The organism is Stieleria mannarensis (genome assembly GCF_014154935.1).
Lineage (GTDB): Bacteria > Planctomycetota > Planctomycetia > Pirellulales > Pirellulaceae > Stieleria > Stieleria mannarensis.
The window spans coordinates 1-57671 of the sequence record NZ_JACEHH010000044.1 but is presented as its reverse complement, the minus strand read 5'-3'; the positions used below and the strand labels follow the sequence as shown (position 1 = coordinate 57671).

Genomic DNA, 57671 nt, shown 5'->3' with positions numbered 1-57671 from the left:
GCGGCGGAGCGTTTCTCCGCGGCCGTCATCGCGTCTCCGGCGCCCTGGCACATCCCGACAGCCCAAGCCCTCACCGATCGCGGAGTTCACCTGCTGATCGAGAAACCCCTGAGCCTGAACACCGATGGCGTCTCCCAATTGTCGGATTCCATCAAGCGTCATGGAACTCGCGTCTCGGTCGGGTTCGTTTATCGTTCTCTACCGGCGTTGCAGCAGATGCGTGCGGCGATCCGTTCTGGAAAGATGGGGCGGGTCGTGCAAATTCAAGTTCAATCCGGACAACACTTTCCGTTTTACCGTCCAGCCTATCGCAACATCTACTACGCCGACGCTGCGCAAGGTGGCGGACTGATCCAGGACATGTTGCCGCATTTTTTAAACGCGGTGGAGTGGATTGCCGGACCGGCCACAAAGGTTGTCGTCGATGCATCACATCAGGTTCTCCCCGGAGTCGACGTGGAAGACACCGTCAATGTTCTTTCTCGGCACGGAGATGTCATGGCGAGTTTTACGACGAATCAACATCAGCCTGTGAACGAATCCGTCATCACCGTCTTGTGCCAGCACGGCGCTGCTCGATGGGAACTCAATGGACATCGATGGTTCTTGGCCGATGAAGTCGGAGGCGATTGGGCGTTACTGCAATCGTTCGACCATCAACGTGATGATTTCTACATTCTCCAGGCGAATGCGTTTATGGATCTTCTTGAGGGAAAGGCAGAACCGTTATGCTCCTTCGACGAAGGATTCGCCACACTGCGCTCAACGCTGGCGATTCTGAAATCAAGACAGTCAAACGCCTGGGAGACTGTTTCCTAGTGCTTTGGCTACCGCTGGTGTTTTAGCCTTGAGGCGATTCCCGGTCGCTGCGACGCAGCGACCGGGGGCGGCTAAAGCCTGCACACCAACACGTATGCCCGTGCCACCTGTCAAAGCGCTCGAGCACTCACCGGAAAAATCGTATGGATGATGTATCGATTCAACAACTGTTCGATCTGACCGGTCGGGTGGCTCTGATCACGGGAGCTTCTGGTTGGCTGGGAAACGCGATGGCGACGGCACTGGCGGAAGCGGGAGCCAACGTGGTGGTCGCCAGTCGAGACGCGACCAAGGCAGACGAGACACGGGCCACGCTTCCCACCCACAAGGGCAGCCGGCACCATTTTGTTGTCCTCGATCAACTCGACGAAGCGTCCATCTGTCGAGGTTTTGAAGATGCCGTCACGAAAGCGGGCAGGGTCGACATCCTGATCAACAACGGCCATGCGGCGGACGGTCATGATTTGACCGATGTGGCTGCCGACCAATTTCAACAGGTCCTTGCCAACGCGACCGGTTGGTTTCTACTGTCGCGGCAGTTCCACGGCCATGTCGTCCATCGCAGTGCGTCGGGTTGCATCGTGAACATTGGCTCGATGTACGGCCAGGTCGGTTCCTATCCCGATGCCTACGAGGGCATTTGCGCGGCAAGTCCGGTTTCGTATCACACGCTCAAAGGCGGGGTCATTCACATGACCCGACACCTCGCCGTCTATTGGGCAAAAGACAAGGTTCGCGTCAACTGCTTGAGCCCCGGTCCGTTTCCAGGACCCGGTGTCTCGCAGGCGTTGGTCGAGCGACTGAAAGCAAAATCGCCGATGGGGCGCATGGGGTTACCGCACGAACTCAAGGGGGCCTTGCTGCTGTTGGCCAGCGATGCGGGAAGCTACATTACTGGCCAAAATTTAACCGTCGATGGCGGCTGGACCGCGTGGTGAGAAATCCGTGATGCAAGAATTGCCGCAATTATCGATCGAATCCTGTCGTGTTCGCCAACAGAGACTTTGCCAATCGCTGGCCGACCTCAAAGCGGATCGGGCGATTCTCGTTGCACCCGAAAACGTCCAATGGCTGACGGGTTTTCGTCCCCACCCGTTGATGCGGGCGGTGGCGGTGCTGGATGTTGACGATGGTTGCATGCTGATAGCACCCGGCGAAGAGCCTCCGCGTCATGCGGCAGACGAAATTCGAGTTTTTGATGCACAATGGCGATGCACGTTGCGGCAAGATCAATTGAATGCGGCGCTGCAACGGGTGGAGAAATCGAACAAGACAACGGCGCTCGAATTTTCGTCCTGCGGGGAGCACGTCGGGCAGAATGCTGCCTTCGATCCGATCGATTTGGATTCGACCCTCTGGCACCTGCGGCGAAAGAAGGAGCCCGATGAGCTTGGGATAATGCTGCATGCGATTGACTGCACGGACGCAATGTACCAAAAGGCTCGAGAGATCATTCGGCCGGGGATCACCGAGCTGGAAGTCTTTTGTCAACTTCAGAGCGTCGCCGTGCAAACCGCCGGCGAACCGTTGACAGCCCTTGGCAACGATTACCAGAGCAATTCACCGGGCGGACCGCCACGTACTCGTCCCGTCGGGGCGGGCGAGTTAATGATTTTGGACCTGGGGCCGGCCTACCGGGGCTACCACGCCGACAACTGCCGCACCTTTGCCGTCAACGGCCGGCCGACCGAGGAACAACTCAGGGCGCGAGACGTCATCATGACCGTGTTTGATTTGGTCAAAGCGTTTGTGCGACCGGGGCAGTCCTGTCAAGAATTGTTCGTTCAGGCAAAAGCGTTGCTGGACGAATACGAACCCGACGCGTTCTTTCATCACTTGGGACATGGCGTCGGATTGTACCCGCACGAAGCCCCGCACTTGAATCCGAGTTGGGACGATCGATTTGCCGAAGGCGATGTGTTCACCGTCGAGCCGGGGCTTTACAACGCATCGTTGCGGGCGGGGATTCGGATCGAAGAAAACTACGTCGTCACTTCCAACGGTGTTCGGCAATTGACCAAGACGTCGACGCAGTTGTGATCAAAAGCTGTCGCGATCACTTTCTTTACAGCACGCCGTACTTGTCAAAGGCATCGGTTGCCTTCATGCCACCAGCCATCGCTGCTCTGACTTTGTTCTCTTCGTGCACTTTGTTCCAAGCCAGTGACAGCACTTCCGATTCAACTTTCTGCGGCACGACGACCATTCCATCTTCATCAGCAACCACCAAGTCGCCCGGAGAAAATACGACGGAGTCAATTTCCACGGGAACATCCACGTCAACGACGCGTTGCCGATTCTTACTGTCGTACAAGCACGTGCCACGAGCGATGACAGGAAAGCCCAGCCGTCGGATTTTTTCGACGTCACGAATCGCGCCGTCAACGATCGCACCGACACAGCCGCCATTGAGCACTGCGGTGGTTAGCAGTTCGCCCCAGATTCCTGATCGCATCGATCCTCCGGCAGCAGCAATCAGCACATCATCGAGCCCGCAACTGTCAACGGCCTTGAGTTCCAATTCGTACGGCTGAGGATCTTCATGGAACAGGTCTGTCCAAAGGGTGGTGCGACATCGGCCCACAATCATTTCGCTGGATGTCAGTTGACGCAGTGGCGTGCGTGGCGACTGATTGGTGTACCCTATCGAGTCCAACGCATCACAAATGACGGCAGAATACAATTGCCGGCGAACGTCCGAGAGCGAGATGTCATTGGGTGCTGGGGCCATTCTTGTGTTTTTTTATGGGCAACGAACAGGGAAGGATCGGACGATGGTAACGTAACCAGCGACCCGAGACGACCTTTGGCCTGCCTGATCGATGATTTCCGATGCGAATTGGCATTATCGCGCTACTGCACGAATCGAACACGTTTTCGTTTCAACCAACCACCTTGGAGTCGTTTCACCAGAACCTACTATTGACGGGCGAATCGATTCGCACGGCACTTGCGGACGCCCATCACGAGGTTGGTGGTTTCTTTGCCGGTATCGACGCGAGTGGAAATGGGGGAGAAGCGGAAGCCGTTCCGCTGTTTGCCGCGCGAGCGTTGCCATCGGGAACGATCCGCGCTGACGCGTTTGGCTCGCTGGTCAGCCAACTGCTCGATTGTGTCCGCGAAAGCGAGCCGCTCGATGGAATCCTGGTGGCTCCCCACGGCGCAACGGTAAGCGAAAACCATCCGGACGCAGACGGCCATTGGCTCGGTGAGTTACGTCAACTGGTTGGCCCAGAGATGCCGATCATCGGAACGCTGGACGCGCATGCAAATTTGTCGCCGCTGATGGTGCAGAGCTGCACCGCATTGATCGCCTACCGCACGAATCCTCATTTGGACCAACGTGAGCGAGGTTTGGAAGCCGCCAACATGATCCTGCGAACGCTCCGCGGTGAGATAACGCCGGTCATGTCGGCTTGTTATCCACCGATGGCGATCAGCATTGAAAAACAATGCACCGAAGAACCACCCCTGGATGCTCTGTATCGTGCCGCGAACGAGCAATTGAAAATCGAGGGCGTGCTTTCCAACAGTCTTTTGCTCGGCTTTCCCTACGCCGACGTGAAAGAGATGGGGGCTGCCACCATTGCCGTGACCGACCGATGCAGACGGCTCGCCGGGCAGTTGGCGGACGAACTGGCTTCGTCGATTTTGCGGTTGCGAACGCAGTTTCGCAGTGAATTCACATCGGTCGAGGAAGCGCTCCGTCAATGCGAACAATCAGAACAAAGGGTGTGTCTGCTGGACATGGGAGACAACGTTGGCGGTGGATCAGCGGCCGATGGGACGGAATTGCTGGGGGCGATTCATGCTCAGAAAATCGGACCGTCCTTTGGTTGTCTGTATGATCCGGAGTCTGTCGCTTGCTGTGAACGAGCAGGTGTCGGATCGACGATTCGGCTCGGTGTTGGCGGAAAAACAGACGCTCAACACGGCGATCCGATCGACGTGATGGTCAAAGTGATCTCGCTGTGTGAAGGCAAGTTTCGTGAATCAAAACCTCGACACGGTGGCATCACGGATTTTGATCAAGGACGAACGGCAGTTTGTGAAACCGATCATGGATTGACGCTCATGCTCACGTCCCGGCGGATGGTCCCATTCAGCCTCCAGCAGCTCAAGGGGTGTGGAGTCGATCCGCTGCGGTTTCGAATTCTTGTCGCCAAAGGCGTCAACGCGCCGATCGCAGCCTATCGCGAAGTGTGTGCGTCCTTCATCCGAGTCAACACGCGGGGGGCCACCTGCGCGGACCTTCGCCGATTGCCATACAAGCATCGTCGACGTCCAATGTTTCCCATGGATCCCGAATGATGTTTTACCGGCCAACGACTTCTATACGAGGCACCGATGTCGAATCTGTTGAAGAAGCATCCTATGCCGGCGGTGTTATTGGAAATGACAATCAACGCAATGAAAGGAGCGATTCATGACGTCCTCAGCCACGAGCGAGCCCTTGCGCGGAGTTCTACCGGTTCTGCACACGCCCTTGACCGATCATGCCGGGATCGATCACGAATCGCTTCAGCGCGAAATCGACTGGGCGTTTGAGACGGGGGCCGACGGGGTCGTTGTTGCGATGGTCAGCGAGATCCTTCGACTCGGTGACCGCGGTCGACGTGAGCTTGCCGAGCAAGTGTGCCGAGCGGTTGGTGGTCGTGGATTCACCGTCATCAGCGTCGGAGCCGAGAGCACGGCCGGAGCGGTTGATTTCGCCCGACATGCGGAGCAACGGGGCGCTTCTGCCGTGATGGCGATCCCACCGGTTGCAACGACACTGGGAGCCGCGGCCACATGCGAGTATTTTTCTGCGATTGCCAACAGTGTTTCCATTCCGCTGGTGGTTCAGGACGCATCGGGATACGTGGGGGCTGCGATCGACTTGGGCGTGTATCTCGAACTGCTCAACCGATTCGGCGATCAGCGGATCTTTTTCAAACCCGAAGCCAGCCCGCTCGGTCCCAATCTCTCGAAACTTCGCGATGCAACCGATGGTCAGGCCAGGATCTTTGAAGGTTCCGGTGGGATCAACCTGGTCGATTGTTATCGCCGCGGCATTGTCGGGACCATGCCTGGTACCGATCTGCTTGACGGAATCGTCGCTCTTTGGGACGCACTTCAGGCAGGCGACCCGAGACGCACATACGCATTGTCGCTCCCCATCGGCGCGATCGTTGCGTTGCAGATCCAAGCCGGCCTGGACGGTTTCTTGGCGATCGAAAAGTATTTGATGCGTAAACGGGGACTGTTCCGCAATGCAGATCAAATTCAACCTGTCGGGTGGGCCCTTGACGAAGAAACCCGAGCCGAAGTCGATCGTCTGTTCGCGCTCATGCAGGCCGCGATCCAATGACGCCTCCCACCACTGCCATTCACTTTCAGGCCTCGGCGTGAACGTCCCCGACACCCGCCTCTACCCCAATGGTCCCACCATAATTATCCCTGCCAACAACTGCTTATGCCGATAAAACCCGAAAGGTTCAGTCCGGTACAGAAACAGGCCTACAGATTCGCTGGACAGCGATACCTGGACAGCGATACCTGGACAGCGATACTTCGTGCGGAAATAGATACAATACAAACACGAAGCGCCAGCAAGTGTGCCTGGATGTGAGCTGTTGTCGCTTGCGAACCGCATTTGGATTGGCTTGGAAATGAGCGAAAGTACCGACCGGGGTTCCAACAACAAACGGCGATGGCTGCTGATCGCCGCTTCGCTTCTGCTCGCCGTGGTCGCAATGGCATTTTTGCTTGAGCGCATTGGCGTCTTTGGCCGGTCCCCGCGTCATTTGCGTGAACGCTGGGAGGCTGGTCAATTCGATCTTTCCGACGACGAACGAAGGCAGCTGCGAGGGATTTCGGTCGAGTTTGATTCCTTCTTCGAGCGATACGCAGATCGTCCGATTGAGCAGACGAAGCTGGCCGGTTCACGGGTGATCGCCCCGACAGGTCCGGTGAAGCGTCGGGAACAACTGGCCGTCTTTGAGCAGGAACCGGCGCGTAAAGTCGCCGTGACATCGGAAACGTTTCGGCAGTTTTATCAAGCTTACGCCAATCAAGCGCATCCGGTGTTCATCACGTCCGATTCGATTTTGAATGCCTTTCATCGGATTCTCGAAGACTCGATTGTCAAGCTGGAATTCCGCCAGATCGAACGGCTGCAGCGGCTGTTGCCGACGCTCGAGGAGCGGCTGGCCGTGGCGGATCCATCCGCAGATTCCGACATGATCCGGTCCGCCCGTCGTCGCGCGAGAATCGTCGTCGGCGTCGCTCGCCAGCTAATCGATGCGGACTATCAGCCCGAGTCGGAGATCCGCATGATGGTGCGAGCGGAGACGCGGCGGGTGGAGGGCGGAACGGGGCGTTCGATGCCCGATCGGCTGGGAGAACCGAGGCCGGCATTTCTTGCGATCGACTATTCGCGATTCACGCCCGAGGGACTTCACGCCCGCAGCGACGTGCTTCGGCGACATTACCGAGCGGTCCGATGGCTGCAAACGATTCCGTTTTTTGTGGGCGACGATGAACAGCTGGTTGCAGTGGGGCTGATTGCTGAGGCGGCCAAAGGCACCGACTGGGTTTCGTTCGTCCAGACCTATCGTGACTTCTTCGGTGGTGCCGACGATTGGGATTTGCAGACACTGCATTCTCTGAAATCCGATTTCGACGATTCGCCGAATTCGATCCATGCGATGCGATCCCAGCTTCTGCAAAGACACGGCGAGGAGACGCCGAGCAGGGTCAACGATCAGGTCGCCTTGGTGGATTCCGTTTCGGGGCCTGAGAGCTTGTCCCTCCGTGTGCTCTCCGCGTTTCGCACTCCCGAGGCAATCTTGTTCCAGCAGGCCGCTGAATCAACGCGTTCTCTCGATTCCGTCGGATTGCTGTTGTGCGCTGCCCTCGGTTCGACGCTGGCAGCCGAGCATCTTGCCGAAGCGAACGCGTCGGATTCGATTGATCAAGCCGATCGCTTTGACAGATTACTCAGTGACGAATCTGTCTATGGAGACTACCTGCGATGCCTCGCGACGTTGTTGAAACCGACTGACGCTGCGCCGGGATTCATGTCGACGCGACACTGGCGATTGAAGAGCTGCCAGACTGTTCTAGGCGGTTGGACGCAGATGCGCCACACGTTTGCACTTCAGGCGAAACAGAACGCCTTGATACTGAGCGAAACATCTTATGTAGGGGCAGGTTTCGTCGAACCTAATCCCGATTTTTTCCGTCGTCTCGGTCGATTGGCCTCCAGGATCGAAGCCTTGCTCGATGAATTGGGCGCGTTTGACATTAACTATCATCACTTGCACTTTCGATTGAACGAATTCGCTCGTTGCTTCAAACTGATTGACGCGTTGGAGCAGGAGGGAATCGGGATCGACGAATTCAAAGGACAGTTGACACGCGAGGATCGGGAGTTTGTCTTCGATGTTTTTTACAACGTGGGTGCATCGAATCCGCTGTTATGGCTGGGGGCGGACCGTCTTGATGATAGCACGTCCCGGCGCGCATTGGCCGCCATCGTCCAGGTATCAGACTGCATTGAACGAGGGGAATTGCCGAGCGACCCTGCGGCCCGGGGAGCGATCCTGATGAGCGAAAGCAGTTCGAATCGTGTCCGCTGGCTGCGTTTGGCGGAAATCTGCGAGCGATTGCGGGACATAGCTGATCGACAACTTGACGATCAGACACTCACGGCCAAAGACCAGCAATTCATCACCAATTACGGCGAAAAACTTGCGGGGCTACTCAATTACGAAGCGTATTCGGCCGCGAGTCCGCTGGACGATGCAATGCGTTGCGTGAGTGTGTTGACCGATGCCGAGCGAAAACACGTTCACATCGCGGTGGGGCGTCCCCAAGCGATCTATGTGTTGTACCCTCATCAAGGCCAAGAATTGCTTTGCCGCGGAGCGGTGTTTCCGTATTATGAGTTCGCCGACAAGAAGGTTGTCGACGATACGTCGTGGAAAGGTCGCATCGACCGAGCGACACCCGCACGTCCGGGGTGGTTGGAGCCGCTGTTTGTGGACGACTGAAGGGGGGCCTCAAGACTGGGGGCCGGCCGGACCGACCGCTGCGCTGAATGAAATCGCTCGCCTGCGTCCGGTCGCTGCAATCGTTGGTGTTTATCCTTTAGGCGATTCCCGGTTGCTGCGTCGCAGCGATGGTCTTCAGTGTGTGTGGCATGATTGGGCAAAACGATGGGGGCAAAACGATGGGGGCAAAACGATCACAGCCTGAAATTGTTTTGCCCCCATTGTTTTGCCGTTGTTTCGGAGGCGGGGCAATGATTGTGCACTGGGACCAATCGGACGCAGAGGATGTATGGGGCCCGTCTGTCTGATTGGTCCTATCGATCGCGGCGGTTCCGCCACCCTCCAGGTCAGGCCGCCCGCGCGCTGTGCGGGATCCGGTAAACTGCGATTGATGTCCCCTCGGGCTCTCCATCCAAGGAATGAACACAGAATCATGAAGATGATCCATCTTGTTGTTGTCGCTCTAGCGAGTCTTTCGGTACTTCCGTTGCACGGTCAGGATTCCGCGGAGGTCACGTCGGCAGACGTGATCGTCTATGGTTCGACACCGGGTGGGTTTTGCGCCGCGATCGCCGCTGCCCGCGAAAATGCTTCGGTGGTTCTTTTGGAGCCGACGGAGCATGTCGGGGCGATGAACACTGGCGGGCTCAGCCATTGCGATTCGAACCAGATGGTCCGCAGCACCTTGATGGGACTCTTCGACGAGTGGCACCGGCGGGTCGTCAAGGACTACACCGATCGCGGCAGGAAGGCTCCGTACAACCCGGCGGTGAAAGACCAGTCGCGATGGACGTTCGAGCCGCATGTGGCGATGCGGATCACGATGCAGATGCTCGATGAAGCCGGAGTCACCGTGCTGACAAAACGTGATCTGAAATCAGTCACGAAAGAAGGCTCCCAGATCAAGACTCTGGTCACGAGCAAAGGGACATTCGTTGCCAAGGTCTTTGTCGACGGCAGCTACGAAGGCGATCTGATGGCTGCCGCGGGCGTCGATTGGACGATCGGTCGCGAGGGCCGTGGCGAGTACGGCGAGTCACTGGCCGGGAAGCAGTACCCGAAACAGAAGATGGACATCAACGGCTATGACGATGACGGCAATTTGTTGCCGCTGGTCACCACCGACGATGCCGGCCCCGAGGAGGCTGGGGACGAGAACATCATGACGTACAGCTTTCGGTTGTGTCTGACCGCTGATCCCGTCAATCGTGTTCCGATGCCAAAGCCGACAAACTACGACCCGGCCCGCTTTGAAATCGTCCGGCGTGCGTTGCAAGAGGGCGAGAGACGCATCGGATTCGACCTCTATCCGTTACCTGGAAGCAAATTTGATGGCAACAATTCAATCGGCGGGCAATTTTCGATCGGCTTGGTCGGCGGCGGAAACAACTGGCACTCGGCGGACGAAGCGGGACGAAAGAAGATCTGGGAACAGCACAAACAGTACACGCTCGAGTTCATTCACTTTCTGACAACCGACCCGGCCGTGCCCGCTGCGATGCGTGATCGATACGCCAGTTTGGGACTTTGCAAAGACGAATTCGAAAATCACGCCCACTTCTCGCCGGCACTCTACGTTCGCGAGTCGCGTCGGATGAAGGGGCTGTACGTCATCAGTCAAAAGGACATCCTGGATGAGCCCAGCAAGGATGACCCCATCGCCATCTCGTCATTCCCCATCGACTCGCACGATGTCCAACGCGTCGCACTGAAGGATGGGGGAGTGATCAACGAGGGCACGATCTTTCCGGTCCGTCGATTGCCGAGGCAGGGATACGCTTACCAGGTGCCCTACCGTGCGATCCTGCCGAAGCCCGACCAGTGCGACAACCTGCTGGTGCCGGTTGCGCTGTCCTGCACCCACGTCGGTCTGTCGTCGCTGCGGATCGAAGCCGCATGGATGGTCATCGGGCAGGCTGCCGGCGTCGCCGCAGCGATGGCGGCGAAAGACGACGTGGCGGTACAGGATCTGGAGTACGGGGAGCTCCGCGAGCGACTGCTGGCTCAGAAACAGGTCTTGGACTTGCCGGACGAATCAGACCTGCCAACCACTGACGACTCCATCGATGCAAAGTCCTTTCCGGGAATCGTACTCGATGACACGCAAGCGAAGCTGACTGGCAACTGGTCCCGATCAACGAATTTCAAACCGTTCATCGGCAGCGGATACATTTATTGCGGAGACAAAGATCCGCAAACGCAAGGCGACGGGAAAGCGACCGCAACATTCCGGTTCACCGTTCCGAGACCCGGTCGCTATCAGCTGCGGATGGCTTATTCGGCACACGAAACCCGGGCGAAGCAGGTGCCCGTGACCGTTTCGTCTGGGAATCAAAGCGAGAGGATCATGGTCGACCAAACCCGCCCGCTTCCAAGCGGTAAACCGTTTCGCCCGATCGGCACGGTCGAATTGCAGGCGGATGCGGAAGCGGTAATCCAAATCACCGATACCGACACGACCGGGTTTGTGATCGTGGACGCGCTGCAACTGCTTCCGGTCCAGCCGGATGCACCATAAGTGGTCGAAAGGCAAGAAGGCAATGGCCGGATAGTGCGACCGGTGGCCTACCGGTCGTTACTGCCAGTACTTTTTCAGCAGGTATTGATTGTCTTTGCCGTGCTGTAGCCAATCGTCGTATTCCGCTCGTGAGCGGAACGGCGGAATGTGGTGTGGCTGGAGTTTCTCGGACGTTTTCACCAGTGGCGCAGGCGATGCCGGGATCTTCGCGGCCAGCTCGTTTTTGATTTGGGAAAACTTCGGGTCGCCGGCAAGGTTATGCCATTCCTGGGCATCGCTGTGATGGTCATACAGTTCCTCGCTGCCGTCGATGTAACGAGTGTACCGGTACCGCTCGCTGCGGACAGAGAACTCGCCGAAATCGTACGTCGTCAGCGCGACGTGATCCCAATCTGCATCAGGCGTTTTGAGGAGCGGTGTCAGGCTGTGACCATCGATTTCGTTTTTGGCGGGCAGTCCACAGACATCGACAAGTGTTGGGTAGATGTCTTGCAATGACACCGGCCGATGGCACAACTGTCCGTCCGCCGAACCGTCGGACAATCCGGCAGCATCCTTGGGCACATGGATCATCAAGACCGAGCGTACGACGTTGTCCCAGAGTGCGAACTTGCGCCAGTGCTGTTTCTCGCCGAGTTGCCATCCGTGGTCGGACCACAACACCACGACCGTGTTTTCACGTTGACCGCTTTCGTCCAGGCCGTCAAGCAAACGACCAAACATCGCGTCGGCAAAGGCAATGGACGCGAGATAGCCCTGGACGGCTCGTTTCCACTGCCCCGCTTTGATGACATGCTGATGGTAGCCTCCGCCGCGGAACGCGATGTCCCTTGCTCGCGGACCGACGTCGTCAAGGTCGTTTTCCAATCGTTCAGGTCATCCACGGAGACGAAGAGCACGTTGGGGCGATGCTCCTGGCCGAATGCCGACGCAAACGCGGGCAACACCAAAAGGCAAGTCCACATCAGTTGGAGGCTGTTTTTCACGAGTGGGTCTCTGGTCAATGCGTTGTGCAACATTTCGTGTTTATCAGGTCGCCGTCACAATCGCAGGCGATGTGTTTGTGCCCCTTAGGGATGGTCCGGTGTTTGCCGAGGGCGTCGGGTGGGCTCTCGGCGATCTGCTATTTCGCCAAGCCTTCGTCGCGCATTTCACGCCAAAGTGAGGTCATTTCCTGCTTCATCGAACGGACGATTTCGGGATGATCGCTTGCGATATCATTGCTCTGCGCGGGATCGACCGAAACGTCGTACAGTTCCACTCGGTCAGGATCGGAGGTCGCGAGCCACTGGTCGAGTGAAACGCCCTTTTCCCGTGCGGGCAACCAAGCGACCAAGGTGTAGTTTCCGCGCCGCATCGAAATCTGTGGCATTCGGAACCAAGTGTCGCCGTGGTGCGGGAAGAACCAGATGGCGGAATCGCTGCGAGTATGTGGCAGTGGCAACACGTTCGACTCTTCACGCCGTGGTCGTTCCTGATCGACCCAGCCGGCAAACGACTGCTCGAAGCCGAGGGGAACTGGACGGAACCCGAAGCGGAACGTGTCCCGTGTGCGGGTGAGTTGATCGAGCGTTTTCTCGATCCACTTTCGAACCACAGCCTGATCGCGCCGCAGATCCGTCTCAATCACACCGTCGTTTCCGTCTCGCGAGAAGGTCATGACCGAATGAAGGACGGTCGGCGAAACGAGGCGCCATTCTTGATCGTTGCCGAGACTCCGGACGGACCGCAGCGATTCCGGGCGCGAGCGGTGATCGATGCGTCGGGAACCTGGACCAGTCCCAACCCGATCGGTGCAGGCGGTGTTCGCGCCGATGGCGAGCGGGAAGCGCAAAGCAGCATTCAATACGGCATGCCCGATGTTCTCGGCCGCGACCGAGAACGATACGCGGGGAAGCGAGTGCTGGTCGTCGGCTCGGGACACTCGGCAACGGGAAATGTGCTCAGTCTGATCGAGCTCGCCAAACACGTTCCCGAAACATCGATCGCCTGGGGGATCCGCCGCGTCAGCGCAGAGAAGCTTTGGGGTGGCGGGAACGCCGATGAGATTGCCGAGCGCGGACAGCTGGGGACGCGTGCCAAAGCAGCGGTGGACGATGGACGCGTGACCCTGCTGACGGGATTATCGATCGTGGCCGTCAAGCGTTGTCCGAGCGGGCTGGAGATCGTCGACGTGAACGGCGAATCACGGATTGTGGTGGATGAGATCATCGTCGCTTCGGGCGCCCGTCCGGACTTGGCGATGCTGCGTGAGTTGCGGTTGCAGTTCGATCCGGCCACCGAAGCATCAAAAACGCTCGGTCCGTTGATCGATCCCAATCACCACCATTGCGGATCGGTGCCGCCACACGGAGCCGTAGAGCTCCGGCAACCTGAACGTGGATTCTATCTGGCTGGCATGAAGAGCTACGGCCGCGCGCCGACATTCTTGTTGATGACCGGATACGAACAGGTCCGGTCGATCGTTGCTGAACTTGCCGGCGACCACGAAGCGGCGCGCAACGTCGAATTGGTTTTGCCCACCACCGGCGTGTGCTCCACACAATTTGCAAACGAGGAAACGGCCACCGCATCGACCTAAAGCCGAGGTAGGCTCGATCGATCGGGCGTGTTTGACCTGAAGGTCGCGGAGTGTGGGCGTTGACACGGACAAACGACCTACTCCCGCGATTGGAGAAGTGCTAGGCTCTGTCCCTAAGCCCGTAGCGGAAGCCGCCAAGGCTTTCAACTCGCGGCAGTCCACACGGGAAAAGCCGAAATTCTTGGCGAATTCCGCTACCACATTCGCCACGTGCCGGGTTTAGGGACAAAGGCTAGGAAAGGATTTCTTGGATCACGTTTCCGGCGACATCGGTCAGACGGTAGCTGCGGCCGTTATGAAGGTAGGTCAGTCGTTCGTGGTCGAGGCCGAGGAGGTGCAGGATGGTGGCGTGAAAATCGTTCACGCTGACTCGGTTTTCCACGGCTTCGTAACCGATTTCGTCCGTTTCGCCGTAGCTGACGCCTCCCTTGATGCCCGCCCCGGCCATCCATTGCAGGAACCCTTTCGGGTTGTGATCGCGTCCCTTTCCGTTTTGCGAGATCGGCATGCGTCCGAATTCGGCGCCCCAAATGACCAGCGTGGAATCGAGCAAGCCGCGAGCTTCCAGATCGGCGAGCAACCCGGCGACCGGGGCGTCCGTGGCGGCACAATGGTGCGTGTGGTTTTCTTCCAGATTATCATGTGCGTCCCACTCGCCATCGCTGTAGACCTGGACGAAGCGGACACCGTTTTCGACCAGCCGCCGGGCCATCAAGCATTTGGATCCGAATGATTGGGATCTCGGGTTGTTGATGCCGTACAGCTCGTGCGTCGCCTTTGTTTCTCGTGACAGGTCGACAACTTCGGTGGCTTCCTTCTGCATTCGAAACGCCAATTCAAAGGACTGCATGCGGTTGGCGAACTCTGCGTCACGGGGGTGACGACGCAGATGTTGGTCGTTCAATTCGGCCATCAAGTCCAGTTGCGCCCGTTGGTCTTGCTGAGTGACCTGGGGTTGACGTTTCAGGTTCAAAACGGGCGTGCCCTGGGACCGGAACAGGGTTCCCTGGAAGGTCGAAGGCAGGAACCCAGAGCCCCAGTTGTGCGGACCGCCTTTGGCGCCCTTGGTGTTGCCCATCACCACGTATCCCGGCAAACTCTGGTTTTCGCTGCCCAGTCCATACGTGACCCAGGCCCCGGCGGTGGGAAATCCGGGGCGGGGCAGTCCACTGTTGATTTGATAGATCGCCGGCACGTGGTCGTTCGATTCGCTGTAGCACGATTTGAGGAACGCCATCTTGTCGACATGCTTGGCGACGTTGGAATACTTGTCGCAAACCCACTGTCCGCAATCGCCGTATTGTTTGAAGGAAAACGGCGACTTCATCAGCGGCCCGGGGTTGCCAAAGAACGCCTGGATGTCGGTGGTGTCGCCGTCGCGTTTGTCGAGTTCGGGTTTGCGGTCGAACATGTCGACTGCACTGGGGGCGCCTTCCATGAACAGCCAGATGACCGATTTAGCTTTGGCGGGAAAGTGGCCTTGGCGCGGAACCAGCGAAGTGACCGGATCGGTTGGAGTTCCCGGCGGAGGTGCGGAGAGCAGGTTTTGTTCAGCCAGCAGGCCCGCAAGGCCGATCATCCCGGCCCCGCCGCCGGCCCGGCAGAGCCATTCACGGCGACTGAGCAGGTTGGCAACACGACCGCAGGGATACAACGGAGTCTTCTTGCTCATCTTTGCATTTTCAATCGACGTAGATGAATTCGTTCAGCCCGAACAACGACTGGCAATAGTCGGTCAGTGCTGCAAGGTGTGGATTCGGTTCGCCTCGCTCGGTTCGTGATCGGGTTTGGGATTGAATGAACCGGATCGAGGTTTTGAGTTCGCTGTTTGTCGGCAACCGCGCGAACGAAGCTTCATAGGCCTGTTCGATGATCGGTTGCAGATCGAGGTCTTTGGAGGTTGGCGTTTCGGTTTGATCTTGAGCGAGACGAATTGCGAAATCCCGAGCGACGGAGCGGACAAAGCGATCGTTCAGGATCACCATGGCTTGTGGGGCCACGGTCGTGTTTTGTCGTTGCGCACAGCTGGTCATCAGGTCCGGGCGGTCGAACGCCTGGAACATCGGATAGGGGATCAGCCGTTTGTGGAACATGTAAACGCTGCGCCGCCGAGTGGTCGCGTCGTCCTTGGCGTCTTTGGGATAACGCTCGCCCTGGATGTTGCGGGCGAGGTTGGCTTCGGGAGCGATGTACGGCTTGAATCCCGGTCCGCCCGCTTCAAGGTTTAGCGTTTCGCTGACCGCCAGCATCGCGTCCCGCATGACTTCGACTTCCAATCGTTGCGGTGTCATTCGCCAAAGCAGATCGTTGGCCGGGTCGATCTGCGGTCCCCGGTCGTCGACGGCCGCTGGCGTGCCGGCTTGTTGCCAAACCGCGCTGGTCAGGATCTTTCGATGAAGCGACTTGAGATTCCAGCCGTCCTGGACGAATTCATAGGCCAGGTCCTCCAGTAGCATCGGGTGCGTCGGGGAATCGCCGCGAACGCCGAAGTCGCTTGTCGTGGCCACGATGCCTTTGCCGAAGTGATGGTGCCAAACTCGGTTGACGATGACTCGGGCCAACAGTGCCCCGCCGCCCTGGTCGGTGTCGGTGATCCACTCGGCCAAGGCACGACGCTGCAGCGTGCTTTTCGCTTGACCGATCTTGCCATAGTCTTCCTTGGCTTGCCGCCAATAGTCGCCTGCGCCGACCCCGGAGGACAGCATCGCGGGGAATCCGATGTCGACTTCGATTTCGCGATCGTAGAAATCGCTGCGGCGAAATAACCAAGTCGTGCGGCGGTCGTTGTCAAAGTCGCGAAAGAAGAACGCCTCTTTCCCACTGGGCAATTTCTCCGACACGCGATCACCGCTGTGAAAGACTCCCAGCAGCTGGTAGTACTCTTTCGCCGAAAACGCATCGTATTTGTGATCGTGACAGCGGGCACAGGCGACGGTGATTCCCAACAACCCCGACCCGAGCGTCGAGATCACGTCGTCCAGCTCGTTGTAGCGATTCATCAGGCGTTCGCTTTCGAGAAACGATTCGGGCAACTTGAACGCCGGACCGGCGGTTAGAAATCCCGTGGCCGAAATCGCCGCGTCGTTGTCCGGCTGGAATTCGTCGCCGGCAATTTGCCAACGCACGAATTGGTCGTAGGGCATGTTGTCGTTGAACGCATCGATCACAAAATCACGGTAGGTGTACGCGTGCGGTCGATCACGGTCGGCTTCCTGTCCGTCGCTGTCGGCATACCGCGCCACGTCCAGCCAATGTCTGCCCCAACGCTCACCGTAGCGGGGAGAATCGAGCAATTGGTCGACAAGCATCTGGACTGCCGAGTCGGGGGCTTCGGCATGATCGCGGATGAATTGCGTGACTTGCGCCCCGGTGGGCGGCAACCCGATCACGTCATAGTACAAACGTCGTACCAACGATCGCGCATCGGCAGGCTCTGCGGGGTGAAGTCCGGCGTCGCTTAACCGCTGAAGGACAAAGCGGTCGATCGGTCCCTTCGACCAATCATCATGGCATGGTCGTGAAGGTACCGTTGGCTTGTGAAGACGTTGAAATGCCCAGTGCGTCTTGGCACGATCCCGTTTGGGATCCACCACATCCGCGTCATTGGGCCATGGGGCGCCTTGATCGATCCAGGTTCGCAGGCGTCGGATCTGTTTTTCGTTGAGCGGTTGATTCCCTTCCGGCGGCATCACGCGACTTTCGTCGGCGCCGGAGACCAGTTGGACGAGCAAGCTTTCTTCGCCTTTTCCTGCAACGATCGCCGCACCGCTGTCCCCGCCCTGCATCGTTTGGGCTTTGATCCCCAGGTTCAGGCCACCTTCTTCGGTCGTCCCGGCATGACACTGGAAACAATGTTCGCGCAAGATCGGTTGGATATCGCGACGAAAGTCAACGGACGCTGTACTCTTGTCCGGTGCTTTTGTCTCGGGAGCCGTTTCCTCGGCAGCGGCTTGGGTTCGCAGTAGCGGGAACAAGCTCGCGACCGATCCGAGGCAAATCGCTAAAACCAACATGCCGCGATCGCAGGGGAATGTGGCTGGAAAGACCTTCATGCGTGGGCGTCGAGAGAGTGTGGGGGAAGGAAGTCGCTCGCAGGCACGGAAGTGCCAATTGTAACACCCTCCTGTTTGCCGTCGCAAATCTCGGTCGTCAGGACTGCCCCCAAGGTCAGGTCGGGGGGCCCCACTTTCCTGTCAAAGGATCTTTCACCCAGGCGCCCGCTTCGCCAACACTCGTGTCGCCCTTATGCGCCAGGGCCTGTCCCATCACCCGAGCGTTCAACGGGCTTGCACGCAATTCGCGCAATCCGGCCAAGTAGATGCGGTGCTCGGCTCGCTTTGCAGGATCGTAGGAGCAGAACCAACGCAGTTTTTGACCGTTCGTGTAATCATATTCGCGTGGTTCGTAGAGATACTGAAACGTGCCCGAATGGTTGCCCTGCCAAACATCGATCACCAAGGCGTCGCCCCAATGGTCCTGTCGCTCAAGGCCCCAGGCGGTGCTGCCGTCGGCGTTTTCTCGCCCCAAGATGATCAGGTGGTGGTCATAGGCGATCGAGCCCACGTGCTCAATCACGAGGTCGTCGAAATCTTCGTCTGAGACCAAGCATTTGATCACGGCGGCGGCACAGCTGAAGCAGCGGCCGTAGTAACTGCCCAGCTTGGGAGTCGTGACCAATTTGCCGAGGATCAGCCAGTAGAGGAGATCGTCCTGGGGGTTTTTGGTCGGACCGAGCCGAGCGAGCGCCTTGTTCCGGTCGCCTTCGGAGTGAATGTTTTCCGGGGTGAAGGTGTATTGTCCGGGCACACCACTAGGCAGGTCGGTGATCTGGATTTGCTGCAGTGATGGAAAACGACGCTTGAGTTCGGCGTCCGTCAGCACCGGTATGTCGTCGCCACCGAAATCGATCGGATCGGGCGGCTCGGGCACGTCTAAGTCTGGGGCGTTCAGAGCCGCAAGCGCCGCGGCTACCTCGCCTTCGAGTTCAGCGAGACGCGTCCCCCGAGCTGCGACTTCTTTGGGATTTTTGTCACGCCAACGGTCGATCCGTTTTTGCAGCCGTGCGAGGTTGCGGGCACTCGGTGTGTTCTGGGTCTCGACCAACACTCGCAACAGCTTGCAAAGTCGGCGGCTCTTGAAATGCCATTTATTGCGGGCGACCGAAAGCGCGAATCCGGTATCACGGGGAGAGAGAAGGGGCATTCAATTATCCGCGAGCAGTCGAGTGAAATGGCGATACCTGGTGCTCATCAATTGTTCAACCGCGTCAAAAGAAATCGCCAGGCTTCAGTCCAGTCTACACCTCACCGCAACGCTTGTGGCCGAAGGTACGAGCAAGCGAGTCAGAATTTCCGCGTTGTCTGCATTTCCGCGTTGTCTGCATTTCCGCGTTGTCTGCGGCAATGAACGCGGGTACCGGCGGTGATCATTCGTCTGCTCTGATCGCACGAAGCCACGCTCGGGGCTTGCGTCGCTATTTCAGTGACACGTTGATCGCATCGCCGCCGACTTTCGCGTTTTCGCTGACAACCGTTGTTGGAGCATCCTTGCCGGCCTTGACGATGAACGCCTTGCCGTTTGGTGCCATCGGGGTGAACGATGTACCCTTTGCACGCACGGTGTACAGCACGTCGCCATTGCCTGCCTCGATGACTTGAATGACTGGATCAGCGACATTGAACGTCAGTTCACCGAGCTTGCCCCAGGACGGCGGGTTGTAGTTGTCGAACTGGGAAATTGTTCGTGGCCAGCCGGGGTACTGCCGGGCGTCGGCGTCGGTGATGTCCACGTTCCGCGGCCAGCATTCCATCGTGATCGTGCGGTCCTTGGTATTGAACCGAACGATGCCGAATCCGGCGGCGCGGGTATTCAACAAATTCCCGGCCGGTTTCTTTTCGGGGTTGGCCGCTGCGAAATTGGTCACCTTGTTGGCAAACCCGTCCAGGTGATCTCCGGTGTACTCCGGTGCCCCGGGCTCACGGTTCTTTCCCGGTTCCAGCGGCTCCCACCAACGCAGGTAAAGGTTCGCGATCGATGGAACGCAGAACGACCAAACGGCGTCGCGATGTTCGTCGATCCCGTGGTGGAAGATCGTGGCCAAGTGCTGGTCGCCGGCCAAGTGGAATGCGAAACCTTTGCGCAGCGCGTCGAGTGCTCGATTGCGTCCGGATTGCGGCCAGCCGTTGGAGTCCATGTCGGCGTGCAACCGCCCGTTGGCGGAACCGTGGATGTGGGCACCGCCGCAGAAGATGGTTTGCGACAGGGCGACCTTTAACTCCGCTTGCCGCCAATCTTGCGCCCAAGTGCGAAGGAATTTCAGTTGTCGGTCTCCCAACAGCACCGCACCGTCGACGTCCACGCTGGCCGGGTCGTAATCGGGGTTGCGAATGTGGTCCGGACGCGGGCCTTGCTTGGGGACACGCCCGGCGGGGCCGGTTTTGAACTTGCGGTCTTCCAGGATTGCGAAGTCGACGTTTCCCCAGTTCAGGTTCGTAAAGTAGACACCGATTCCCTGGCCGATCTTGTGGGGATCGACCGGGTCGGGCAGGTTGCTGGTCTGGGCACGCTCGACTTCTTTGACGTAGACAGCCGGTTTCGCATAGCCGCCGTCGGCGGCGCCGCTGAGCGTGGAGATCTTGCCGCTTTCGCCCCAAAGGTTCGGCTGGCCGACGTCGTGATCGTCCGGCAAACAGACCGTCGGGCGGTTGCGGATGATGTCGCCAAAGTCGCGGCCGAATTTCAACCACGCGGCGTAATGGCGATTGTGATCGTAGACTTGGTCGCCGGAGAAGAACAGCAGGTCGGCGTCGGCTCGTTTGACGTTGTCGATCAAGTCCTGACGCGAGATATCGCCGCCGTGGACGGGGTGGATCGAATTGCCGGTGAATGCCGCGACGACGATTTCGTCTTTGTCCACCGGGTTCTTGCGGATCATGCCCTCATAGAATGCTTCGGCGCCGTGCGCGACGCGATAGCGATGCGATTTTGTATCGTCCCAGTTTTCGATCCGGAAGGTCGCCGTCCAGCCGGGTTCGATCGCGGCCGTTCGCGCCGCCTCGATCCACTTGCCATCCTTTTCAATTTCCAATCGGACCGTTTTCGTATCCTCGTCCGAGAGCGGGTACAGTTGGGCGGTCAGTTTGAGCGTCTGGTCGCTGACGGTGTACAGGGCAAAGCAGATCAGGTCCTTTTTCTCGACCGTGGGAATGCTCAGGTCGGCACGGCCTCGCGGACGTGATCGGCCCGTCTGGGCGGCGGCGAACGGGGCAGCGGTGAAATGGAAAGCCGTCAGCAGCAGGCAACCGCACGAAACGGTTCGAAGCATGGAGTGCATGGTGATTTCAGGAGATTCGGGCGAATTCAGGAAGGGGGCTCAAGTGTAGCATCAGCCGGACGCGGGCGGCGCCAGAGCAGGAACAGGTACAGCGGGATCAGAAAATGGGGCGCCCGCAAAATCGACTCGTGGAGGTACTGGTCCGCTCCCCAGTAGATCAGACCGGTCGACATGCCGGCAACGGGACGGGCCAACGAAGTCAGCAGTCCCCAGAGGACGGCGTACCCGGCGGCAAACCGGCGTAACGGGGGGATGAACAGCAGCACGCCGACGGCCAGGTCCAGGAATCCAGCGATTCGTAGCATGGTCGTCGCCGAATCGTAGTCTAGTCCCAAGGACAGGGAAATCATCGCGTAGAAATTGCCTGGGGTGGGCCACCAACCCAAGGCATAGGCCCCGTGTCCGGCAAAGGTCGTGACCACGGCGACCATGGCCACCCCCACGGTGACGCGATGTCGCCCTCCCAGTGCCAACGCCAGTGCCAACAGCGCGGGGGCGAGCACCTGTCCGCCATGTTCCACCAGCATCGGCAACTGACGCTGGGCAGCGACGTACTTGGCATAACTCAACACGGCCAGCATCCCGGTGCCGGTCAGCAGCACCAGCATCTGCAGGTCGGATGTTTTTCGGGCCGTCAGACTCAGGATCGCGCAGGCCACATAGATCCAACCGATGCGAGATATCCAGCGTTGCACCCAACCTTCGTCGACCCCGTTGCCGACGAATTCTTCCCAGCTGATCCCCAGCCACTGGGCGAAATCGTAAGTGGAATCCTGCCACAGCAGAACGCCGTAGGGGCCTTCCCAGTAGAGGTGCACCCAGGCCCAACCGGCCAAGCACAAAAAGGCTGACAACCGCAAGACCGAAACCAAGATTCCGTCGGTGACTGAGCCGGTGGGTTGATGGGGCGGACGATTTTCAGTCTTTTCGGGGCTCATGGTGGGATGCAGATGAAGATCGTTTCGGTCGTTGAGTCGTGTTTCACTCCCAGAGCACTCTAGCCATTGCTCAGATCGCTTGGCAGGCGTCGCTGCCGGAATCCGGACGTCGTCGCGGGGCCTGCCATCGCGGTTGCAAACGCTGCCCCCCCTCAAAATACAACGCGACATTGTAGCTGATTGTTGCCGATGCCCAAGTTTCCGCCGGCACGCCTCTACCGCTTGCGCTGCGAAGCGTCGATTTCGATTGATCGCGGGGACGCCGCGGTAACGTCACCGCGGCGATTCGCAGCAGGGATGAAGCGGAGGCCGAGAGATGGGGAGGCCGAGAGATGGGAAGGCCGAGAGATGGGGAGGTCAAAAAATGGGGTGGTCAAAAAATGGGGTGGTCAAAAAATGGGGTGGTCAAAAAATGGGGTGGTCAAAAAATGGGGTGGTCAAAAAATGGGGTGGTCAAAAAATGCAGGGCAAAAGATGAGGGCAGAGGATGGAGGGCAGAGGATGGAGGGCAGAGGATGGAGGGCAGAGGATGGAGGGCAGAGGATGGTGCCGCGTTTGCTAGAACTCGAATTCCTGCACGGTTCGATTTTTTGACCAGCAAATTTTTTGACCAATCACCCGGAGCACTGCCGGTTGATGTCGTCGCCAGCGGACTAAAGCGTTCAACAACTCGGGCCGATGGCATGTGTGCGGCGGCTTTCGGATCGGGTTAGACTGTTGCGTCTGTAAAAAGTGCCAGTGATGTGGCACTGGTGAGTACGACTTCATTGATTTTCTACGGGACACCTCATGCTTTGCCGTCTGATTCGCGTTGCCGCGATGAGTTTGCTGACGACCCTGCCGACGATCACGGTGCTTGCCGCGGATGGCGATCTGTTTTTGAAACCTCCCGCGGTGGTGCAACCGGGCAATCCGATTCATGCTTCCAGCAACCGGGCGTTTCAAGGGATTCCCAGTCTGGCGGTGGCTCCCGATGGCCGATTGTGGGCAACCTGGTACGCCGGCGTCACACCTGGTGAAGACAAAAACAATTATGTCGTGCTGAGCACCAGCGGCGACGATGGGAAGACGTGGACCGAAGTGCTGGTCGTCGATCCTGACGAAGGCGGACCGGTTCGAGCCTATGATCCGGAACTGTGGATGGCCCCGGACGGCAAGCTGCGTCTGGCATGGGCTCAGGCGATCGGGCACGAGGGAACGGTCGCCGGCGTGTGGTTTCTGGCGATTACCAATCCCGATGATGCACGTCCGCAGTACGAGCCGCCCGAACGCATCACCGACGGGATCATGATGTGCAAGCCGCTGGTGACGTCTTCTGGTGAGTGGATGTTACCGGCATCGACGTGGCGAAAGACCGACCACAGCGCCCGCGTGATCGTTTCCGAGGATGAAGGGGCGACGTGGGAGCTGCGGGGCGGTTGCAATGTTCCGGAAAAAGACCGTGCGTTTGACGAACACATGTTGATCGAGCGACGCGACGGGACGCTGTGGATGTTGGCCCGCACGCGTTACGGAATCGGCGAAAGTATTTCGACCGACCAAGGACGCACGTGGCCGGAATTGACCCCATCGGACATCGCCCACACCAGTGCCAGGTTCTTCATCCGTCGATTGAATTCCGGCAAACTGCTGTTGGTCAAACACGGCCCGGTCGACCAGAAGATCGGCCGCTCGCACCTGACCGCGTTCGTCTCCGATGATGAGGGGCGCAGTTGGAGCGGCGGGCTGTTGCTGGACGAACGCAACCAAGTCTCGTATCCCGATGGCCAACAGACCACCGATGGGACGATCCGGATCATCTATGATTTCAGCCGTACCGGCGAACGCCAGATTCTGATGGCGACGTTTCGCGAAGAGGACGTCGTGGCGGAAAAGATCGTCAGCGACGTTGGAAAGCTGCGGCAGATCGTCAGCGACGCCTCGGGCCCGCTGGGAGCCGAATGAGAGCTTCGGTTCCAATCTCTTGGCTGGCCGCCTGCCGTGCGACCGTCTGCCTGGCAACCGTCTGCCTGGCGGCCTTCGGATGCAACCGTCGCGAGCAGTGGCCGCAGCGACCGGTCACGTTGATCTGTCCGTGGTCGGCCGGTGGAGGCACCGATCGGGTGTCGCGGCAATTCGCGGTGCAGCTTGAAAGTGAACTCGGCGTGCCGGTGAACGTCGTCAATGCGACGGGCGGTGGGGGCGTGACCGGGCATACGCGCGGCGCCACCGCAACCGCCGACGGATACACGCTGACGATGGCGACGGTCGAGTTGAACATGTTGCATTGGCGCAGCCTGTGTCCGATCACGCCGGACAGCTTTGAGCCGTTGGCGAGGATCAATCAAGATGCCGCCGCGATCTTCGTGTCGGCAGATTCCCCGTGGCAATCGATTGAGGATCTTGAAGGTCAACTGCGTGAATCGCCCGACCCGTTGCGAGCCTCGGGAACGGCCGCGGGAGGAATTTGGCACTTGGCGTTGTTGGGGTGGCTGGACCGCAGCGGATTACCCAGCGACACGGTGACTTGGGTTTCGATCAACGGAGCGGCGCCGTCGCTGCAGGAATTGATGGCCGACGGATTGGAGATCGTCTGCTGTTCGATCCCCGAAGCACGCGCGCTGGTCGATGCCGGAAAGATCCGATGCCTGGGCGTGATGAGCAACCAGCGTAGTCCGGCGGCACCTGACGTCGCGACCTTTGCCGAGCAGGGCATTGATTGGTCGATCGGGGCTTGGCGTGGATTGCTGTTTCCCCAAGGCGTCCCGGCGGAACACGTCACCCGGATGCGGCAGGCGATCTTGCGGGTCGCGGGCAGCGACGAGTTCGCCGAGTTCATGGAGGCGTCCGGGTTCCAGGTCGCGGTGGCCGACGGGGAGCAGTTTGCAGACTTTCTTTCCCAAACCGATGCGGACTTTGGCAGAATCTTGAATCAACCGGAAATGACGCAGGCGCCTTCGTCAGCGATCGGCCCCTATTTTCTTCCATCAATCCTTGCCCTGTTCGGACTGGCGATCGCCGCGTTCGGCTGGGGCGTTTCCAGGCGGGCGCGGGCCAGTGATTTGGCGGCGGAACCGACGGACAGAGTTTTCTGGAAATCACGACTTCGTTCTAAAGATATCGAGGGTCGTCGCGCGAACGTAGCTACCTTCGCCAGAAGGTGGTTCCCGGACGCTTTCCACGCTCTGGCGAGCGTGGCGACATTGCCGTTGTTCGGTTTTGCCGCAGTCATCGTGTTGTTCATACTGACTTGCGAAACGCTGGGATACGTGATCAGCGCGGGCATGATGACGCTTGCGATGCTGTTGATGTTGCGAGTCCGATTGCCGATCGCGGTGACCGCGACGGTGGTGATTGTTCCCAGTTTGTATCAAGGGTTTGCGGGCGTGCTGGGCGTTCCCCTGCCCTGGGGCTGGTTGGGTTGGTGACATGAATCCCGCACTGTTGCAAGCGGCCGGCGAAGTTTTCGGCCGCGTTGACCTTTGGTTGATCATTGTCGCCGCGGCCTGCTATGGCGTTTTCGTGGGGGCGATCCCCGGTTTGACGGCAACGATGGCCGTGGCGTTGTTCGTCCCGGTGGCCTATTGGTTGGATCCGGTGGCGGCGATCGGCGCGATCGTGACGATGGTCGCCTGCGCGATTTTCGCCGGTGACATCCCGACGGTGCTGTTACGGATTCCGGGGACACCGGCGTCGGCCGCCTACGCCGATCAAGCCTATCGGCTGACCGAAAAGGGGCTTGCCCAACAGGTCCTCTCGGTTTCGTTGGTCAGCAGCGTCGTCGGCGGCGTGATTGGGGCCGTTCTGTTGATGGTGCTGGGCAGCCAATTCGCGGCGATCGCGAGTTGGTTTTCCGTGACCGAGTACTTTTGGCTGTATCTGATCGGACTCAGCTGCTGTGTGATGGTGGCGCCGGCCGGGACGCGGTGGAAGGCGTTGTTGAGTCTGATTCTGGGGATGCTGCTATCGACGGTCGGGCTGAGTGCGGTGCATCTTCAGCCGCGATTCACGTTCCACACCGTGGATCTGTATCAAGGGATCTCGTTCATTCCGGCGATGATCGGGCTGTTCGGGTTGTCGGAGGTGTTTGCGAACTTGGCGTCGGTCAGACGAGGCGAGGACAGCGTGCCCTCCGCCGGGCCGATCGGGGCTTTCGGTGCGATGCTTCGGTTTTCAAAAGCGGCCATGGTGTCGCGGTTTGTCAAACGTCCCGCCGACACGGTTCGATCGAGCTTGATGGGCGTGTTGATCGGCATGTTGCCCGGCGCCGGCGCGGACATCGCCTCGTGGGTCACATTCGCCGCGGCCAGACGTGGTGGCGATCGCGACGCGGACCGGGAGCTGGTTGATGCGATCGGCGACGCGACGACTGCCAACAGCGCCGCGTTGGCCGGGGGCTGGATTCCCACGTTGGTGTTCGGCATTCCCGGTGATTCCATCACGGCAATCGTGATCGGCGTGTTGTTGATGAAAAACGTGACACCGGGGCCGGCAATTTTTGAGAATCAACCATCGTTGGTCTATAGCATCTACCTGGTCTTCCTGGTTGCCAATCTGGTGATGTTGCCGGTCGGATTGCTCGCCATTCGCCTGGGGCTTTCTCTGGTGCGGATCCCCAAGCAGATTCTATTGCCGGTGATCGTGTTGTTTTGCGTCACCGGAGCCTATTCACTCAATGGCAGCCTGTTTGACGTCACGGTGATGTTGGTGATGGGAGGCATCGGGTTTCTCTTGAATCGGCGCGGGTTCCCATTGGGGCCGGTGGTGCTGGGGTTGGTGCTCGGCGGGCCCCTGGAGGAGCGATTGATTCAAGCGTTGACCGCATCCGGCGGGAACCCCTTGGGGTTGGTCAATCGCCCCATCGCCGTCGTGTTGGCGATCGCCACATTGCTGATCATCGTCAGAATCCTGCGTGGACAGCAACGTGCGACTGCCTGATTGATTCGGGAGTATTCAAATGTGCGCATGATGTCGTAGGTTTCGGTGAAGGTTATGGTCTTCGTCGGCTGGATGTTCCGCGTTCGATCGCTCGATCGTTTCGCGATGCTCCTCATCGCTTCACACATCATTCGTGCAATCTTGTTCGGTGTGGATTAAGATTCGCGTCGGCCGAACAAACGCTCTCGCAATGGAATCGCCAAATGAACTGGATCTGCGTCTTGAATCGACAACCTCGCACCCTCGGGGCAGAGGTTGTGCGAAAACTGATTTTGAGCACCACTCTTTTGAGTGCCGCTGTTTGCGGTGCCCATGCGTCCGGCCAGGAGGCATCGGCGTCTGGTGACCAAGGCGATTCTTTCAATCGCACCACGCTTCCGATTCCACAACCGCAGCGTCCGATCTACACCGAGTTGGACGTGCGCGACGCAAAACCACCGGCCCGATTCGAGGTGACGGCACCCAAGGGGGCTCCGAATGTGTTGATCATCCTGGTGGATGACCTGGGTTTCGGAGCCACATCGACCTTTGGCGGTCCGATTCCGACGCCGACGCTAGATCGGCTGGCCCAGGCGGGGTTGCGATACAACAATTTTCACACCACCGCGCTGTGTTCGCCGACGCGGGTGGCGCTCAAATGTGGACGCAACCACCACACCGCCAACGCGGGTTCGATCATGGAGACATCGACAGCGTTCCCGGGCAACACCGGTGCGATCCCCAACAGTGTCGCGCCGCTTGCGGAAATGATGCGTTTGAATGGTTTCAGCACGGCGGCGTTCGGCAAGTGGCACGAAACAGCGCCCTGGGAAACGAGTGTTTCAGGTCCGTTTGATCGCTGGCCGACCCGCCAAGGATTCGACAAGTTCTATGGCTTTATCGGTGGCGAGACGGACCAATGGTCACCGCTGATCTATGACGGGGTAAAGAAGGTGAACCCGCCACAGGTTGACGGCTATCACTTTACCGAAGACATGACGAACCAGGCCATCAACTGGGTCAAGGCTCAGCAATCGATGACGCCGGACAAGCCGTTCTTCATGTACTTCGCCACCGGCGCGACCCACGCCCCGCACCATGTCCCCAAGGATTGGATCAAGAAGTTCCATGGCAAATTTGACGACGGTTGGGATGCCGTTCGTCAGGCCACGTACGAACGCCAAAAAGACAACGGCACGATTCCCGCGGAAACGAAACTTCCGCCTCGTCCCGAGGACATCGCGGCATGGGACTCGTTGCCGGAGGATCACAAGACACTGTTCCGCCGCCAGGCCGAAGTGTTCGGTGGCTTCGTCGCGCACACGGATCACCACATCGGCCGTCTCGTGGAAGCCATCGAATCGATCGGCGAGATGGACAACACGCTGGTGTTCTACATCGCGGGCGACAATGGCACGAGTGCCGAAGGAGGAATGGTCGGCATGTACAACGAAATGACCTACTTCAACGGCGTCACGGAGAAAGTCAAGGATCTGCTGCCGTTGATCGACAAATGGGGCAGCAAAGAGACTTTCCCGCACATGGCGGCGGGCTGGGCGGTCGCGTTTGACGCGCCCTTCAAATGGACCAAGCAAGTTGCGTCGGACTTCGGCGGTACCCGCAACGGAATGGTGGTCCACTGGCCGCAGGGGATTCAGCAGGGCGGCGGCATGCGTACCCAATTCGGACATGTGATCGACGTCGCGCCCACCATCCTGGAGGCCTGTGATCTGCCCGAACCGACCGTGGTCAACGGAGTACCGCAAATTCCTATCGAAGGCACAAGTTTGTTGTACACGTTCGATTCGGCCGACGCCCCCGACCGCCACACGACACAGTATTTCGAAATGTTCGGGAACCGAGCGATCTATCGTGACGGGTGGCTTGCCCGAACGATTCACCGCGCCCCCTGGAAGACAACCGATCTGCCTCCGCTGACCAACGACGTCTGGGAACTGTACCACGTCGACGAAGATTACAGCCTGGCCGTCGATTTGGCCGACGAGCACCCCGAGAAGCTGGCCGAAATGAAAGCCTTGTTCATGACCGAGGCAATCGAACATCATGTTTTGCCGATCGACGACCGCACGATCGAACGCGCCAATCCGGCGATCGCCGGCCGCCCCGATGTCCTCGGTGACCGAACTTCACTGACGCTTTACGAAGGGATGGAGGGGATGCTGGAAAACACCTTCATCAACGTCAAGAATCGATCGTGCACGATCACCGCTGAATTGGAGATTCCCGACGGCGGAGCCTCGGGGGCGGTCTTGGTCCAGGGAGGCCGTTTCGGTGGCTGGTCACTGCACCTGCGCGAAGGCAAACCGGCCTACGAATACAACTGGCTGGGGATGGAGCGGTATGTCGTTGAAAGCCCCACGGCTCTGCCGGCCGGCAAGGCTACGGTCCGGATGCAATTCGACTACGACGGCGGGGGCTACGGCAAAGGCGGCACCGCGACGCTTTCGGTCGACGGCCGGCAAGTCGCTCAAGGCCGAATCGAAAAGACGCAACCCAACTTGTTTTCGGCAGACGAAACCGCCGATGTGGGAATCGACAACCAAACCCCGGTTGCCAAAGCCATCGGATACGGCCCGCAAGAAACCAAGTTCAGCGGTCGGATTCACCGGGTGGTTGTCGAACTCCAATAGCCCAATGCCACTTACTTTTTGAGCCGACGCCGCTAGCCGCGGGCCTTGGATTGCCCTTCGAGACTTGTGAGGCCCGAGGCGAGCGCCGACGGCTCAGATTGTGATCGAAAGTAAGCGGTATTGGGCTACAGCCTGGACACCAACACCTACGCCATTTGTAGCTGCCCTTTTTTCTGCGGCACCGCATCATTACCGCGCCGCCCCGCTCTGCAATCGGAAACCCGCTTTCTCGTCAGGAACTGCGGTCGTTGCGGATCCGTTGCAGCCACGGTCTTGGTCGCATCGACCGCTACCAACCAGCAGGCGTCCGTCGGTCAAACCCGCGATCCCGAGTGAGCAGTTGATCGGGTAGCGTCCCTGCATGGTGAAGTCGGTGTCGGTGACGAGCAGGGTTGGGGGATTGCCGTAGCAGCCGAACCACCAACGACCGTGGGCGAAGGTTGCGGTCTGGATTCCCATCAGCGTGTGACCGCTTTTGATGATGTGCTTGCGAAGAAACCTGAGTTCGCCGTCGTATTCGTAGACGTAGTTTTCATCGACGCCATTGGGCAGTCCACCGACGACAAAGAAATGGCCGTCGCGAACCCCGATGCCTCCGGCCCCGTGAAAGACCTCCTGGGTCTGGTGTCGGGAAAGTTCCTCCAGCGTATCGGCGTCGTAGACATAAACCCAAGAGTCGGCGTTCCCCTGGGGATCGTTGAATTTGCCCAGGTTGACAGCGACGAAAAGTTTGCCGTCGTGCAGGCAGAGGTCGCCGTGATGGTTGACGACCGGGATTTTTTTCAGCACGTTTCCATCCCTGTCCGTCTTCACCAGGGTCGTCGTGAACGACCAGTAGATCGACGTCTGGTCGTTGCAGATGCCTTGAAGATGATGTTTGTACGTCCCGTCGCAGCGGACGTGGAACATCGCAGCGCCATCGGCGGATTGCCGCGGTATGGCCTCGTTGGTGGGTTTGGATGCGCCGTGGGCTGGTTCGTCGGCATTCGCTGAAAAGGTCACGATTAGAAGCAGCAGAATCCCAAGCGTTGAAGTGTGGTTCATGGATTTGTCATTGACGATGGTGTCGAACGTGTGTCGAGTTTCTTTGGCTGTTATAGTTTACGTCAGTCGATTAACCGTGTCAGTCTGTGACCCGGCCACTTAATTCTTCAAGCAGTGAGTCATCATGATCCCGCAATCAGTTCACAAATCATTAGAAACCCTGGCACTTGTCGTGGCGTCGATCGCGATCGGCGGACTTCTCTGTGATCGTGGCGTCGCCGAAGATGTTGTGACGCTGAACCAAAAGGCCGACGGTTATCGCGGGATCTGGTACATGAACCAGCCGTCGGGTGATGAGTATGTCTACAAGTACAGCGGCGGTTTGGGAACGTACTGTGCCAAGCACCGGCCGTTTGCCATCTACTGCCCCCAGGTCAACAAGACATTCTTCTGTTATGGCGGTGCGACCAAAGACGATAGTCGCAAGCTGTTGCACATGGTGTCGTACTTTGACCATGACACGAAGACTGTGCCGAAGCCGACCATTTTGCTGGACAAGAAGACAAATGATGCACATGACAACCCCGTGATCTCGGTCGACGATGAAGGCTACATCTGGATTTTTTCCACCTCGCACGGACGCGCCCGGCCTTCCTACATTCATCGCAGCGAACGCCCTTACGACATCGATTCGTTCAAACTGATCTCGGCCACACGATTGGACGGTGATTCGCGAAAGCCGATCGACAACTTTTCCTATCTACAGGCTTGGCACTCGCCGCAAAACGGTTTTCAAGTCTTCTTCACTCGGTATGGCTATCCGGCACAACGAACGATTTGCTTCATGAGCAGTGATGACGGCATCCAGTGGAGTGCCTGGCAGCGAATCGCCGCGATCGAGCAAGGTCACTACCAGATTTCGGGGATCGGCAAATCCAAGATCGGATCCTTTTTCAACTTTCACCCCAAGGGGAAAGGTCTAAACTGGCGAACCAATCTGTACTATGTGGAATCGGTCGACGGCGGTGACTCATGGCAGACGGTCGACGGGAAACCGCTCTCATTGCCGCTGACAACTGCCGCCAATCCGGCGCTGATTCGCGATTATCAAAGCGAAGGCCTGAACGTGTACCTGAAAGACCTGCGCTATGACCAGCACGACCGACCGGTATTGCTGTACATCACCAGCAAGGGCTACCAGTCCGGACCGAAGAACGATCCTCGCACCTGGACCACCGCGCGATGGACGGGGGAGCAATGGGAATACGGCACCGTGACGACTTCGGACAACAATTATGACTTCGGCGAATTGTGGATGAACGCCCCGGACGACTGGCGAATCATCGGCCCCACCGAAACCGGGCCACAGCCCTACAACCCGGGCGGTGAAATCGCGATGTGGCAGAGCCGAGATCAAGGCGCGACATGGAAACAGCTGCGTCAGATGACCGCCGGCAGTTCCAAGAATCACACCTACGTCCGTCGAGCGTTGAACGCCCACCGAGACTTTGTCGGTATCTGGGCCGATGGGCACGGAAGGCAACCGTCTGATTCACAGCTGTATTTCTCCGACATCGACGGGAACGTGTTCCAACTGCCGACGCAAATGGACGGTGAGACTGCGGCACCGCTGGCGATTCGCAATGGCCAAAACGCTCCGTGAGTGTTGATCGCGTGTCACCGAACCAATGAGGTCGGCAGTAGGGCAGAATGATACGGGGCAGAATGATGAAGACCGGCGAGCCCGAGGGGCGTTTCGCCAGCCCGTGTCGTTCTGCCGCGGGTGTCGCCGATGGGGATTCGAGTTCACAATGCGTGCGAATTGCATTTTTGCGACCCACCAAATTCATCCTTTGTCGGAGAGTTCAACGTGTTGAAGTTCGCTTCGCTGCTTGGTCGGGTTGCCGTAGGGCTGGTCGTCGGGTTGTCCGGTGATGTCGCACGGTCGGTGGATCAGCTTCCCAACATCGTCGTGATCTATGCCGACGACCTCGGGTTCGGCGACTTGTCTTGCTACAACGACCAAGCCCCCTACAAGACGCCACGATTGGACCAGATGGCAGCCGAAGGGATTCGGTTCACCGACGCACACAGCCCGTCCACGATCTGTTCCCCCTCGCGATACGGGTTGTTTTCGGGACAGCAGATCTATCGTTCGACCGGCCGGGGTGGGGGAGCGTTCGAGGGTCCCGGTGGCCCCAGCTATCTGAAGCCAGGCACGCTGACGATTGCCGAAATGTTGAAGCAGAAGGGCTATCGCACGGGGGTGTTCGGCAAGTGGCACGTGGGGCTCAGCTGGTTCGACAAAGACGGCAAACGTCTGGGCGGGGGCTTCGAGAACTCGTTGCTGATCGATTACCAAAAAAGCACGCCGCTGATCGACGGCCCCAACGCCAGGGGATTCGACGAGTCGTTCGTCACGCCCAATTGTCCCAACACCGATCCGTTGTACGTGTACATCGAAAACGGGATGGTGCCGACGCCGGCCAGTATGCGGCATCGACGCGACACGCTGCCCAACCCCGGCGGCAAGTGGCGATGGGACAACGACGAAGGCTGGAAGTCGCCGGGCTATGATTTTGTCAACGCGGATCTGTTGTTCTATGAAAAGACCAAGGCCTTCATCACTGACCATCGCCGTCAAACGCCCGACCAGCCTTTCTTTGCCGTGCTGTCGACCCAGATCGCTCACGCGCCGGTTTTGCCGGCCGACGAGTTCAGCGGTGCGACCGATGCCGGGCCGCGCGCGGATTTTGTGTGGGAGCTGGATGCGATCGTGGGCCGCGTGTTGGATCTGTTGCAAAAACTGGACATCGATGACCAGACCTTGGTGATGTTCAATTCCGATAACGGTGCCGAAACGTTGCATGTTCATTGGATGCGGCAAGATCACCAGCACGATCCTTCGGGCGGATGGCGCGGCATGAAACGTGACGGTTGGGAGGGCGGTCACCGAGTCCCCTTCATCGCGCGGTGGCCGGGACACATCCCTCCCGGCCAGGTGACGGCTCAGATGACCAACACCACCGACATCTTCGCCACGGTCGCGTCGGTCGTCGGCGTCTCCTTACCCGATGACGCGGCGACGGACAGCTTTGACATGCTGCCGGTGATGCTGGGACGGCAGGACGAAGGCGATCCGGTTCGCCCCCACTTGTTGACCCAAAGCTTTCGCGGCGAGTTTCAGATTCGCCAGGGCCACTGGAAATATCTCGATCACAAGGGTTCCGGCGGTAACGGATACGAAGACAGCATCCTCGCTCAATACGCGTTGCCGGAATTGGAACCGGAGGCGCCGGGGCAGCTCTATAACTTGAAAACCGATCGCGGCGAGACAACCAATCTGTATTTCAAGGAACAGGCCAAGCGGAAAGAGCTACAAACGCTGCTCAAGGAACTGAAAGAATCGGGCCGCAGTGCTCCCACAGGCCGCACGCCGCTGCGGAAGTGATCCAATCACCCCAAAGCGAAAAAGTCCGTCGGCGAGCGACTCGCGTTGCTGGCACTGAAGCACGATTACGGCCGACCGAATCGGGTGGCGTCTGGACGCGTGTATTCCGGGGATGCGGTCGAGGACGACTGCATTCGAATTCGTTTTGCGTAATTCGGAAGCGGGTTGGTCAGTCGCGACGGGGAAGCCGCTGACCGACTTCACGATCGCCGGAGCGGACCGAACATTTGTGCATGCCGAGGCGGTGATCGATGGCGATACCATCGTGGTTCACAGTGATCAAGCCGCCAAGGCTTTCGGCAACTTCCCGCGCCGGTCGTCGCCGCAATGCCGACGGTGTTTTGGATTTGATACACTGGGCCGTGCTGCGACGCGTCGCGGACACGTTTTCTTCACCACTCACGTCGGTAGTCAAAGCTCATGGTGCTACGAATGAAACGATATTTTTTCGCCGCAATCTTACTTGGTGCGTCGCCGATCTTCACGCTTCACGTTGTCGGCCAAGACAACGCCCCGTCAAGTCAAGAAGCCAGTGGGGCCGAGCAGCAGGAGGCGAGTGAAGCGGCGGGGGAAGAAGTCGAGCAGACGCCGGCTGAGATCATTCGCGGGCTGATCGAGAAAAAGAACTTTGGCGCCGCGGCTGAAACGCTCGACGAAGCACTTGCGACGAGTGATCCGGAGCAAGCGGAAGCGTTGCATTCGATGCGTTTGTCGATTGTGTCGGGATTTGCCCGCAGCCGAAAGTATGCCGAGGCGTTCGAGCAGGGTGAAAAGCTGGTCAGGGCGCTCGTCGAGTCGTACGATGGTCCGTCAACGTCCGCCCAGCTCTTCTCCGCCCTCTCGGCCGCCAGATTCTACGGAAGCCGGGCGGGCGAGACCGATCGAGTGACGGCGCTGATCGAGACAGTGCTTGCCAAGGCAAAGGAAGTCACGCAGGACGATCCGATTCAATATGCCCAGGCGATGGCGAGATTGGTGCCGCTGAGTGTGCAACAGTCGGTCGCCCAGGGCGATCTGGAGGCGGCGGAAAATCTGCTTCACCAACACCTTGACGAGTTCGACACATTGGAGGTGGATGAAAGCGACCAGGTCGATCTGCTGATCGCTAAAACGCAATTGCTTTCCAGTCGCAATCGTCTGCCGAATTCAAACGCCGAAACGGCCCAGACGCTCAAGCAATTCGTCAAAGAGGCTCTCGAGTCCCACCCCGATTCGATTCCCATGCTGACCGAATACGCGCGGACAGAAACGTCGCTGATCGGCCGCATCCTCCGCGACCAGCCCAAGGAGGCTCAATCGAGGATCGACCAGCTCCGTGAATTGATCGGTGATCGTGCCGAGGACAACATGATGTTGAAGTCTCTGGGAAGAACGCACAGCGCGATGGAGCGGGCGATCGCGTCGTCCCTGAAGCTGTTGGAATTGATCGGCAAACCGGCCCCCGAGTTTGAGATTGACGCCTGGGTCAACGCGGGCGACACGACGTTGGAGTCGCTGAAAGGCAAAGTCGTGCTGGTCGATTTTTGGGCCGTCTGGTGTGGCCCCTGTATCGCCACGTTTCCCCATCTGCGTCAGTGGCGCGAGGAATTCAAGGACGATGGGTTTGAAATCGTCGGCGTCACCCGATACTACAACTACCGCTGGGATGAAGAAGCCGAACGAGCCATGCGAGCGGACGGCGACGAGGAGGTTTCTGCCGAAGAGGAACGCGAAACGTTGAAGTCGTTTTTGGCGCATCACGAGTTGGAACACCCCGTCGTGGTCACTCCCAAAGACAGCGAGATGCAGTCGAACTATGGCGTAACCGGAATTCCGCACGTGGCCCTGATCGATCGGCAAGGCAACATTCAATTGGTGAAAGTCGGCTCAGGCGAAAAGACGGCCGAAGCGATTCACGCCAAATTGGAAGAGTTGCTCCATTGAGCCGAAGCGTTCGGCGGATGCCCGTTGACACCGGACATTGCACATCGAAGACGTCAGCGACGAAGAGATCGAACGTCGAATGAAAGAAATGCACTGGAGGACGTCTGAGGACGTGAACGAGAAAGCCATGTCGCTGTCACTACACCGGCCGGCGAAGCCACCGGTGGCACGAACGTATTGGGTGATCGAATCCAGGTTTTTGGCCGGTGCGTATCCGGGGGCGGCGGATCCGCCGGGGCATCGACACCGGGTGGAGCAGCTTTGGAAGCTCGGCATTCGAACCTTCATCAATTTGATCGAAGAAGACGAATCGAATCATTACGGTCAGCCGTTTCTCGCCTATGACGGCCTGCTCCGCGAGTTTGCGTCTCCCGCGGGCGACTTCGCGACGCACTTGCGTTTTCCGATCGAAGATTTGGGGGTGCCTTCGAGCGATCGAATGGCGTGCATCCTGGACGCCATCGATCTGTCGCTTGCTGCCGACCGGCCGGTCTATGTCCATTGTTTCGGCGGCGTCGGCAGGACCGGAATCGTGGTCGGTTGTTGGCTGATTCGACACGGATTCGTTCAGCCGGCGGACGCCATTGAAGTGCTTGCGACCTTGCGTCAAGCCGACGAGGTGACGCGTCACCGGCCGGCGCCGGAAAACGGTCGCCAATGCCGGTTCGTTGAAAACTGGACTCGTTCGGCGACATGAATACCCAAGCCGGTTTCGTGTGGTGCGGTGATGCCAATCCTCACCCGTTCCCGTTTTTATTCCAAAGAGTTTGCCGATGCGTCGTTACGTCTATGCCGTTGCCACGATGGATACCAAGGGTGACGAATTGGCGTTTGTGGCCGGCGTGTTGCGTCGCCGCGGGGTGGCGGTGCGCATGATCGACGTGGGCACGCTGTCGTCGCCGACCGTCCCGCCGGATGTGACACGCGACGAAGTGATGGCGGCATTGCCAATCGCTACCGGTAACTCGACGGCGACGGCCACCGATCGCGGCGAGGCGATCGCGCGAAGGGCCGACGGATTGCAGGCGTATCTGGGCCGCGAAACTGCGGCCGGACGCGTGCTCGGTGTGATCGGTTTGGGAGGCAGCGGCGGCACCGCGTTGATCTCTCCGGCGCTGCGTGCACTGCCGATCGGCGTGCCGAAGATTCTGGTGTCCACCGTCGCCAGTGGGAACGTTGCGCCATACGTCGATTGCTCCGACATCATGATGATGTACTCGGTGGTCGATGTGGCCGGTTTGAACAGCGTCTCGACCACGATTCTCGCCAACGCCGCCTCGGCGATGGCCGGGATGGTCCAGCGTGACGAAGCACCAATCGGCGAAGCCCCGGCGAAGCGGCGGACGGTGGGGATGACGATGTTCGGCGTGACGACACCCTGTGTCACGCGTGTCCGCCAGGCCCTGGAAGCGGCCGGCTGGGACTGTCTGGTGTTCCACGCGACGGGGACCGGCGGACGCGCCATGGAGCAATTGGTCGATTCAGGGTTCATCGGTGCCGTTCTGGACATCACCACGACGGAGATCGCCGATGAACTGGTCGGCGGCATTTTCCCGTCCGGGCCGCATCGATTCGACAAACTGCTCGATCGCCGCGTTCCGCTGGTGTTAAGCCTGGGGGCGTTGGACATGGTGAACTTTGGTGCGAAAGAAACCGTGCCGGCGCAGCTGAGCGGCCGCCAATTGCACTGCCACAACGCCCAAGTCACCTTAATGCGGACCAGTGCCGAAGAATGCCGCCAGATCGGACGTTGGATCGCCGACAAACTGAATCGGTCAACATCGCCGCTCCGCGTCCTGATTCCCGAAGGCGGGCTGTCACTGTTGGATGTTCCCGACCAGCCGTTTCATGATCCCGTTGCCGACGCCGCGCTTTTCGATTCTCTTGAGCAGCATCTGGATCAAAACGCCGAACGTCAAATCGTTCGATTGCCGTGGGACATCAATGCCCCCGAGTTCGCCGACGCATTGATCGAACACCATCAACAGTTGACGTCGACCCAGTAAGCTGGCAAACGAATTTATCCCCCGTTTTCCAAATCAACCTCACATCACTTCCCAACACCATGCGTCACGATCGCCAAACCATCCTGAACCGGCTTCGATCCAAAATCGCCAGTCGCCGACCGATCATCGGCGGGGGCGCGGGAACCGGGATCAGCGCGAAATGTGAAGAGGCGGGCGAGATCGATTTGATCGTGATCTACAATTCGGGCCGCTTCCGGATGGCCGGACGCGGTTCGCTTTCGGGATTGTTACCGCTGGGCAACGCCAACGAGATCGTCAAGGAGATGGCCCGAGAAGTCCTGACCGCAGTCACCCGAACGCCGGTGATCGCCGGGGTCTGTGGCGTCGACCCGTTTATGATTCGCGATCACTTTTTGCGTGAATTGATCGCGTTGGGATTTTCCGGGATCCAGAACTTTCCGACCGTCGGGCTGATCGACGGAACGTTTCGGGCCAACCTGGAAGAAACCGGAATGGGGTATGACCTGGAGGTCGACTGTGTGGCGGCGGCGCATCAATTGGATCTGTTGACGACGCCGTACGTGTTCGACGTCGATCAGGCCAAGGCGATGACCGAGGCGGGCGCGGATATTTTGGTCGCCCACATGGGGTTGACCACCGGAGGGGCCATCGGCGCGGGGACGGCAAACACGCTGGAGCAATGCGTCGACCGTGTCAACGCGATCGCCGATGCCGGACGCAGCGTCCGAGACGACGTTATCGTGCTTTGCCATGGCGGCCCGATCTCGATGCCCGATGACGCGCGGTTCATGCTCCAGCGATGTGACATCCACGGTTTCTACGGGGCCAGTTCGATGGAACGATTGCCGACCGAAACCGCGATCCGAGACCAGGTCAGTGAATTCGTGCGGCTGGAACTGCCTGAGCGGAATTGACAGACCGGAAGGGATTGTGGCGAAAACCGTGGCCGGGTGGAGCCGCGAATCGATCTTAAGGAAGTGGGACCAACGTTCTGTCAGCGAAGATTGTGGTGGTGAGCCGCCCAGCGATCGCTCGGCCGGATGTGCAGGTGACTCCACGGCGCCCCATCGATCGCCAGAGAGGGAGGGATGCTCGAGCACCGGCGCGATCACGCCAATCGGAGCCTCGGAAAACTCAGCGGCAACGTCGGGCCGACTGAAGTGGAGGATCACTCCGTTCTGTGTTCTCCCCCCCGCCGGATTGTCGTCCAGGAGGTCAATCCGGTGGCCGGTCCGGCATTGCCCTTGGCCGCCGTCCCTGTGTCGCCCATACTTTTGGCGCAGATTCTCTGCGCTGCCTCCATCACGCTGAACTTGCGCGCGATGGACCGAAGCCGCCGGACACGCGCCGGGACGGTCACGTTGGGTCCACGAACGGTTGCCGGGCGAATGATCAACGAACAATTCAACGCTCCCCGAATCGCGTATTCCCGGTCGCTGTTGATCTCGTTCGCGGTGCTCCTGGTGGCGACGTTCGTCTATTGCGCCCATTTGTTTTGGCGGATCGATCGCGCGATCGGCACCACCAGCGGGACGGCGCCGGCGGTCGGTCAACTGATCGACCTGCGCGGCAGCACCAACGCTGCGGTGCAGGCGTGTCTGGCGTTTGTCATTTCGGGGGATGAAGCCAATCGAGCGGAATTCGAAAAGCGGATCGCGGAAGTTGATCCCCTGTCCGAGACATTCCGACAGGGCGCGATGCTGGACGAACATGCTCGCGAGCAATTCGACTCGGTCGTCCAGAGCCGGCAGCGTCTGGTGTCCAGCGGCAGGCGAATGATCGACCGAGTCGAACGCACCGGGGACGTGAATCCGGCCGACTTTCATGCCTTTGAGCGCGATGTCGATCAATTCAGGGAACTCATTTCCGGTTTGTTAGGGCACGTCGATCGGGCGCACGACTCATCGCATGATGACGTCGCATCGGTCTTGGCCCGGGCCAGGATCGAGAGCGTGCTGTTGGGGGGCGTGTTTGTGGGCTTGTCGAGCATGCTGCTGGTGCTGCTGGTCCGTCGGTTCCATGACTACGATCGATTGAGAGAGGATGCGTTGAATCGGGTTTTGGAAAGCAATCAGCGATTCCGTCTGATTTTTGATTCCGAGCCTCATTGCGTGAAGCTTGTCGACCGCCAAGGCAGCCTGGTGGACATCAACCCGGCGGGATTGCGATCCTTGGAAGCGGAGCGTGACGAGGTGCTGGGAAAATGCATTTTCGAAGTCATTTCCGCCGACGATCGAAAACGCTTCATCGACAGCACCAACGCGGTTTTCGAGGGTCAGTCCAATCGCTTGGAGTTCGAGATCATCGGGCTCAAGGGCAGACGCCGCATCATGACGACGCGGCAGGTCCCGATTCGCTACGGCGGCGAGGAAGTGGTGCACGTTCTGGCGATCACCGAGGACGTGACGGAAAAGCGGCGTATCGAGAAGCAATTGAAACATCATCGCGACAAGCTGGCCCATGCGAGCCGCGTCAATCTGCTCGGCGAACTCGTCTCATCGATCGCCCACGAGTTGAACCAGCCCCTCTCTGCGGCGACCAACTACGCCTTTGTGCTGGAGAAATTGTCGACGGAAACGCCACTGCAGGCCGCCGCGATCGGCAGCCACGCGACGAGTATTCGCCAGCAGGCCGAGCGCGCCGCCGAGATCGTGCGTGGTATTCGAGGTCTCCTCAAGCCGAACGCGAACGATGACGAAGAGACCAACGTCCATCAACTGATCGAAAGTTCGCTGGGGATCATGGGGCCCGATCTCCGTGGCCACGGCGTCGACGTGGACCTGCAGTTCCAGGCGGAGTCGTTGACGGTTTTGGGCAATCAAGTTCAACTGCAACAGGTCTTGATGAATCTGTTTCAAAACGCCGTCCAAGCCATGGCCCCCGTCCGGCGCGAGCGGAGACAACTGACCATCCGAACTTCGTCGACGGCGGACGAAATTGAGATCCGAGTCGAGGACAGTGGCAATGGAATCAGGGCAAAAGACATTCAGTCCGTCTTTCGCACATTTTATACGACCAAACCGGAAGGCATGGGGATGGGATTGGCCGTCGCTCGATCGATCATCGAAGCCCATCAAGGATCGCTGGTCGTTGAGGAATCCACGCGTCGTGGGACTGTGTTCCTGGTGGTCCTTCCACTGAGCGGAGAACCCGTTCAGGAATGTTATGAAAGCCAAAGTTTGGGTGGTTGACGACGACGTGGCCGTTCAGCAGTCGGTCAGCGTGTTGCTCAGTGCGTTCGGGTTTGAAACGCATTGTGCGGCAAGTGCCGAGGAGTTTCTGCATGATGAGGCTGAACAAACGGCGGACGCGATGGTGGTGGATTTGCGTCTGCCGGGAAAAAGTGGCATCGATTTGTTGAAGCAATTGACCAAAGAAGGACGGGCGGTTCCGACGGTCTTGATCAGCGGGCACCGGGACGAAGATGTCTTGGCAGAACTGGAGAGATTTCATGCCGTCTGTTTTCTCATGAAACCCTTTAACCCCAAATCGCTTATCGATTGGCTCAGTGAGCATTGCGTCTGCTGAGCGTGGAAAAAACAAGCGAGCCACCTTCTGGTGAAATTCGCTACGTTTGGCCGGCCGACAACGGAATCTCTTGTACAGACGGGTGATGTCTGGGCGCGTCATGGTTCCCAGGCGAGAGGGGCCAGATAGATTCCTCGTGGATCGCGACCACGCCATTGGTATGCAACCAGATAGTCTTGGCCATCGTGGGTGACAATTTCCGGGGCGAGTCGCTTGAGCGGATCTCGCGGTGCCAGACGCGCGACCGGCGGACCGCTCCACTTCAGCGGATCGTCAGATCGAAAGACTTCCAATTGTTCAAAACGGAAATAGACGCCGCCGCGTTTGACCACGAGCGGGCTTTCCGCATACACGAACGTGTAGCCTTTGGCTGGCGGTGTGATCGGCGGAATCTCGATCGCCGGATCGCTCCATGGTCCCTTCAGAGTCTTGGCGGTCGGTTTCACGAAACCGCATCCTCCGTTGGTCGCGCCGAAAAAGTATTGGGAGCTTTATCGGCGGGATCAGTTCTCGTTGGCGTCACATCGGGGCGTGATCGATTACGCGAGCGGGTTTTCCGTTCATGAAGCCGGGTTGTTGCGAGGTTTCGAAGGCGTGCCACAACAAGGGCCGCTCTCGGAGGCGTTGCAGCGCGAGATCATTCATGGCTACTACGCTTCGGTTTCTTATGTCGATGCCCAGATCGGATTGTTACTTGCCGAATTGGAAACCCTTGGATTAGCCGACAAGACAACGGTTGTCCTGTTGGGTGACAACGGCTTTCATCTTGGCGATCACGGCATGTGGGGAGTGAACAGCCCGCTGGAACATGCCACTCGGGTGCCGTTGATCCTACGTCCGGCTGCGGGCAAGGCGACCGCATCGACGTCGTCGCCGGTTGAGTCCATCGATCTCTTTCCGACGTTGTGCGAGCTGTGTGGGATTGAGATTCCGGAGACCATCAGTGGACGAAGTCTGGTCCCGCTGATCAAAGGCACGGCGGATCAGATTCGCGACGGAGCCCTCACCGTTTTCAAGAACCGTGGTTCCATCGGGTATTCGTATCGCACCGATCAATATCGCTACACCGAGTGGGTCAACCAGTACAACAGGATCGCGGCCAGGGAGCTGTACGATTACCAGGCCGATCCCCATGAAACCCAGAACCGTTCGGCCGATCCGATGTATGCCGAGTTGCGATTGCGACTGGCAAAGCAAATGCGAGTGGATGGGACAGATTGTCAGCGGCTTCGGGCAGTCTCGGCCGTCAGCGACGTTGCACTCGGGATGCGATCACCGGGAGTCGAGACGCTTCCTGCGGCCGCCGCTGCGCTCAAACGTCTCAAAGAGGGCAACACCCGGTTTGTGTCCGGCAAATCCATCCACCCGCATGAAACACGCAACTGGCGAGCCCAACTGGAACAGGGCCAGCATCCGTTTGCTGTCGTCCTCGGCTGCAGCGATTCGCGTGTTCCGCCGGAGTTATTGTTCGACCAGGGATTCGGTGACTTGTTTGTCATCCGTGTTGCGGGCAACGTGGTCGACACCGATGTCACCGCCAGCATCGAGTATGCCGTGCACTATCTCCAGACGCCGCTGGTGCTGATCCTGGGGCACACCGGTTGCGGAGCCGTCAAGGCGACCGTCGATCACTTTGATAACCCCAGCGAACAGCCCAAGGAGGTCGTCGCGTTGATCAAGCGGATCGAGCCAGCACTGAAGAGTTTGCCCGAGGACACCGAGCATGCCGAGCGGGTTAGTGGATGCGTGCGGACCAACGTCATCCACGCCGTTCAAAAACTCTCCAGCATTGCGGACGTCCGCCAGAGCATCGGGGCGGGGCAAGTGCGTATCGTCGGCGCGGTTTATGACATGCACAACGGGACGGTTGACGTCATCGATTAGCGGCTCCGCAGCGTTGGCCGAGTGTCGCGTCATGGTGAACGTGTCACATTTGGGACCGCAAGAATCGTTCGAGTCAGACGGAACCGTCCGATCGGTGCATCAGTCACGGGCGAAATGGGGGGCTGGCGACGGAAAATGACGTAGGTTTCATGAACGCAGTTACCTATTTCCACCCGCCCTCGAGCCGAACGAGATGTCCTGGCGTTTTTTCAGCTGGCCACGTCGACAATCGAAAACGGATCCTGAGTCAATCAGGCCCGGAAAATACTTGCTGGACGCTGCGGTCTTAGAAAAACGCTTGATGCTCAGTGCGACTCCGATCGCGCCGCCGGTCGTTCAGGACGCCGATGGAGCAACGACCGAACAAGAGGCTCTGGTTGTCGATGTGATGACACCGGAGTCCGCTTCGCCCTCACCGTTCGAACACGCGGATTCAGATGACGGACAACGGACAACTCGACTGGAGCTGGTCTTCGTCGACGAGGCTGTGGAGGGCTACCAGCAGCTGATCGATGAGTTGCGGTCGGGCAATGAGTCGGCGGATCTGGAGATTTATCTGTTGGATGCATCCCGTGGCGGTGTGGAGCAGATCAGCGAAATCTTGGAAAGCTATGCGGACGTCGATGCCGTTCATCTGTTGTCGCACGGCAACGATGCCAAGTTGCGGTTGGGAAACACGACATTGGATGCCGGCAATTTGGATGGATACGCCGGCGAACTGGCAAAGTGGAAATGGTCGCTGACCGACCAGGCGGATTTGCTGTTGTATGGGTGCGAGCTGGCTGAGACGCAATCCGGCGTGGACATGCTTCAGGCGATTGCGGCGTTGACCGGCGCGGACGTGGCGGCGTCAACCGATGATACCGGTCACGAGTCGCTGGGCGGGGACTGGGACTTGGAGTACCGGTTTGGCGATGTCGAATCAAAGATCTTGCACGGTGAAGCTTCGCAAGCTGGCTGGATGGGATTGTTGACGACGCCGGAGATTTCGCCGACCAGCGAATTGCTTGTTAACACCACGACGACGGGAGTTCAATCGTTGGACAACGCTCACCAGGCGGTGGCCGTCGATGGCTTGGGCAATTCGATCGTCGTCTGGGTTGACGCGGCCTACGACGGGAACGGGACGGCGGTCATGGCCCAGAGGTTCGACTCGTCGGGCAGCAAGCTGGGCAGCGAGTTTCAAGTCAACGTCAACTCGATCGGTGATCAGAAACTCGCCGTTGTCGCTGCCGACGACACCGGGCGGTTTGCGATCGCCTTTGTTTCTGATGATGCCGACGGATCAGGAATCTATCTTCGGCGGTTTGATGCATCCGGAACGGCCCTCGACAGTTCGGACATTCTGGTCAACACGGGACAGGAATCGGGGACCCAGACGAATGTCTCGATCGCGGCCAACGACGCAAATCAAATCGTGCTCTCATGGGAAAGCGACGGGGCGACCGAAGGCATCTACGCGCGGAGTTTTGACTTCACGTCCACACCCGTCGGCGATCAGCTTTCGACCACATTGCTGTCCGTGGACACCGCTGCGACCGCGACTGATGCGGCGATCGACATCAACGCCGGCGGTCGGTTCGTGGTGGTATGGAAGGATGGCCCGGATTTGTTCGGTCGCAAGTACGACTTCGGTTCGGGAACGGCAGTCGCGGCAAAACTGGATCTGAACGTGGGCGGTGCGGACGGCAGCGAAGTCGCTGTCGCGGTGATGTCGAACAACGACTACGTCATTGCGTACCGCGAAAACAAGTCGACCGAAGAGGGGATCTGGCAGCGATTGATTCAAGACAATGATGTGATGTCGGCCGCGGCGGACGTCAGCTGGACGACGCAGAGCATTCAGCCTTCGATTGCGATGGATGCATCGGGCAACTACATCATCAGCTACACGGCAGCTGACCAAAATGGCGTGGGAGTCTTCTTCAGGACGTACAACTCGTCCGGCGCCTCGGTCTCCGGTGAACTGCAGGCCAGCGTCACGGGTGGCCAGACGCAGGAAAAATCGTCGGTCGCGATGCACGATCTGAACAATTTCGTCGTCGTCTGGAGTGGCAAAGGGGATCAAATCGGACACGAAGACGACTCCGGCGTCTTTCTTCGGCAGTATGGGACAGCGGTCGCCAACACCGCTCCCGTGGCGGATTTGAGCGCCGGCGCACCGTACGTGATCGACGAAGGCGACTCGCTTTCGCTGGACGGTTCCAGTTCATCCGATGCGGACGGGGACACGCTGACGTACGCCTGGGACCTGGACAACGATGGATTGTTCGGCGAGACCGACGAGCCGGCGACCACGACTGCGACTGCCGTGGTCGACTGGGCGACGCTGGCCAGTTTCGGAATCGACGACGATGGCACGTACACCATCGGGCTGCGCGTCGATGACGGTCGCGGCGGAATCGTCACACAGACCACCAGCCTCACCGTGCAAAACAAAGCGCCGTCACTGTCGGTCACGGGCAACGCAAGCGTCATCGAAAACGCCACGTACACCTTGAATTTGGCCGCAACCGATCCCGGCGATGACACGCTGACTCAATGGCGCGTCGATTGGGGAGATGGGACGACCGATGTGTATGCGGGATCCGCGACCAGTGTGACGCACACCTATACCGTTGCCGGACTGACGCACAACATCCTGGTTTCGGCGACCGACGAGGATGGGACTTGGATGTCCGGCGATCTGTTTTTGACGACCAATAATTCGAATCCTGTCTATCGCTATGATGCTTCGACCGGCGCGTACGAAACCGTGATCGGCAGCTCGCCGGCACTGCAGGGCGGCGGCGGGGTTGAGATCGGTCCCGACGGGCTTCTGTACGTGGTCGGGAAATTCTCCGACAACGTTCGGCGATATGATCCCGACACGGGGGCCTTTGTCAGTGAATTTGTCGCGTCCGGCAGCGGTGGGGTCAACAACCCGACGGGATTGGCCTTTGGTCCCGACGGCAATCTCTATGTCGCCAGCCGATCCACCGATCAAGTCCTGCGTTACGACGGCACGACCGGAGCATTCATCGATGTGTTCGTCACTGCCGGATTGGGAGGCATGGATCGGCCGAGCGATTTGATGTTCGGCCCCGACGGACATCTGTATGTGGCAAGTGACTTTACCGACAGCATTCTCCGCTACAACGGTACGACGGGGGCGTTCATTGACGCATTTGTTGCTGCCGGTTCCGGGGGACTCAATGGCCCGCGCGGATTTGATTTCGGTTCCGACGGACATCTGTATGTCGGTTCGGCCAACAGCAACGCGGTGCTGAAATTCGACGGGACGAGCGGGGCGTCGTTGGGGACTTTCGTCACCAGCGGACTGGGAGGCTTGGACGGACCCGGCGGAATCCGTTGGGGAGCCGACGGCAATCTGTATGTCGTCAGCAGCGACCTCGCGGAACTGATTCGATACGACAGCGCGGGGAACTACATCGACAAGATCGTCTCCAGCAGCGACGGACTGACACTGACCGACAAACTGACGTTCACGCCCGCGCATCAGGTCACCGTTGTGAGCGTCAATACGGCTCCGCTGGCGACAAACATGAACCAGTCGATCGGTTATACCGAAGACGATTCGACCGTCGCGATCGATGATATCGTGGTGACGGATTCTGACAGCGGAGAAACGATCACGGCGACCTTGACGTTGAACTTGCCCGCCACGGGGAGCCTCACCACGGGAACGTTCGGGGCGTCGACCAGCACCTACGCGGCGGGGACAGGCGTCTGGCAAGTCAGCGGCACGGTGGTCGATGTCAATGCGGCCTTGGCCGCGGTCGCGTTCACTCCGGCCACCGACAACGACGTCAACTCTCAGATCACCGTCCACATCGAAGATGCCGTCGGTACCGGTCCGTCCGACGGGCTGATTCAATTGAACGTCACGGCACAAAACGATGCCCCGGTAATCGACCTGGACGCCGACAATTCCAGCGGGGCGACCGGGGCGAACTTCAATGCGACATTCTTCGAAGGCGGCGGTGCGGTGCTGATCGCCGATGCGGCCGACGCGCTGTTGTCCGACGTCGACAACGCTAATCTGACGTCGCTGACCGTGACGATCACCAACCTGCTCGACGGTGTCGCCGAGACGTTGTCGGCCGACACGACGGGGACGAGTGTTTCGGCCAGTTACTCCGGCGGCGTGTTGTCATTGACCGGTACCGATACCGTCGCCAATTATCAACAAGTCCTGCGGACAATCCGCTACAACAATTTGTCGCTTACTCCCAATTCTTCGACGCGGACCATCCAATTCGTCGCCAACGACGGAGCGACCAACAGCAACACGGCGACCGCGATCGTGGGCGTATCGACAGTCAACAATGCACCCAGTCTGGATCTTGATGCCAATGATTCCAGCGGAGCAAGCGGCGGGGACTATCGTGCGACGTTTGTCGAAGGCGGTGGTGCGGTGTTGATCGCCGATCCGATCGATGCAGATTTGAGCGACATCGACAGCGTAAGCCTCACTTCGATGACCGTCACGATTACGAATCTGCTGGGTGGCCTCGCCGAGTCGTTGAGTGCCGACACCACCGGAACGGGGATTTCAGCGACGTACTTCGCGGGGACTCTGACCTTGTCCGGTCTTGACACCGTCTCGAACTATGAGCAAGTCCTGCGGACGGTCCGGTATGACAATGTCTCGCTGCTCCCGAATCCGGTGACGCGAGTCATTCAATTCGTCGCAAATGACGGGGTGTCCAATAGCAACGTTGCAACGGCCCGCGTGACCATTTCTTCGGTCAACAATGCCCCGAGTCTGGATTTGGATGCCGACAATTCCAGCGGACAGGGCGGGGCAAATTATGGAGCGACGTTCGTCGAAGGTGGCGGTGCGGTGCTGATCGCCGATGCGGCCGACGCGCTGTTGTCCGACGTCGACAACGCTAGTCTGACGTCGCTGACCGTGACGATCACCAACCTGCTCGACGGTGTCGCCGAGACGTTGTCGGCCGACACGACAGGAACGAGTGTTTCGGCCAGTTACTCCGGCGGCGTGTTGTCATTGACCGGTACCGATACCGTCGCCAATTATCAACAAGTCCTGCGGACAATCCGCTACAACAATTTGTCGCTTACTCCCAATTCTTCGACGCGGACCATCCAATTCGTCGCCAACGACGGAGCGACCAACAGCAACACGGCGACCGCGATCGTGGGCGTATCGACAGTCAACAATGCACCCAGTCTGGATCTTGATGCCAATGATTCCAGCGGAGCAAGCGGCGGGGACTATAGTGCGACGTTTGTCGAAGGCGGCGGTGCGGTGCTGATCAGCGACTTTTCAGACGCCATCCTGAATGACGTGGACTCGGCGAATTTGAGTTTTTTGACGGTCACCATCACCAATCCGCTCGATGGGGCCGATGAATCGCTGGTCGCGGATACCTCCGGTACAAGCCTTTCAGCCGCCTATGCCGGCGGTACATTGACACTCTCGGGCACCGACTCGGTTGCCAATTACCAGCAGGTGTTGCGTACGATCCGGTACTCCAACGCGTCGGCGGCGCCGAACACCACCACGCGTGTGATTGACGTGGTTGCCAACGATGGCGGTTCGAACAGCAACGTGGCGACTGCGACGATTGCCATCACCTCGGTCAATTCGCCGCCTGCGATCAACGCACCCGGGACGCAGACGGCGGCCGAAGACACGCCTCTTGCGATTCATGGAATCAGCGTCAGCGATGCCGACATCGGTGCGGGGACGATCCAATTCTCGCTGAATGTCTCACGTGGGACGTTGACGTTGGACGTCAGCGTTGCCGGCGGGGTCACCGCAGCCGACGTCATCGGGAATGGTCGCTCGTCAGTGACCGTCACCACCACGCTCGCCCGGTTGAACACGACGTTGGCGGCGACCAACGGTCTGGTCTACCAGGGGCTGGCGGATATCAACGGCGGAGACACGCTGACTCTCCTGGCAAGTGATTTCATCGGCTCGACCACTGAAACCGTGCCCCTCAACATTTCGCCGGTCAACGATTCCCCACGAGCGGTGAACGATGGGTTCACCATGAATCCCGACAGCACGTTGAAGGTCACCGCGGCCGGCTTGTTGGCCAATGACGTTGACGTCGATGGAGATTCGCTCACCGTGGTGCCGGTCGGCGGCCCTTCCTCAGGAACGCTGATACTGGGGGCGGACGGTTCGTTCCAGTTCACTCCGGCAGCCTCATTCTCCGGGCTGGTGACGTTCTCCTATGCCGTGACCGACGGCACCGCGACCAGCGCTTCGGCGACCGTTGTGATCGAAGTGCTGATGCCGATCAATCCGACCGACATCGCCAGCGCGAATGCGGAGCCCGAGGAAGTCGCGGATGAACCTGCGAAGGAGGAGGAAGAAGAAGCCGAAGAGGAAACCGAAACCGAATCGGAAGACGCGTCCGTGACGGTGATCATGAGCGAACCGGCAGCCGAATCACAATTGGTTTTCGCCGGTCGCGACGTGGTCCAAGTCGGCGAAGATGCTCTCGTGGCGATCAGCGTGGTGCCGCAACGCCAGACAGAAAGTGCCGCTGCGGGAGAGCAAGAGGAGGAGACGCGTACGTCGTCATCGACTCTGCAGGTTGACGCCGCCGGCAAATTGGCCCGAACGGGGGCCGGCCGATCGGTCGTGAGTCACCTGGGGCTGGAACGATTCGACAGCAAACTGCTGTGGAGCGACATGCAGGACATGCAAGACGACATCAACGACGGCATCAACACACCTTATGTGTTCGCGGGGACCTTTGCCGGATTCTCCAGTGCCCTTTCAGTCGGCTATGTCATGTGGACGGTCCGCGGCGGATTGTTGGCGACCAGTTTATTGGCGCACCTGCCGGCCTGGAGTTTGGTCGATCCGCTGCTGGTGCTTGATGAACTGGAGCAGGAGGAGGATGGCGAAGACGATTCGCTGGTCGGGATGTTGGACAAAAGCGAAAACGATCGGACCAAGGCCGAACAGACGGAATCGGGGGCGGAGTCCGAGGTGCGGGACGGTCGCGTCGATTGAAGCACGACGGCCCTCCCGGGCGGTCGCCCTCGCTACGCTCCTCGATGGCGCGGGCATAATCAACCAAGGGATTCAACCACCGTTGGTGTCTAGCCTTGAGGCGATTCTCGGTCGCAGCGACGTAGCGACACTGAGCGGCAAAAGCCTGCACACCAACACTCATGCCCGTGCCGTTCGCCCTTCCCATGGAGAGTTTCTTCAACGCGATCTGCCCCTCGCGGTGTGGAGCGGCGGCAGCCATCGCTCTGGCGTCAGGCGTTGACATATTTTGTCATACACCGTATGTTTGCGGACATGCAACGTTGAGTACCAGCATGGCAAAGCGTAAAAGCAAGCAGAAACCGACCAAGAAACTCACCGAACGAGTCAACTTGCGCGTCACAGAAAAGGAGTTAGAGCTGCTCGAACTGGCGGCCGAGGACGACGATCGCTCGCTCAGCAATTGGGCGCGACGGGTCCTCGTACGCGAGGCGAGGCGGCAGCTCTCAAAGAAACTGTGACGCGGCGATTCGATCGGTCAGTCGGATGGAAATGTCGACGGGACGTTCCCGTTGATTTGGCAAGGTCCGTGAGAGGGAACTCGCGGCAAACTCTTTTGGGGAGATCGTACCGTGGCCGGAAAAGGTAAAAAGGGCAAAGGGAAGAAGGACAAGAAAGCCAAGGGGAAGAAATCCAAAGGCAAGAAGTCCAAGGGGAAGAAAGGCAAGAAGGGGAAGGGTAAAGGCAAGAAAGGTAAGAAGTAGTCATTCCTCCGCGCCGGAATCACCACGGATGGAAACGATTCGGGTTGGAATTGATGCAGCCGGGGCTTCGGTCCCGGCTGTTTTTTGTAATCACTCGTCGCCCTGGCCCTGAAACACGATCGCGTGTGCCGCTTCCGGCACGAGTCGCTCAAGCCACTGTTTGACCTGTCGATCGGTGTAGCTGAGCATCTTCGCCGAGTACTCTTCATCGGGCAGGCAGCGGCCGTAGTGGATCAGCGACGCGGCCCCTTCTTCGGTGTACTCGGTCGCATTCGGGTCGTGCATTTCGATCCGTCCACGGATGGTGTCGCGGACGTAATCGAGCCATTGCTGCGAGCGGATTTCGGGGCTTCGGATCAGTCGCCAAAACGCCGATAAAACACGCTCCGGATCGACGCCGGTTTGCGTCACCAGTCCCGCATAGCCGCCGTCCGGGTAAGTGGTGCTGGTGAACTCGGGCGAATACGCCAACTGTTCTTCTTCGCGGACCAGGCGGCTGAGCGGCGAGCCGAGTTCTCCGGCGGAAAAAATTTCGTCCAGGAAATCCCACTGCAGGTAGTTGTCGATGCCAGCCGACAACGGCGGGATGGGGAACAACAGGTAGACCACCGAATCGTCATGCGAGGTTTTGATCGTCGTGGTGTGGCCGGCCTGCCAGGCAGGAAGCCGGCCGTATTCGATCGGGCCGCGGCGGGGGCTGAGCGGTGTGTCGGGCATCCGCTCCAGGCACCGCGCCGCGACGTCCATTAGCTGTGACCGCTCAAGATCCCCGGCGACAAACAGCACGGATCGATTTCGCGAGTACCCCAACTCGTGCGCACGCTGGAGCAATTGAGCATCCATGGATTTGATTTGTGCGGCCGTGCCCAACTGGTCGTGCCCCAACGGGTGGCCGGGCCAGAGGACCGAGGGCAATTGACACAGTGAGTGATGGTACGGATCGGAGTGCCATTCACTGATTTCCTGCAAGATGATCCCACGTTCGGCTTCGACGTCTTTGATTCGCAATAGCGGCCGGCCGACCATTTCGGCGAGCATTTCCATCGCCTGGGGCCAGACGCGTTTGGGAACGTTGGCGCTGAAACAGGTGTGCGTCGACCCCGTTTCGGCGTCGCTGCCGCCGCCGTGCCGCACCAAGCGTGCTTCGGTGTCGAGGTAGCCGCCGGGGAACTGCTGCGTGCCGCGGGAGGGCAGGTGTTCGAACCAGTGATAGATGCCGTGCCCTCCGGCTAGTTCATCGTCGGCGCTGCCGACAAACACCAGCCATGACAGCGAGACGGTGTTGACCGGCAGACGCTGGTAGTAGATCGGGACACCGAAAGGCCCGGTGATGCATTCGAAATCGATCATCCGCGATTCGGGGGCTGGTGCGAGTGCATTTGGGGATTGCGATCGCGCCAAGATAGTCGGGGGGCGGGGCTTGCGGAATCGCCCGTGCCTCCCCGAGGTCGGTGTGGGACCAAACGCCGCTTTTTCGGGTGCGCCGAGTTCGGAGAACACGGCGACTCTCCGAACACATCATCCAATGCGCAGATCGAGTTGCGGCGGACGGCTAACTGCCATCGAAGGCTTGTTGGAGCGTGGCGATGTCCAGCTTTTTCATCTGCCATAGCGACTCGAACATGCGTTGGATCGCCGCCGCGTCACCGCTGTCCAGCCAAGCTTGGAGCTTCGACGGCACGATCTGCCACGACATTCCGAACTTGTCTTGCAGCCATCCGCAGGCGACCTCGTTGCCTCCGTCGGCGGTCAGACGTTGCCACACGGTGTCGATTTCTTCCTGGTTGTCGCAGGCCAATGCCAGTGAAATGGCGGGACTGAATTCCCAGTTCTGGCCGGCGTTGAGTGCGACGAAGGTCATGCCGGCCATTTCAAATTCGACCGTCAAGACCGCGTCGTTCTGCGGATTGCGGACGGTGCCGAGCATGCGGCCGCCTGGGATCACGTCGACATAAAACGCCGCCGCTTCTTCGGCCCGGTCGGTGTAGGAGAGAAACGGAGTGAGTTTTTGTTTGAATTGCATGAGGTCACTTTAGCTGAGTGAATGGAACCCGATCACATTGCCTTCGGTGTCGATCGCCAACGCGATGAAACCGTGAGGGCCGATGGAGAATTTGGATTTGTGGATTTTGCCACCCGCCGCTTCGACCCGAGAGGCTTCGTCGGCACAGTCTCGGCACGAAAAATAGACGAGCGTGCCGTTGCCGTTGGGGGTGCAGCCGGTCGCTTTGACGATCGCACCGCTGGCCCCGGCGGCGTCCGACTGCATCGGGAATGCGAGCATCTCGAGTTCCGCGGTCGGCGTCTCTAGGCGTTCGAGCTGAACCCGCAACACGGTTTCGTAGAAAGCCTTTGCTCGATCAAGGTCTTCGACATAGATTTCAAACCAGCCGACGGGATTGCGATTCATGACGTGTACTCCAGTGTGATGAAACGGGATGGGGCGAAGTGGGGTAGGCTTCCAGGGGTGGCGATGCAGCGTCAGCGTAGACACGCTCGCTAGGACGTGGGGAGCACAGGGAATCCACCTTCTGGCGAAGGTAGCTACGATTGAAGGGATGTTCTTTATTCGATCCTAAGCCGTAGATTCTGCTGTTTGGTCGGTCAAGCCTTCAGCGCCGACCTGCGGTTTGGGAAACAGCGGACGGATTTCGATCGTCCCCTTTTTGGCCGGCGGCAGCCGCGCGGCGATCGCGATCGCTTCGTCCAGGTTGTCGACGTCGATCAGGTAGTAGCCGCCGAGTTGTTCGGTCGTTTCGGCGAACGGGCCGTCGGTGACTTGCTTGTGGCCGTTGCGGATGCGGAGACTGGTTGCCGTGGTGACCGAATGCAATGGATCCGACGAGATCAGCTTTCCCTGTTGCTGGAGTTCGTCGGAGATCCGCATCGACTCGAGCATGCACTCCAGCCGTTCGTCTTCGGTCCAGCAACGCTCGTCGCCGTAGATCAGGAGCATGTATTTCATTGGTTTTTCAGTCGTCAGTAGGCTAATTGCTAATCCGCTAACTGCTAATTCGCTAACACGGTTCGCCGGGGACCATCACCATCCAGCCGAGGCCGAACTTGTCGGTGACCATGCCATAGCGTGGCGACCAGAACGTCTTGGTCAGCGGCATGTCGACGGTTCCGCCTTCGGCCAGTGCGTTGAAAACCAGCTCGGCGTCTGCAGCCGACGGCATGCTGAGGGTGAGGCGGAATGATCCGAACGCGGAGCGTTCGCCGCAGCCGTCGGAGGCCATGATTGTCATCTTGCCGACTTCGAAGGACGCATGCATGATCTTGTTCTCGAAACCCTCCGGAATCATGCCCTCCGGCGCCGGGGCGGGACTCTCATTGAATCGCATGCACATGGAAACCGATGCGCCGATGGCTTGCTGGTAGAATTCCAGTGCCTCTTCGCATCGTCCGCCGAAGAACAGGTAGGGTTGAACGTTAGCGTCATGTGTGGCGATGCGGCTGCGCAATCCGTCTTCATGTTTCGCCACCTCGCTTTGTGGGTCGACTTCGGCAAAGTCTTCCATTTCGTAGATCGGTCGAATGTCGATGTCGGAATCTTCCATCATCGGATTCGGACAGCGTTTGACCCACTCGACGGCTTCCTCCATCGACTTGACTTCCCACAGCCAATAGCCTGCGATCAGTTCTTTGGTTTCTGCAAAGGGGCCATCGGTGACGGTTCGATCTGTGCCGCGAAAGTGAACGCGTTTGGCTTCCGAAGTCGGTTTCAGCCCTTCACCCGCCTTCATGATGCGGGCATTCACCAGTTCCTCGTTGAACTGGCCCATTGCTTTGAGTAACGCTTCGCTTGGTAGTTCCCCCGCTTCGGAACTTGCCGTCGCTTTGACGATCACCATGACTTTCATTTGATTCTTCTCCGTGTAGGTTTTATGTTTTGATTAGGGTGGTAGCGTGGCAGACGGCTACGTCGCTCGGCGATTCAGGGTGGCCTCTCGCTCACGCGTCAAGCTGGCATCGATCGCGAGGAATACGTTCATCCTGTTGCGGTCGTGGCTGCGAAGGCGGCGTCTCGTTCTGCAATGAGTTCGTTGACTTGTTCGTCTGCCGGTCGGATTTCAAACGGCCCCATTTGGACACCAGGATGTTTCGACATCAATGAAATCGCATGCTTCAGGTCACGGGCGTCAAGGAGCAGAATGCCGCCGAGTATTTCTTTCGTTTCCGCATACGGGCCGTCGGTCGCTTCAACAACGCCTTGGTTGGTTCGCAGGGTGACCGCATTCTTCGCCGATTGCAGCGCTTCGCCGCCAAGAAAGTGACCGCCGCGGCGCAATTCGTCGTCATAGGCAAAGCATGCCTCCATCAGTCGTTGCCCTTCCTCGGCAGTCAATGACTCCCATTTCGATTCGTCGATAAATCCCATGCAGATGAATTTCATGTGTGGTTCTCCGGGGTACAGACCAAGCGAAGGCGATCGGGCGTTTGATGATGAGTCGAGCGGCTGATGCGGAAATCGACATCCGGAAGAAAAAAAATTTGAAACAAACAAAACGCTCGTGTTTTCCTGGGCGGCAGATTCGGGTGTGTTGAATGAGCCTGTCGAGTGATGAATGATGGTAGATTGCTGCTCGCTGGACAGCGTCACTTTATCAGCCCCGAAATCGAAACAGGGTTCTATCGAAATGCGTTGGATCGTTTTTGTCATGTCGCTTGCGACATTGGTGTCGGCACCTCGCGCTGCGGGAGACGGTGCTGAGAGAAAAAACGTGGGCGAGCGTCCCAATGTCATCATGCTTTTGGCCGATGACTTGGGGTATCAGGACATCGGCTGCTATGGCGGCCCCGTGAAGACGCCCGTGCTGGACGGCTTGGCCGCTCGGGGGATGCGGTTCACGAATTTTTATTCCGGCTGCGCCGTCTGTTCGCCTTCGCGCGCGACCCTGATGACCGGTCGGCACCACATTCGCACCGGGGTCTACAGCTGGATCCACAACGACAGCCAGAAGTCGCACTTGCGAGAGCGTGAGATCACGCTGGCCGAGCAGCTACACCAGGCGGGGTACGCGACGGCGCACTTCGGCAAGTGGCATCTCGGATTGCCGACGCCGACGCGGGACAAGCCCACGCCAAGCGATCACGGATTCGATTATTGGTTCGCCACCGACAACAATGCCCTGCCCAGCCACCGCAATCCCAAGAACTTCATTCGCAATGGTCAGCCGGTGGGCGTCATCGAAGGTTATTCGTGTCAGATTGTGGTGGATGAAGCGATCGGCTGGTTGGACCGACAGCGGCAACCGGACACCCCGTTTTTCTTGAACGTGTGGTTTCACGAACCGCATCAAAAGATCGCGGCACCCGATGAATTGGTCTCTCAATACGGGCCGCTTGATAAGCGTGGGGCCATTTACTCCGGGACGATCGACAACACCGACCGCGCGATCGGTCGGTTGTTTGAAAAGCTGAAAGCGATCGGTCAGTACGAGAACACGCTGGTGATCTATGCTTCGGACAACGGCAGCTATTTGGATGAGCGAACCGGCGGGCTGCGTGGCCGCAAGGGCGTCAACTGGGAAGGCGGCATCCGCGTCCCGGGCATTTTCTCATGGCCGGGGAAGATTCCCTCCGGTGTCGTCGTGGACCAGCCCGCGGGACTGGTCGATGTGTTGCCAACCGTTTGCGGCCTGCTGCAAATCGCCCCGCCGGGCGGGCGACACCTGGACGGTTCGGACCTGTCGCCGATCTTGAAAGGAAACGCGGCGGAGTTCACACGGCACCAGCCGCTGTTCTGGCACCTGCAAAAGTCTCGTCCGATCGTGGCGCTCCGCGAGGGGGATTATTCGCTGGTCGCCCAGCCCGATTACGAGTTGTCGACCCACAACATGTTTCAGGAGTCGTGGATTCCGGCGATCCGCTCGGGCGGCTATCACAACTACCAGCTGTTTGACTTGAAGGACGATCCGCGCCAGCAGCATGATTTGGCTGCCGCGCGTCCTGAGGTGCTGGCGAGATTGAAGAACAGGCTTTTGGAGATCAACGCCAGCGTGATGGCCGAGGGGACGGACTGGAATCAGCGTTGAGGGGTGTCCCGAGCAGACTCCCATTTCTGCCGGTCCGGGATCCCTAATCCGGCCGGAATCGCGGCAAAATAGGCCGTTTTCCTCGGCTTTTCCGCCGCTTTAGGCGGCATCGGGAAGGCGTCTTTGAGGTTTCGTCATTTTTCTTGTGAAGAACGGTTGACGGTCGAGCCTGACGGCTCTATCTTCCCGCCTCGCTCGTGAGTGACCGCCCGCCGCAAAGTTCTGCGGCGGACGGCTGCACACGCGGCGTCCTTCGATTCCAGCGGCTCGGTCGCGGGGATCGGAGCACTGATTTTTGACAATTTGGTTGTTTGGTAATTGGCATCAGTAATCTGCCGATCGATCGGAAACGATGGG

41 protein-coding genes (1 of these 41 running past the window's edge) are annotated in these 57671 nt (G+C 59.0%); 25 read left to right on the top strand and 16 right to left on the bottom strand.

Annotated elements, in window-relative coordinates; translation table 11 throughout:
* The 3 genes from H1B37_RS24800 to H1B37_RS24790 all read left to right on the top strand — a co-directional run.
* Positions 1 to 819, top strand: the 3' portion of a protein-coding gene (locus H1B37_RS24800) for a Gfo/Idh/MocA family protein (RefSeq protein WP_182869966.1). Its footprint begins 180 nt before the window's first position; the window shows 819 of its 999 coding nt (coding positions 181–999); the start codon falls outside the window, past its left edge; its stop codon occupies positions 817 to 819.
* Between the two features lie 143 nt (positions 820 to 962).
* Positions 963 to 1757: an SDR family NAD(P)-dependent oxidoreductase gene (locus H1B37_RS24795; protein WP_182869965.1), complete on the top strand. Its 795-nt coding sequence runs from the start codon at positions 963 to 965 to the stop codon at positions 1755 to 1757.
* Between the two features lie 10 nt (positions 1758 to 1767).
* Positions 1768 to 2859 carry a M24 family metallopeptidase gene (locus H1B37_RS24790; RefSeq protein WP_182869964.1) on the top strand — a complete coding sequence of 364 codons (1092 nt, stop codon included), beginning with the start codon at positions 1768 to 1770 and terminating at the stop codon, positions 2857 to 2859.
* 25 nt (positions 2860 to 2884) lie between these two features.
* Here the strand turns inward: H1B37_RS24790 and H1B37_RS24785 are convergent, their stop codons facing one another.
* Positions 2885 to 3550 carry an RraA family protein gene (locus H1B37_RS24785; protein WP_182869963.1) on the bottom strand — a complete coding sequence of 222 codons (666 nt, stop codon included), beginning with the start codon at positions 3548 to 3550 and terminating at the stop codon, positions 2885 to 2887.
* A 101-nt stretch (positions 3551 to 3651) separates the two neighbouring features.
* On the opposite strand from H1B37_RS24785, the gene H1B37_RS24780 reads away from it, so the two are divergent.
* The 4 genes from H1B37_RS24780 (at position 3652) to H1B37_RS24765 (ending at position 11373) form a co-directional block, all read left to right on the top strand.
* Entirely contained in the window at positions 3652 to 5130 is a 1479-nt protein-coding gene (locus H1B37_RS24780; RefSeq protein WP_182869962.1) for a M81 family metallopeptidase, read from the top strand.
* Between the two features lie 115 nt (positions 5131 to 5245).
* Positions 5246 to 6169 (top strand): dihydrodipicolinate synthase family protein, encoded by a 924-nt coding sequence (locus H1B37_RS24775; protein ID WP_182869961.1) that lies wholly within the window; start codon positions 5246 to 5248, stop codon positions 6167 to 6169.
* Between the two features lie 301 nt (positions 6170 to 6470).
* A complete protein-coding gene (locus H1B37_RS24770) occupies positions 6471 to 8855 on the top strand; it encodes a DUF3160 domain-containing protein (protein WP_182869960.1) in 2385 nt (794 codons plus the stop codon).
* 433 nt (positions 8856 to 9288) lie between these two features.
* On the top strand, positions 9289 to 11373 hold the full coding sequence (locus H1B37_RS24765) for an FAD-dependent oxidoreductase (RefSeq protein ID WP_182869959.1): 2085 nt from the start codon (positions 9289 to 9291) through the stop codon (positions 11371 to 11373).
* Positions 11374 to 11430: 57 nt separating this feature from the next.
* Here the strand turns inward: H1B37_RS24765 and H1B37_RS24760 are convergent, their stop codons facing one another.
* Together H1B37_RS24760 and H1B37_RS24755 are read right to left on the bottom strand one after the other, a co-directional pair.
* Positions 11431 to 12240: a sulfatase-like hydrolase/transferase gene (locus tag H1B37_RS24760; RefSeq protein ID WP_182869958.1), complete on the bottom strand. Its 810-nt coding sequence runs from the start codon at positions 12238 to 12240 to the stop codon at positions 11431 to 11433.
* A 256-nt stretch (positions 12241 to 12496) separates the two neighbouring features.
* Positions 12497 to 12745 carry a hypothetical protein gene (locus H1B37_RS24755; protein ID WP_182869957.1) on the bottom strand — a complete coding sequence of 83 codons (249 nt, stop codon included), beginning with the start codon at positions 12743 to 12745 and terminating at the stop codon, positions 12497 to 12499.
* A 21-nt stretch (positions 12746 to 12766) separates the two neighbouring features.
* On the opposite strand from H1B37_RS24755, the gene H1B37_RS24750 reads away from it, so the two are divergent.
* A complete protein-coding gene (locus H1B37_RS24750) occupies positions 12767 to 13954 on the top strand; it encodes an NAD(P)/FAD-dependent oxidoreductase (RefSeq protein ID WP_182869956.1) in 1188 nt (395 codons plus the stop codon).
* 232 nt (positions 13955 to 14186) lie between these two features.
* On the opposite strand, the gene H1B37_RS24745 is transcribed toward H1B37_RS24750, so the two are convergent.
* From H1B37_RS24745 to H1B37_RS24725, 5 genes are all read right to left on the bottom strand, one after another.
* Entirely contained in the window at positions 14187 to 15626 is a 1440-nt protein-coding gene (locus H1B37_RS24745; protein ID WP_182869955.1) for a DUF1501 domain-containing protein, read from the bottom strand.
* A gap of 10 nt (positions 15627 to 15636) precedes the next feature.
* The gene (locus H1B37_RS24740; RefSeq protein WP_182869954.1) at positions 15637 to 17967 is read right to left on the bottom strand and encodes a PSD1 and planctomycete cytochrome C domain-containing protein; all 2331 of its coding nucleotides are present in this window, start codon (positions 17965 to 17967) and stop codon (positions 15637 to 15639) included.
* Positions 17968 to 18121: 154 nt separating this feature from the next.
* The gene (locus tag H1B37_RS24735) at positions 18122 to 19156 is read right to left on the bottom strand and encodes a hypothetical protein (RefSeq protein ID WP_182869953.1); all 1035 of its coding nucleotides are present in this window, start codon (positions 19154 to 19156) and stop codon (positions 18122 to 18124) included.
* A gap of 271 nt (positions 19157 to 19427) precedes the next feature.
* Complete coding sequence (locus H1B37_RS24730; RefSeq protein ID WP_286178142.1) at positions 19428 to 21278, bottom strand: alkaline phosphatase D family protein; 1851 nt, start codon at positions 21276 to 21278, stop codon at positions 19428 to 19430.
* A gap of 35 nt (positions 21279 to 21313) precedes the next feature.
* Positions 21314 to 22225, bottom strand: coding sequence for a hypothetical protein (locus H1B37_RS24725; protein WP_182869952.1), 912 nt, complete (start codon positions 22223 to 22225; stop codon positions 21314 to 21316).
* 789 nt (positions 22226 to 23014) lie between these two features.
* Here H1B37_RS24725 and H1B37_RS24720 point away from each other — a divergent pair.
* The 4 genes from H1B37_RS24720 to H1B37_RS24705 all read left to right on the top strand — a co-directional run bounded on the left by H1B37_RS24720 (position 23015) and on the right by H1B37_RS24705 (position 29772).
* Entirely contained in the window at positions 23015 to 24169 is a 1155-nt protein-coding gene (locus H1B37_RS24720; protein WP_220498358.1) for a sialidase family protein, read from the top strand.
* Complete coding sequence (locus tag H1B37_RS24715; protein WP_182869951.1) at positions 24166 to 25632, top strand: tripartite tricarboxylate transporter substrate binding protein; 1467 nt, start codon at positions 24166 to 24168, stop codon at positions 25630 to 25632. The genes H1B37_RS24720 and H1B37_RS24715 overlap by 4 nt, the downstream gene beginning before the upstream one ends.
* A gap of 1 nt (position 25633) precedes the next feature.
* Positions 25634 to 27142 (top strand): tripartite tricarboxylate transporter permease, encoded by a 1509-nt coding sequence (locus H1B37_RS24710; protein WP_182869950.1) that lies wholly within the window; start codon positions 25634 to 25636, stop codon positions 27140 to 27142.
* Positions 27143 to 27345: 203 nt separating this feature from the next.
* The gene (locus H1B37_RS24705) at positions 27346 to 29772 is read left to right on the top strand and encodes an arylsulfatase (protein ID WP_182869949.1); all 2427 of its coding nucleotides are present in this window, start codon (positions 27346 to 27348) and stop codon (positions 29770 to 29772) included.
* Positions 29773 to 29961: 189 nt separating this feature from the next.
* Here H1B37_RS24705 and H1B37_RS24700 read toward each other — a convergent pair whose 3' ends face one another.
* On the bottom strand, positions 29962 to 30816 hold the full coding sequence (locus tag H1B37_RS24700; protein ID WP_286178140.1) for a hypothetical protein: 855 nt from the start codon (positions 30814 to 30816) through the stop codon (positions 29962 to 29964).
* 124 nt (positions 30817 to 30940) lie between these two features.
* Here H1B37_RS24700 and H1B37_RS24695 point away from each other — a divergent pair, with 124 nt between their 5' ends.
* The 8 genes from H1B37_RS24695 (at position 30941) to H1B37_RS24655 (ending at position 41646) form a co-directional block, all read left to right on the top strand.
* Positions 30941 to 32419 carry a BNR-4 repeat-containing protein gene (locus tag H1B37_RS24695; protein WP_182869948.1) on the top strand — a complete coding sequence of 493 codons (1479 nt, stop codon included), beginning with the start codon at positions 30941 to 30943 and terminating at the stop codon, positions 32417 to 32419.
* 207 nt (positions 32420 to 32626) lie between these two features.
* The gene (locus tag H1B37_RS24690; protein WP_353620913.1) at positions 32627 to 34207 is read left to right on the top strand and encodes a sulfatase family protein; all 1581 of its coding nucleotides are present in this window, start codon (positions 32627 to 32629) and stop codon (positions 34205 to 34207) included.
* A gap of 432 nt (positions 34208 to 34639) precedes the next feature.
* Complete coding sequence (locus H1B37_RS24680) at positions 34640 to 36130, top strand: redoxin family protein (protein ID WP_182869945.1); 1491 nt, start codon at positions 34640 to 34642, stop codon at positions 36128 to 36130.
* Between the two features lie 127 nt (positions 36131 to 36257).
* Positions 36258 to 36827 (top strand): protein-tyrosine phosphatase family protein, encoded by a 570-nt coding sequence (locus tag H1B37_RS24675; RefSeq protein WP_182869944.1) that lies wholly within the window; start codon positions 36258 to 36260, stop codon positions 36825 to 36827.
* Between the two features lie 76 nt (positions 36828 to 36903).
* Positions 36904 to 38136, top strand: coding sequence for a Tm-1-like ATP-binding domain-containing protein (locus H1B37_RS24670; RefSeq protein ID WP_182869943.1), 1233 nt, complete (start codon positions 36904 to 36906; stop codon positions 38134 to 38136).
* Between the two features lie 59 nt (positions 38137 to 38195).
* Complete coding sequence (locus H1B37_RS24665; RefSeq protein WP_182869942.1) at positions 38196 to 39032, top strand: phosphoenolpyruvate hydrolase family protein; 837 nt, start codon at positions 38196 to 38198, stop codon at positions 39030 to 39032.
* A gap of 474 nt (positions 39033 to 39506) precedes the next feature.
* Complete coding sequence (locus H1B37_RS24660; protein WP_182869941.1) at positions 39507 to 41309, top strand: ATP-binding protein; 1803 nt, start codon at positions 39507 to 39509, stop codon at positions 41307 to 41309.
* The gene (locus tag H1B37_RS24655) at positions 41284 to 41646 is read left to right on the top strand and encodes a response regulator (RefSeq protein WP_182869940.1); all 363 of its coding nucleotides are present in this window, start codon (positions 41284 to 41286) and stop codon (positions 41644 to 41646) included. The genes H1B37_RS24660 and H1B37_RS24655 overlap by 26 nt, the downstream gene beginning before the upstream one ends.
* Before the next feature lie 98 nt (positions 41647 to 41744).
* On the opposite strand, the gene H1B37_RS24650 is transcribed toward H1B37_RS24655, so the two are convergent.
* Positions 41745 to 42092: a hypothetical protein gene (locus H1B37_RS24650; RefSeq protein ID WP_182869939.1), complete on the bottom strand. Its 348-nt coding sequence runs from the start codon at positions 42090 to 42092 to the stop codon at positions 41745 to 41747.
* Positions 42093 to 42108: 16 nt separating this feature from the next.
* Between H1B37_RS24650 and H1B37_RS24645 the strand changes: the two genes are divergently transcribed.
* The 4 genes from H1B37_RS24645 to H1B37_RS34070 all read left to right on the top strand — a co-directional run bounded on the left by H1B37_RS24645 (position 42109) and on the right by H1B37_RS34070 (position 51276).
* Positions 42109 to 43530, top strand: a complete 1422-nt coding sequence (locus tag H1B37_RS24645) for a carbonic anhydrase (RefSeq protein ID WP_182869938.1) — start codon at positions 42109 to 42111, stop codon at positions 43528 to 43530.
* Between the two features lie 301 nt (positions 43531 to 43831).
* Positions 43832 to 50533, top strand: a complete 6702-nt coding sequence (locus H1B37_RS24640) for a DUF4347 domain-containing protein (RefSeq protein WP_182869937.1) — start codon at positions 43832 to 43834, stop codon at positions 50531 to 50533.
* A 314-nt stretch (positions 50534 to 50847) separates the two neighbouring features.
* Entirely contained in the window at positions 50848 to 51033 is a 186-nt protein-coding gene (locus tag H1B37_RS24635; protein ID WP_182869936.1) for a hypothetical protein, read from the top strand.
* A 111-nt stretch (positions 51034 to 51144) separates the two neighbouring features.
* A complete protein-coding gene (locus tag H1B37_RS34070; protein WP_286178139.1) occupies positions 51145 to 51276 on the top strand; it encodes a hypothetical protein in 132 nt (43 codons plus the stop codon).
* A gap of 90 nt (positions 51277 to 51366) precedes the next feature.
* Here H1B37_RS34070 and H1B37_RS24630 read toward each other — a convergent pair whose 3' ends face one another.
* From H1B37_RS24630 to H1B37_RS24605, 6 genes are all read right to left on the bottom strand, one after another.
* Positions 51367 to 52626 carry a M16 family metallopeptidase gene (locus H1B37_RS24630; RefSeq protein WP_182869935.1) on the bottom strand — a complete coding sequence of 420 codons (1260 nt, stop codon included), beginning with the start codon at positions 52624 to 52626 and terminating at the stop codon, positions 51367 to 51369.
* A 202-nt stretch (positions 52627 to 52828) separates the two neighbouring features.
* Complete coding sequence (locus H1B37_RS24625) at positions 52829 to 53299, bottom strand: VOC family protein (RefSeq protein ID WP_182869934.1); 471 nt, start codon at positions 53297 to 53299, stop codon at positions 52829 to 52831.
* A gap of 9 nt (positions 53300 to 53308) precedes the next feature.
* The gene (locus H1B37_RS24620) at positions 53309 to 53686 is read right to left on the bottom strand and encodes a VOC family protein (RefSeq protein ID WP_182869933.1); all 378 of its coding nucleotides are present in this window, start codon (positions 53684 to 53686) and stop codon (positions 53309 to 53311) included.
* A gap of 165 nt (positions 53687 to 53851) precedes the next feature.
* Positions 53852 to 54241 carry a YciI family protein gene (locus tag H1B37_RS24615; RefSeq protein WP_182869932.1) on the bottom strand — a complete coding sequence of 130 codons (390 nt, stop codon included), beginning with the start codon at positions 54239 to 54241 and terminating at the stop codon, positions 53852 to 53854.
* A gap of 52 nt (positions 54242 to 54293) precedes the next feature.
* A complete protein-coding gene (locus tag H1B37_RS24610; protein ID WP_182869931.1) occupies positions 54294 to 55139 on the bottom strand; it encodes a YciI family protein in 846 nt (281 codons plus the stop codon).
* A gap of 128 nt (positions 55140 to 55267) precedes the next feature.
* Positions 55268 to 55672 carry a YciI family protein gene (locus H1B37_RS24605; RefSeq protein ID WP_182869930.1) on the bottom strand — a complete coding sequence of 135 codons (405 nt, stop codon included), beginning with the start codon at positions 55670 to 55672 and terminating at the stop codon, positions 55268 to 55270.
* 265 nt (positions 55673 to 55937) lie between these two features.
* Between H1B37_RS24605 and H1B37_RS24600 the strand changes: the two genes are divergently transcribed.
* Complete coding sequence (locus H1B37_RS24600) at positions 55938 to 57314, top strand: sulfatase family protein (protein WP_286178138.1); 1377 nt, start codon at positions 55938 to 55940, stop codon at positions 57312 to 57314.
* The last annotated feature ends 357 nt before the right edge of the window (positions 57315 to 57671 follow it).

Coding starts and splice junctions, on each gene's coding strand:
- H1B37_RS24795 (WP_182869965.1), top strand. CDS start 963: ATGGATGATGTATCGATTCAACAACTGTTCGATCTGACCGGTCGGGTG.
- H1B37_RS24790 (WP_182869964.1), top strand. CDS start 1,768: ATGCAAGAATTGCCGCAATTATCGATCGAATCCTGTCGTGTTCGCCAA.
- H1B37_RS24785 (WP_182869963.1), bottom strand. CDS start 3,550: ATGGCCCCAGCACCCAATGACATCTCGCTCTCGGACGTTCGCCGGCAA.
- H1B37_RS24780 (WP_182869962.1), top strand. CDS start 3,652: ATGCGAATTGGCATTATCGCGCTACTGCACGAATCGAACACGTTTTCG.
- H1B37_RS24775 (WP_182869961.1), top strand. CDS start 5,246: ATGACGTCCTCAGCCACGAGCGAGCCCTTGCGCGGAGTTCTACCGGTT.
- H1B37_RS24770 (WP_182869960.1), top strand. CDS start 6,471: ATGAGCGAAAGTACCGACCGGGGTTCCAACAACAAACGGCGATGGCTG.
- H1B37_RS24765 (WP_182869959.1), top strand. CDS start 9,289: ATGAAGATGATCCATCTTGTTGTTGTCGCTCTAGCGAGTCTTTCGGTA.
- H1B37_RS24755 (WP_182869957.1), bottom strand. CDS start 12,745: ATGCCACAGATTTCGATGCGGCGCGGAAACTACACCTTGGTCGCTTGG.
- H1B37_RS24745 (WP_182869955.1), bottom strand. CDS start 15,626: ATGAGCAAGAAGACTCCGTTGTATCCCTGCGGTCGTGTTGCCAACCTG.
- H1B37_RS24740 (WP_182869954.1), bottom strand. CDS start 17,967: ATGTTGGTTTTAGCGATTTGCCTCGGATCGGTCGCGAGCTTGTTCCCG.
- H1B37_RS24735 (WP_182869953.1), bottom strand. CDS start 19,156: ATGCCCCTTCTCTCTCCCCGTGATACCGGATTCGCGCTTTCGGTCGCC.
- H1B37_RS24730 (WP_286178142.1), bottom strand. CDS start 21,278: ATGCTTCGAACCGTTTCGTGCGGTTGCCTGCTGCTGACGGCTTTCCAT.
- H1B37_RS24725 (WP_182869952.1), bottom strand. CDS start 22,225: ATGAGCCCCGAAAAGACTGAAAATCGTCCGCCCCATCAACCCACCGGC.
- H1B37_RS24720 (WP_220498358.1), top strand. CDS start 23,015: ATGCTTTGCCGTCTGATTCGCGTTGCCGCGATGAGTTTGCTGACGACC.
- H1B37_RS24715 (WP_182869951.1), top strand. CDS start 24,166: ATGAGAGCTTCGGTTCCAATCTCTTGGCTGGCCGCCTGCCGTGCGACC.
- H1B37_RS24710 (WP_182869950.1), top strand. CDS start 25,634: ATGAATCCCGCACTGTTGCAAGCGGCCGGCGAAGTTTTCGGCCGCGTT.
- H1B37_RS24705 (WP_182869949.1), top strand. CDS start 27,346: ATGAACTGGATCTGCGTCTTGAATCGACAACCTCGCACCCTCGGGGCA.
- H1B37_RS24700 (WP_286178140.1), bottom strand. CDS start 30,816: ATGAACCACACTTCAACGCTTGGGATTCTGCTGCTTCTAATCGTGACC.
- H1B37_RS24695 (WP_182869948.1), top strand. CDS start 30,941: ATGATCCCGCAATCAGTTCACAAATCATTAGAAACCCTGGCACTTGTC.
- H1B37_RS24680 (WP_182869945.1), top strand. CDS start 34,640: ATGAAACGATATTTTTTCGCCGCAATCTTACTTGGTGCGTCGCCGATC.
- H1B37_RS24675 (WP_182869944.1), top strand. CDS start 36,258: ATGTCGCTGTCACTACACCGGCCGGCGAAGCCACCGGTGGCACGAACG.
- H1B37_RS24670 (WP_182869943.1), top strand. CDS start 36,904: ATGCGTCGTTACGTCTATGCCGTTGCCACGATGGATACCAAGGGTGAC.
- H1B37_RS24665 (WP_182869942.1), top strand. CDS start 38,196: ATGCGTCACGATCGCCAAACCATCCTGAACCGGCTTCGATCCAAAATC.
- H1B37_RS24660 (WP_182869941.1), top strand. CDS start 39,507: ATGATCAACGAACAATTCAACGCTCCCCGAATCGCGTATTCCCGGTCG.
- H1B37_RS24655 (WP_182869940.1), top strand. CDS start 41,284: ATGAAAGCCAAAGTTTGGGTGGTTGACGACGACGTGGCCGTTCAGCAG.
- H1B37_RS24640 (WP_182869937.1), top strand. CDS start 43,832: ATGCTCAGTGCGACTCCGATCGCGCCGCCGGTCGTTCAGGACGCCGAT.
- H1B37_RS24635 (WP_182869936.1), top strand. CDS start 50,848: ATGGCAAAGCGTAAAAGCAAGCAGAAACCGACCAAGAAACTCACCGAA.
- H1B37_RS24630 (WP_182869935.1), bottom strand. CDS start 52,626: ATGATCGATTTCGAATGCATCACCGGGCCTTTCGGTGTCCCGATCTAC.
- H1B37_RS24625 (WP_182869934.1), bottom strand. CDS start 53,299: ATGCAATTCAAACAAAAACTCACTCCGTTTCTCTCCTACACCGACCGG.
- H1B37_RS24620 (WP_182869933.1), bottom strand. CDS start 53,686: ATGAATCGCAATCCCGTCGGCTGGTTTGAAATCTATGTCGAAGACCTT.
- H1B37_RS24615 (WP_182869932.1), bottom strand. CDS start 54,241: ATGAAATACATGCTCCTGATCTACGGCGACGAGCGTTGCTGGACCGAA.
- H1B37_RS24610 (WP_182869931.1), bottom strand. CDS start 55,139: ATGAAAGTCATGGTGATCGTCAAAGCGACGGCAAGTTCCGAAGCGGGG.
- H1B37_RS24605 (WP_182869930.1), bottom strand. CDS start 55,672: ATGAAATTCATCTGCATGGGATTTATCGACGAATCGAAATGGGAGTCA.
- H1B37_RS24600 (WP_286178138.1), top strand. CDS start 55,938: ATGTCGCTTGCGACATTGGTGTCGGCACCTCGCGCTGCGGGAGACGGT.